53 protein-coding genes and 3 tRNA genes (1 of these 56 cut by a window edge) are annotated in these 56,869 nt (G+C 57.4%); 29 read left to right on the top strand and 27 right to left on the bottom strand.

What is annotated here, in order from left to right; genetic code table 11:
• The 7 genes from V9K67_RS16160 to V9K67_RS16130 form a co-directional block, all read left to right on the top strand.
• Positions 1-1,591 carry the 3' portion of a response regulator gene (locus tag V9K67_RS16160; protein WP_336724132.1) on the top strand. Its footprint begins 2,375 nt before the window's first position, so only the last 1,591 of its 3,966 coding nucleotides appear in the window; its start codon lies off the left edge, out of view; its stop codon occupies positions 1,589-1,591.
• A 155-nt stretch (positions 1,592-1,746) separates the two neighbouring features.
• Entirely contained in the window at positions 1,747-2,553 is an 807-nt protein-coding gene (locus V9K67_RS16155) for a CheR family methyltransferase (protein ID WP_336724130.1), read from the top strand.
• 18 nt (positions 2,554-2,571) lie between these two features.
• Positions 2,572-3,147, top strand: a complete 576-nt coding sequence (locus V9K67_RS16150) for a chemotaxis protein CheB (protein WP_336724128.1) — start codon at positions 2,572-2,574, stop codon at positions 3,145-3,147.
• Positions 3,144-4,670, top strand: a complete 1,527-nt coding sequence (locus V9K67_RS16145; protein WP_336724126.1) for a sensor histidine kinase — start codon at positions 3,144-3,146, stop codon at positions 4,668-4,670. The genes V9K67_RS16150 and V9K67_RS16145 overlap by 4 nt, the downstream gene beginning before the upstream one ends.
• Positions 4,671-4,775: 105 nt before the next feature.
• Positions 4,776-6,590, top strand: a complete 1,815-nt coding sequence (locus V9K67_RS16140; RefSeq protein ID WP_336724125.1) for a hybrid sensor histidine kinase/response regulator — start codon at positions 4,776-4,778, stop codon at positions 6,588-6,590.
• Between the two features lie 182 nt (positions 6,591-6,772).
• Positions 6,773-6,845, top strand: a tRNA-Lys gene (locus V9K67_RS16135).
• A 177-nt stretch (positions 6,846-7,022) separates the two neighbouring features.
• Positions 7,023-7,095 (top strand) — tRNA-Lys (locus V9K67_RS16130).
• A 59-nt stretch (positions 7,096-7,154) separates the two neighbouring features.
• Here V9K67_RS16130 and V9K67_RS16125 read toward each other — a convergent pair.
• The 3 genes from V9K67_RS16125 to V9K67_RS16115 form a co-directional block, all read right to left on the bottom strand.
• Positions 7,155-7,775, bottom strand: a complete 621-nt coding sequence (locus V9K67_RS16125) for a hypothetical protein (protein ID WP_336724123.1) — start codon at positions 7,773-7,775, stop codon at positions 7,155-7,157.
• Positions 7,776-7,811: 36 nt separating this feature from the next.
• Complete coding sequence (locus tag V9K67_RS16120; RefSeq protein WP_336724121.1) at positions 7,812-8,321, bottom strand: pyridoxamine 5'-phosphate oxidase family protein; 510 nt, start codon at positions 8,319-8,321, stop codon at positions 7,812-7,814.
• A gap of 169 nt (positions 8,322-8,490) precedes the next feature.
• Complete coding sequence (locus tag V9K67_RS16115) at positions 8,491-9,543, bottom strand: App1 family protein phosphatidate phosphatase (protein WP_336724119.1); 1,053 nt, start codon at positions 9,541-9,543, stop codon at positions 8,491-8,493.
• A gap of 72 nt (positions 9,544-9,615) precedes the next feature.
• Between V9K67_RS16115 and V9K67_RS16110 the strand changes: the two genes are divergently transcribed.
• From V9K67_RS16110 to V9K67_RS16095, 4 genes are all read left to right on the top strand, one after another.
• Positions 9,616-10,500 carry a diacylglycerol/lipid kinase family protein gene (locus tag V9K67_RS16110; protein ID WP_336724117.1) on the top strand — a complete coding sequence of 295 codons (885 nt, stop codon included), beginning with the start codon at positions 9,616-9,618 and terminating at the stop codon, positions 10,498-10,500.
• 51 nt (positions 10,501-10,551) lie between these two features.
• Complete coding sequence (locus tag V9K67_RS16105) at positions 10,552-10,758, top strand: CsbD family protein (protein WP_336724115.1); 207 nt, start codon at positions 10,552-10,554, stop codon at positions 10,756-10,758.
• Between the two features lie 95 nt (positions 10,759-10,853).
• Entirely contained in the window at positions 10,854-12,749 is a 1,896-nt protein-coding gene (locus tag V9K67_RS16100; RefSeq protein WP_336724113.1) for an ABC-F family ATP-binding cassette domain-containing protein, read from the top strand.
• 258 nt (positions 12,750-13,007) lie between these two features.
• Positions 13,008-13,601, top strand: a complete 594-nt coding sequence (locus V9K67_RS16095) for an MgtC/SapB family protein (RefSeq protein WP_336724341.1) — start codon at positions 13,008-13,010, stop codon at positions 13,599-13,601.
• On the opposite strand, the gene V9K67_RS16090 is transcribed toward V9K67_RS16095, so the two are convergent.
• From V9K67_RS16090 to V9K67_RS16075, 4 genes are read right to left on the bottom strand one after another with little or no spacing between them, the layout of a single operon-like run.
• Positions 13,598-14,605, bottom strand: a complete 1,008-nt coding sequence (locus V9K67_RS16090) for a glycosyltransferase family 9 protein (protein ID WP_336724111.1) — start codon at positions 14,603-14,605, stop codon at positions 13,598-13,600. The two genes, V9K67_RS16095 and V9K67_RS16090, sit on opposite strands and share 4 nt — an antisense overlap.
• A gap of 30 nt (positions 14,606-14,635) precedes the next feature.
• Positions 14,636-15,859 carry an MFS transporter gene (locus tag V9K67_RS16085; RefSeq protein ID WP_336724110.1) on the bottom strand — a complete coding sequence of 408 codons (1,224 nt, stop codon included), beginning with the start codon at positions 15,857-15,859 and terminating at the stop codon, positions 14,636-14,638.
• A gap of 20 nt (positions 15,860-15,879) precedes the next feature.
• Positions 15,880-16,533 (bottom strand): DedA family protein, encoded by a 654-nt coding sequence (locus tag V9K67_RS16080; protein ID WP_336724109.1) that lies wholly within the window; start codon positions 16,531-16,533, stop codon positions 15,880-15,882.
• 36 nt (positions 16,534-16,569) lie between these two features.
• The gene (locus V9K67_RS16075) at positions 16,570-17,946 is read right to left on the bottom strand and encodes a dicarboxylate/amino acid:cation symporter (RefSeq protein ID WP_336724108.1); all 1,377 of its coding nucleotides are present in this window, start codon (positions 17,944-17,946) and stop codon (positions 16,570-16,572) included.
• A 176-nt stretch (positions 17,947-18,122) separates the two neighbouring features.
• Between V9K67_RS16075 and V9K67_RS16070 the strand changes: the two genes are divergently transcribed.
• Together V9K67_RS16070 and V9K67_RS16065 are read left to right on the top strand one after the other, a co-directional pair.
• Positions 18,123-19,676, top strand: a complete 1,554-nt coding sequence (locus V9K67_RS16070) for an amino acid permease (protein WP_336724106.1) — start codon at positions 18,123-18,125, stop codon at positions 19,674-19,676.
• Between the two features lie 107 nt (positions 19,677-19,783).
• Positions 19,784-20,506, top strand: a complete 723-nt coding sequence (locus V9K67_RS16065) for a YebC/PmpR family DNA-binding transcriptional regulator (protein WP_336724104.1) — start codon at positions 19,784-19,786, stop codon at positions 20,504-20,506.
• Positions 20,507-20,582: 76 nt separating this feature from the next.
• Here the strand turns inward: V9K67_RS16065 and V9K67_RS16060 are convergent, their stop codons facing one another.
• Both V9K67_RS16060 and V9K67_RS16055 read right to left on the bottom strand, forming a co-directional pair.
• Positions 20,583-21,368 carry a PhzF family phenazine biosynthesis protein gene (locus V9K67_RS16060; protein ID WP_336724102.1) on the bottom strand — a complete coding sequence of 262 codons (786 nt, stop codon included), beginning with the start codon at positions 21,366-21,368 and terminating at the stop codon, positions 20,583-20,585.
• Between the two features lie 77 nt (positions 21,369-21,445).
• Entirely contained in the window at positions 21,446-23,839 is a 2,394-nt protein-coding gene (locus tag V9K67_RS16055) for an alpha-ketoacid dehydrogenase subunit alpha/beta (protein WP_336724100.1), read from the bottom strand.
• 296 nt (positions 23,840-24,135) lie between these two features.
• Between V9K67_RS16055 and V9K67_RS16050 the strand changes: the two genes are divergently transcribed.
• From V9K67_RS16050 to V9K67_RS16035, 4 genes are all read left to right on the top strand, one after another.
• Complete coding sequence (locus V9K67_RS16050) at positions 24,136-24,576, top strand: DUF1573 domain-containing protein (protein ID WP_336724098.1); 441 nt, start codon at positions 24,136-24,138, stop codon at positions 24,574-24,576.
• 21 nt (positions 24,577-24,597) lie between these two features.
• Positions 24,598-25,086 (top strand): DUF1573 domain-containing protein, encoded by a 489-nt coding sequence (locus V9K67_RS16045; protein WP_336724096.1) that lies wholly within the window; start codon positions 24,598-24,600, stop codon positions 25,084-25,086.
• Positions 25,087-25,234: 148 nt separating this feature from the next.
• Positions 25,235-26,458, top strand: coding sequence for a pyridoxal phosphate-dependent aminotransferase (locus V9K67_RS16040; protein WP_336724094.1), 1,224 nt, complete (start codon positions 25,235-25,237; stop codon positions 26,456-26,458).
• Between the two features lie 181 nt (positions 26,459-26,639).
• Positions 26,640-27,500, top strand: coding sequence for an SRPBCC family protein (locus tag V9K67_RS16035; protein WP_336724093.1), 861 nt, complete (start codon positions 26,640-26,642; stop codon positions 27,498-27,500).
• 162 nt (positions 27,501-27,662) lie between these two features.
• Here V9K67_RS16035 and V9K67_RS16030 read toward each other — a convergent pair whose 3' ends face one another.
• The 3 genes from V9K67_RS16030 to V9K67_RS16020 form a co-directional block, all read right to left on the bottom strand.
• Positions 27,663-27,890 (bottom strand): hypothetical protein, encoded by a 228-nt coding sequence (locus tag V9K67_RS16030; protein WP_336724092.1) that lies wholly within the window; start codon positions 27,888-27,890, stop codon positions 27,663-27,665.
• A 212-nt stretch (positions 27,891-28,102) separates the two neighbouring features.
• On the bottom strand, positions 28,103-28,381 hold the full coding sequence (locus tag V9K67_RS16025) for a GIY-YIG nuclease family protein (protein WP_336724091.1): 279 nt from the start codon (positions 28,379-28,381) through the stop codon (positions 28,103-28,105).
• A 45-nt stretch (positions 28,382-28,426) separates the two neighbouring features.
• Positions 28,427-28,500 (bottom strand) — tRNA-Met (locus V9K67_RS16020).
• Positions 28,501-28,836: 336 nt separating this feature from the next.
• On the opposite strand from V9K67_RS16020, the gene V9K67_RS16015 reads away from it, so the two are divergent.
• The 12 genes from V9K67_RS16015 to V9K67_RS15960 all read left to right on the top strand — a co-directional run bounded on the left by V9K67_RS16015 (position 28,837) and on the right by V9K67_RS15960 (position 41,618).
• A complete protein-coding gene (locus V9K67_RS16015; RefSeq protein WP_336724089.1) occupies positions 28,837-29,634 on the top strand; it encodes a DUF4846 domain-containing protein in 798 nt (265 codons plus the stop codon).
• Positions 29,635-29,821: 187 nt separating this feature from the next.
• On the top strand, positions 29,822-30,127 hold the full coding sequence (locus V9K67_RS16010) for a hypothetical protein (protein WP_336724088.1): 306 nt from the start codon (positions 29,822-29,824) through the stop codon (positions 30,125-30,127).
• 204 nt (positions 30,128-30,331) lie between these two features.
• A complete protein-coding gene (locus V9K67_RS16005) occupies positions 30,332-31,486 on the top strand; it encodes a tail fiber domain-containing protein (protein ID WP_336724087.1) in 1,155 nt (384 codons plus the stop codon).
• A 456-nt stretch (positions 31,487-31,942) separates the two neighbouring features.
• Positions 31,943-33,772: an ABC transporter ATP-binding protein gene (locus V9K67_RS16000; protein ID WP_336724086.1), complete on the top strand. Its 1,830-nt coding sequence runs from the start codon at positions 31,943-31,945 to the stop codon at positions 33,770-33,772.
• Between the two features lie 61 nt (positions 33,773-33,833).
• Positions 33,834-35,027 (top strand): glycosyltransferase, encoded by a 1,194-nt coding sequence (locus V9K67_RS15995; RefSeq protein WP_336724085.1) that lies wholly within the window; start codon positions 33,834-33,836, stop codon positions 35,025-35,027.
• Positions 35,017-35,988 carry a glycosyltransferase family 2 protein gene (locus V9K67_RS15990; RefSeq protein ID WP_336724084.1) on the top strand — a complete coding sequence of 324 codons (972 nt, stop codon included), beginning with the start codon at positions 35,017-35,019 and terminating at the stop codon, positions 35,986-35,988. Before V9K67_RS15995 ends, V9K67_RS15990 begins: the two co-directional genes overlap by 11 nt.
• Before the next feature lie 70 nt (positions 35,989-36,058).
• Positions 36,059-36,964, top strand: coding sequence for a class I SAM-dependent methyltransferase (locus V9K67_RS15985; protein WP_336724083.1), 906 nt, complete (start codon positions 36,059-36,061; stop codon positions 36,962-36,964).
• Positions 36,965-37,003: 39 nt separating this feature from the next.
• Positions 37,004-38,056, top strand: coding sequence for a UbiA family prenyltransferase (locus V9K67_RS15980; RefSeq protein ID WP_336724082.1), 1,053 nt, complete (start codon positions 37,004-37,006; stop codon positions 38,054-38,056).
• Positions 38,057-38,088: 32 nt separating this feature from the next.
• Positions 38,089-39,174 carry a glycosyltransferase family 2 protein gene (locus V9K67_RS15975; RefSeq protein ID WP_336724080.1) on the top strand — a complete coding sequence of 362 codons (1,086 nt, stop codon included), beginning with the start codon at positions 38,089-38,091 and terminating at the stop codon, positions 39,172-39,174.
• Positions 39,171-40,112 carry a glycosyltransferase family 2 protein gene (locus V9K67_RS15970; RefSeq protein ID WP_336724078.1) on the top strand — a complete coding sequence of 314 codons (942 nt, stop codon included), beginning with the start codon at positions 39,171-39,173 and terminating at the stop codon, positions 40,110-40,112. Before V9K67_RS15975 ends, V9K67_RS15970 begins: the two co-directional genes overlap by 4 nt.
• A complete protein-coding gene (locus V9K67_RS15965; RefSeq protein WP_336724077.1) occupies positions 40,109-41,122 on the top strand; it encodes a polysaccharide deacetylase family protein in 1,014 nt (337 codons plus the stop codon). Before V9K67_RS15970 ends, V9K67_RS15965 begins: the two co-directional genes overlap by 4 nt.
• 55 nt (positions 41,123-41,177) lie before the next feature.
• Complete coding sequence (locus V9K67_RS15960; RefSeq protein WP_336724075.1) at positions 41,178-41,618, top strand: DUF4822 domain-containing protein; 441 nt, start codon at positions 41,178-41,180, stop codon at positions 41,616-41,618.
• 12 nt (positions 41,619-41,630) lie between these two features.
• Here the strand turns inward: V9K67_RS15960 and V9K67_RS15955 are convergent, their stop codons facing one another.
• From V9K67_RS15955 to V9K67_RS15885, 15 genes are all read right to left on the bottom strand, one after another.
• The gene (locus V9K67_RS15955) at positions 41,631-43,187 is read right to left on the bottom strand and encodes a sensor histidine kinase (RefSeq protein WP_336724073.1); all 1,557 of its coding nucleotides are present in this window, start codon (positions 43,185-43,187) and stop codon (positions 41,631-41,633) included.
• 99 nt (positions 43,188-43,286) lie between these two features.
• Positions 43,287-43,502, bottom strand: coding sequence for a hypothetical protein (locus tag V9K67_RS15950; protein WP_336724071.1), 216 nt, complete (start codon positions 43,500-43,502; stop codon positions 43,287-43,289).
• A 66-nt stretch (positions 43,503-43,568) separates the two neighbouring features.
• Positions 43,569-44,435: a cation diffusion facilitator family transporter gene (locus V9K67_RS15945; protein ID WP_336724069.1), complete on the bottom strand. Its 867-nt coding sequence runs from the start codon at positions 44,433-44,435 to the stop codon at positions 43,569-43,571.
• A gap of 57 nt (positions 44,436-44,492) precedes the next feature.
• The gene (locus V9K67_RS15940) at positions 44,493-45,158 is read right to left on the bottom strand and encodes a metallophosphoesterase (RefSeq protein ID WP_336724067.1); all 666 of its coding nucleotides are present in this window, start codon (positions 45,156-45,158) and stop codon (positions 44,493-44,495) included.
• Between the two features lie 166 nt (positions 45,159-45,324).
• Positions 45,325-45,762 (bottom strand): hypothetical protein, encoded by a 438-nt coding sequence (locus V9K67_RS15935; protein WP_336724065.1) that lies wholly within the window; start codon positions 45,760-45,762, stop codon positions 45,325-45,327.
• Positions 45,763-45,777: 15 nt separating this feature from the next.
• Entirely contained in the window at positions 45,778-46,530 is a 753-nt protein-coding gene (locus V9K67_RS15930; protein WP_336724063.1) for an OBAP family protein, read from the bottom strand.
• A gap of 202 nt (positions 46,531-46,732) precedes the next feature.
• Positions 46,733-47,233, bottom strand: coding sequence for a hypothetical protein (locus tag V9K67_RS15925; protein WP_336724061.1), 501 nt, complete (start codon positions 47,231-47,233; stop codon positions 46,733-46,735).
• A 278-nt stretch (positions 47,234-47,511) separates the two neighbouring features.
• Positions 47,512-48,129, bottom strand: coding sequence for a hypothetical protein (locus V9K67_RS15920; RefSeq protein ID WP_336724060.1), 618 nt, complete (start codon positions 48,127-48,129; stop codon positions 47,512-47,514).
• Positions 48,130-48,350: 221 nt separating this feature from the next.
• The gene (locus tag V9K67_RS15915) at positions 48,351-49,742 is read right to left on the bottom strand and encodes a hypothetical protein (RefSeq protein ID WP_336724059.1); all 1,392 of its coding nucleotides are present in this window, start codon (positions 49,740-49,742) and stop codon (positions 48,351-48,353) included.
• 61 nt (positions 49,743-49,803) lie between these two features.
• Positions 49,804-50,409, bottom strand: coding sequence for a YceI family protein (locus V9K67_RS15910; protein WP_336724058.1), 606 nt, complete (start codon positions 50,407-50,409; stop codon positions 49,804-49,806).
• Positions 50,410-50,621: 212 nt separating this feature from the next.
• Complete coding sequence (locus tag V9K67_RS15905; RefSeq protein WP_336724057.1) at positions 50,622-52,808, bottom strand: glycoside hydrolase family 97 protein; 2,187 nt, start codon at positions 52,806-52,808, stop codon at positions 50,622-50,624.
• Between the two features lie 164 nt (positions 52,809-52,972).
• Positions 52,973-53,809, bottom strand: a complete 837-nt coding sequence (locus V9K67_RS15900; RefSeq protein WP_336724056.1) for an MBOAT family O-acyltransferase — start codon at positions 53,807-53,809, stop codon at positions 52,973-52,975.
• A gap of 12 nt (positions 53,810-53,821) precedes the next feature.
• On the bottom strand, positions 53,822-54,439 hold the full coding sequence (locus V9K67_RS15895; RefSeq protein ID WP_336724055.1) for an MBOAT family O-acyltransferase: 618 nt from the start codon (positions 54,437-54,439) through the stop codon (positions 53,822-53,824).
• Positions 54,436-55,263, bottom strand: a complete 828-nt coding sequence (locus V9K67_RS15890) for a GDSL-type esterase/lipase family protein (RefSeq protein WP_336724054.1) — start codon at positions 55,261-55,263, stop codon at positions 54,436-54,438. The genes V9K67_RS15895 and V9K67_RS15890 overlap by 4 nt, the downstream gene beginning before the upstream one ends.
• A 14-nt stretch (positions 55,264-55,277) precedes the next feature.
• Complete coding sequence (locus V9K67_RS15885) at positions 55,278-56,630, bottom strand: SGNH/GDSL hydrolase family protein (protein WP_336724053.1); 1,353 nt, start codon at positions 56,628-56,630, stop codon at positions 55,278-55,280.
• Positions 56,631-56,869: the final 239 nt, after the last annotated feature.

The following is a 56,869-nucleotide window of genomic DNA, read 5'->3' as shown; positions in this document are numbered from 1 at the left end:
GATCCTGCGCAACTTGCTGGCCAATGCCTTTAAATTTACCGACAAGGGCGGCCAGGTAGGGCTCCACATCAGCGCGGCCCCAGCGGGCACACCCTTTAAAGCCCGGCGCCTCCGGGAGGCCGGTGCCGTGCTGCAGCTGGCCGTGACCGACACGGGCATCGGCATCCCCGAAGACAAGCTGGAGGTCGTTTTCGAAGCCTTCCAGCAAGCCGACGGCTCTACCCGGCGCAAGTACGGCGGCACCGGCCTGGGGCTGTCCATTAGCCGCGAGCTGGCCGCCGCCCTGGGCGGCGAGCTGCAGGTGCAGAGCCAGGAGGGAAAAGGCAGCACCTTTACGCTCTACCTGCCCCTGGCCGCCGCCCCCAACCCTGCCTCTCCTCCCCTGCCCGCCCCCGCACTGCCGGATGATCGCCAGGCCATCGGCAACCAGGACAAGGTGGTGCTGCTCATCGAGGACGAAGCCGAAACGGCCCTTCGCCTGCTCGGCCTTGCCCGCGAGCGGGGCTACAAGGGCATTGTCAGCCCTGCAGCCGGGGGCATCGCCCTGGCGCGCCAGTACCAGCCCGACGTGCTGCTGCTCGGGCGGAACCTGGGCGGCCTGCCCGCCGCCGACCTGCTCCAGCAGCTCCGCGAGGATCCCAAGCTCCGGACCATACCGGTGCAGGCGCTGCCCCCCGCGGGGCCGGACCTGGGGCTGTTCGATTTGTTGGCAAAGCCTCTTTCAAAAGCCGACCTGAAGGCCTCCCTCCGGCATATCGAGGGCGCCACCCGCCGAAAGCTGAAAAAGTTGCTGGTGGTGGAAGACAACGAGCAGCAGAACACCGCCATCCGGGAGCTGATCGGCGACCCGCAGGTGCAGGCCGTCGGGGCCTTTTCCGGCGAGGAAGCCTTCCGGCTGTTGCAGCAGGACGCTTTCGACTGCGTGATCATCGACCTCGGCCTGCCCCAAATGACCGGGCTGGAGCTGCTGGAAAAGCTGAAGGCGGAGGAGTCCCTGCGCGGGCTCCCCGTGATCGTATACACCGGCAAGGACCTCAGCCGGGAGGAATCGAACCGCCTGGGCCGACTGGCCTCCTCGGTGGTGCTGAAAACCGCCGATTCGCAGGAGCGCCTGCTCGACGAGGCCACCCTGTTCCTGCACCGGGTGGAGCAGGACCCCAGCAAGCAGCCTGCCCCTCCCAAACCCGTCCGCAGCAGCGAGGTGCTCAAAAACCGGAAGGTGCTGGTGGTAGACGACGACATGCGCAACATCTACGCCCTTACCAATGTGCTGGAGCAGGAAGGCGTCCGGTGCTACTCGGCCGAAAACGGAGGGGCCGCCCTGGAACTGCTGCAGCAGCAGGACCGGATCGACCTCATCCTCATGGACGTGATGATGCCGGGCATGGACGGCTACGAGGCCACCCGGGAGATCCGCAAATTAGAGGGCTATGCCCGCACGCCCATCATCGCCCTTACGGCCAAAGCCATGAAGGGCGACCGGGAAAAATGCCTGCAGGCCGGCATGTCGGACTACATCACCAAACCCGTCAACATAGAGCAATTGTTGTCGCTGATGAAAATCTGGCTGAACCGCCAGGAGGGGAATTAGTTCATTGGTTCATTAGGAATTGGGAAGTACAAGGCCGTCTAAAGGAAATACGTACCACTCCATATTTACATGTGAAATAATTAATATTTCTTAGCAAATTGCCGTTTCGACCTAAAGCCCTAATATCCCAATTAACCAATGAACTAATTTCCAAAATGGCTAATGACCTCGCCCCCCTGCTTTATTCTCTCCGGACCGTATATGGTTACGATTTTACCGGTTACTCGGAAGCTTCCATCCGGCGGCGGATCAGCCGGTTTATGGAGGTCAGCCGAATCGGCAGCTTCGGGGAGCTGGAGGAACGGCTGCGCCGGGAGGAGCCCTTTTTTGAATCCTTCGTGCAGGAGCTTACGGTCAACGTCACCGAAATGTTCCGCGACCCGCCGTTTTATAAAAGCCTGCGGGAAAAGCTGGTGAAGCGGCTGGCCACCTACCCCTTCCTGAAAATATGGGTGGCCGGCTGCTCCACCGGGGAGGAGGTGTATTCCCTGGCGATCCTGCTGCTGGAGGAAGGCCTGCTCGACCGCTCGGTGATCTATGCCACCGACATCAACCGCAGGTCGCTGCAGGCGGCGAAGGACGGCATCTTCTCGTTGGAGCAGATGAAGGGCTATACGGCCAACTACCAGAAGGCTGGCGGGCGGCGGACCTTTTCGGACTATTACATCGCCCGGTACAACTCCGTTCTGTTCGACCGGTCGTTGCGGCAGAATATCGTTTTTTCGGTCCACAACCTGGCGGTCGACGGCTCGTTCAACGAATTCCAGCTGATCTCCTGCCGCAATGTGCTGATCTATTTCAACCAGGGGCTGCAGAACCGGGTGATCCGCCTGTTCTACGACAGCCTCTGCCCGCTGGGTTTCCTGGCGCTGGGCAACAAGGAGTCGCTGCTGTTTTCGGACAAAAAGCCCCAATTCAGCGAGGTGGACCGGAAGGAAAAAATTTTTATGAAAAAAGAGTAACGCATTGAATGGATATTAATGAACAATAACAAGTACAAAAATCTGGAAGCCGTGGTTATTGGGGTTTCGGCCGGGGGGCTGCAATTGCTGGGAAAACTGCTGGAGCGGCTGCCGCCGGAATTCCGGCTGCCCCTGATCGTGGTGCAGCACCGGGCGCCCGAAAGCAGCGAACAGCTGGAGCAGGTGCTGCAGGCCCGCTGCCGTCTGCGGGTAAAGCAGGCCGACGAAAAGGAACCCATCCTCGGCGGCACGGCCTATTTCGCTCCGCCCGACTACCACCTGCTGGTGGAAACCGACCGTACCTTCTCGCTGAGCTACGACCCGCCCGTCAACTTCAGCCGCCCCTCCATCGACGTGCTGTTCGAGACGGCCGCCGCCACTTATGACAGCCGCCTGGTGGCCATCATCCTTACCGGCGCCAGCAACGACGGCACTGAAGGCATCCGGCAGGTGAAAAGCCGGGGCGGCCTCACCATCGCCCAAAATCCCGAAACCGCCCCCTACCCGTATATGCCCCAGTCCGCCATCAACAGCGGCGAGGTCATGCAGGTACTGGACCCCGAACAGATCGGCAACTTCCTGCTGGACCTATGAGCGCACCAACGAAACATTTTACCACCATGAACGAAAACCGCCCCGTTACCATCCTGATCGTAGACGACAAGCCGGCCAATATCTTTGCCCTGGAGCAGCTGCTGGAAAAGCCCGGCCGCACATTTATCAACGCCACCAACGGCGTGGAAGCCTTAAAAACCGCCCTGAACCACGACATTGACCTCCTTATCCTGGACGTGCAAATGCCCGGTATGGACGGCTTCGAGGTAGCCCAGATCCTCAAGACCAACCACCGCACCCGCGATATCCCCATCATCTTTGCTTCCGCCGAGAAAAAAGAACAGCAATTCGTGCTCAAAGGCTTCGAGGAAGGCGGCATCGACTACCTCTACAAACCCCTCGATCCCCTGCTTACCGAAGCCCGGGTGTCGGTGCTGCTGCGCCTGCACCTGCAGCAAAAAGAGCTGGCCGCCCAAAACGCCGCCCTGGAACGCTATGCCCTGCTGATCAACAACTCCGCCGACATCATCTGCACCATCAATGCCGAAACCCTGCAATTCGAAGAGGTCAACAACGCGGTTTACCGCATCACCGGCTATACTGCCGCCGAGGTCCGCGGCGCCTCCCTGCTCGATTTCCTGCCCGAGGCCGACCGCCCGCAAGTAGAGCAGGCCGCCCAGGAAAGCGGCGAACACTTTTCTTTTGAAACCGCCCTCCGCACCAAGGCCGGTGCGGAAAAATGCCTCCACTGGAACATCGTCAACCGCGACGGCCGGTGGTTTGCCAACGTCCGCGACATCAGCCAGCAAAAACAGACCGATCAAGAGATCCTGCAGCTGAACGCCCACCTGAAACGAAACGTCGCCCAGCTGGAAGAAACCAACAAGGAGCTGGAATCCTTTTCCTACACGGTTTCGCACGACCTGCGGGCGCCCCTCCGGGCCATCAACGGCTATACCCAGATGATCCGCAACGAATTCGAAAGCGGCTTCCCCGACGAAATGAAGCGGCTGTTCGGCATCATCCAAAAAAATGCGATCCGCATGGGCGACCTGATCCACGACCTGCTGGAGTTTTCGCGCCTGGGAAAAACCCCGGTGACCAAAAGCCCCGTGGATATGAACCAGCTGGTGAAAGCGGTGGTGGACGAGCTGTCCGTCAACGGCCACAGCAAAGCTTCCATCCGCCTGGAGCCCCTGGCGCCGGCCGAGGGCGACTACAACCTGCTGTACCAGGTGTGGTTCAACCTGGTGGCTAACGCCCTTAAATATTCGGGGAAGAAAGAACAGCCCGAAATTGTGGTGGGCTGCCTGGAAAAAGAACACGAAGTTGTCTATTTTGTACAGGATAACGGCGTGGGCTTTAACATGAAATATGCCCAGAAGCTGTTCGGCGTTTTCCAGCGCCTGCACGGCAAAAGCGAATTTGAGGGAACCGGCGTGGGACTGGCCACGGTGCAGAAAATCATTTCCCGGCACGGCGGCAGCGTATGGGCCGAGGCCGAAGTGAATAAAGGCGCCACCTTTTATTTTACCCTTCCCCGTCCGGAAGCCCAGCCCTGAACCGGGTACGGTTTTTTCTGCAATGAGGCAGCTACTGTAACCCGCTGCCCTTTGACGGATGAATCGGCCCTCCCCTCCTCTGTACCCTAACCGAAACGAAGCAGCATGAACGAAGTGATTAACATATTGATGCTTGAACACGATCCCGCGGATATCGAACTGTTACAGTACGAAATCAAAAGAAGCGGCCTGCCCCACACCACCCGGGTGGTACACACCCAGGAAGATTTCACGGCCGCCCTGCAGGAATATACGCCTACAATTATCCTGTCCGACTTTAACCTTCCCGGCTTCAACGCCCTGGAGGCTTTTGCCCTCCGGCAGCAGCTGGCACCCGACACGCCCTTCCTGGTCGTTTCCGGAACGGTGGGGGAAGAAAATGCCGTGAGCCTGATCCGTAGCGGCATTACCGACTATGTGCTGAAGGATAAATTATTTACCATCGGTCCCAAGATCGAACGGGCCTTGCAGGAATACCGCGAACGCCTGGAAAAGCGGGAAGCCCAAAAACAACTGAAGGAATATTCCGAGCGCCTCACCGACATCCTGGAAAGCATCGGCGACGGCTTTTTCGCCCTCGATGAAAACTGGACGGTTACCTATTGGAACCTGGCGGCAGAAAAGATCCTGGGCCTGCCCCGGAAGGAGATGGTGGGCAGGAATTTCTGGGATTGGTTCGCCGTGGACCGGTCGCAGCACTTTTACCGCGAATTCCACCGGGCGGCCCAGGAACGGACCGTTGTCTGTTTCGAACACTTTTCGCCCCACTGGAACTACTGGCTGGAAGTGACGGCCTACCCCGCCCCCCACGGGCTGAGCGTATACTTTAAAAACATCACGGAAAAAAAAGACCAGGAGAAAAAGCTGCAGCAGGCGATTGACAAATACAATACCCTGAGCGTGGCCACCAACAACGTGGTCTGGGACTGGGACATCCGGACCGGCGATATTTTCTGGAGCAAGGGCCTGAACGCCACCTTTGGCTACAGCGACGAGGAGATCCGCAACAACCTGAAATGGTGGGAGGAAAAAGTGCATCCCGCCGACCGGGAGCGGGTCAGCAAAAAGCTGCACCGCCAGCTGGACAAGCACCTCCACGACTGGCAGGACGAATACCGCTTCCGCTGTGCCGACGGCACCTACAAGAACGTGCTGGACAAGGGCTTTATCCTGTTCGAGAATAACGGGCATCCCTACCGCATGATCGGCTCCATGATCGACGTGACCGAACAAAAGGAACTGGAGCAAACCCTGCTGAATGAACGGGTCGCCCACCAGAAGCTGCTGGCCCGGGCCACCATCGAAGGACAGGAAAAGGAGCGGGCCGAGATCGGCAAGGAGCTGCACGACAACATTAACCAGATCCTGACCACGGTGAAGCTGTACCTGGAGCTGTCGCTTTCCAGCCCCTGCCAGGACCGCGAGCTGCTGAACCGCAGCGTACACAACCTGCAGTTATGCATCAACGAGATCCGCAAGGTTTCCAAATCGCTGGTGGCCCCCAACATCCGGGAAATGGGCATCGTCGACGCCCTGACGGAACTGGTGGAATCCATCAAGGTGCTGCAGCTGTTCAAGATCGAGTTTTCCCATTCGGGCCCGCTGCAGGAACTGGATATCCAGCAGCAGCTGGCGGTGTACCGCATCGCCCAGGAGCAGCTGAACAACATCATCAAACATGCCGGCGCCAGCCAGGTAGCGGTCGAACTGCACCGGCAGGGCTGCCTGGTGCACCTGCAGATGCGGGACAACGGCAAGGGCTTCGACCCGAAGGAAAAATCAAAGGGCATCGGGCTGATGAACATCCAGAGCCGGGTAGAGCTGATGAACGGCTCGGTGGAGATCGTCTCCTCCCCCGGCGCCGGCTGCCTGCTGAAGGTGCTCCTGCCGATCAAATGCCAGGAAGAACCCGGGAGTTGAAGCTGCGGCAGCAAAAGGCAGCAAAGCGTTCGGAACCCTGCAAGGCCGTTTATGAAAGAAAAATCTTTTCCAGGGTTCCGAACGCTATTGGGTCGCTTACAACTTCTTAAAAAAATTTTTACGCTTTTGTACTTTCTATCAAAAGCACCTCTATATTTGCACTCCCAATCGCAAACGGGACTGATCCTGTAGCTCAGTTGGTAGAGCAATACACTTTTAATGTATGGGCCCTGGGTTCGAGTCCCAGCGGGATCACAGAACAAAGCCAGCGTAAACAACCGATTTACGCTGGCTTTTTCTTTTATCGTTCTTTATTTTCCCGCAAATATTCCGGAGCGAAAGCCGTGAAATTTTTAAAAAAAATTCACCCGGTTGGCGCAACTCAACAATATCTCCCTATATTTGCACCCCCAACGACAAAACAACGGGACTGATCCTGTAGCTCAGTTGGTAGAGCAATACACTTTTAATGTATGGGCCCTGGGTTCGAGTCCCAGCGGGATCACGGAACAAACGTTCAAAAAGCAAAAACCCCTTAAACGCAAGTTTAAGGGGTGTTTGCTTTTACGTTCCTTTCTCCTTCTCGATCAGCCCGTTGACCAGGCTTTTCCACTGCAGCTTCGAAAAGGCGGTCATGGCCCCGGTGGCCACGGCGGCATTGCGGGCCTTGTCCACCACCGCTTCCGTATCCACATTGGGCTTTTCGTTGCGGCCATGCACGGTGGCGGTCACCTTTGTCGCCTCGCGTTTCACCACAAAGGAGCTGGTAGCCTCGTCGCTCAGGAAATGCGCTACGTCGGCATCCTCGTTTTGCGGGTTGGGCGCCGGGCGCACCCGGATGAGAAGGCGCTGGGTGTAGGGATCTTCATGTTCCTCCATCCGCTCCACCCGCACCCAGTCGAAGCCCTCGCCCGTCAGGGATCCCGGCCCGGGGATGTCGATCTTCCAGTAATCACCTTCCCGGGTTGCCCGCTTTTCCTCGCGGCCCTGGCTGTCGGTGAGCTGGAACTCGGCGGTCAGGGCGCCGGCCAGGTCGTGCCACCGGTGCACGTGCAGCAGGCGCTCCTTCACCAGTTCATAAAACTGTTTGGCTTCCTCCACGGTAGCGCATTCCCTGCTGGCTTCCGTATCGGTCTGGATCCCGGATTCGTTCTGGGGAATTATATCGTCAGGGCGTTCTGCCATAAAAATCTTTTAGAGCATTTGCAGGGAAGTCCCCCATCACAATTTCAAACTACCTTCTGCTCCCTCTGCCAGGCGCTTGCCGGTAATGGCGGCCGCCGCGATTTTGAGGAAGGCTACCATCTTACCGGTTTCGGCATCCCAGTAATAGCAATCGGACGGGCGCACCCGCAGCAGGGCCAGGTTAGGATCGTCCGACCCACCGGGGAACCAGGCCTTCACCATCGGTTTCCACTTGCTCTTGATCTGGGCGCGGTCGGTGATGACATCGGCGGTGCCGCGTACATCCATGTAGCTTTCCTTGCCGGGGTGGGCATAGGTCAGGTGCACTTTGTGCTCCACGCTCACTTCTTCGATTTTGATGGAGCGGATGTCGCTAAAGAACCAGAGCGTGCCGTCGTCCTCCACCTCGATGGTCGCCATGGGGCGGGTATGCTCGGGGCTGTTGCCTCCTGAAGTGCAGTTGGTAATAAACATGCACACATTGATATCATTGACCAGCTTCCTGTACTTTTCCAAAGCCTCTTTGCTCTGAAGATTTTTTTCCATAACTATATTTTTCAGCGGTTAATAAAGCATTCGTCCCCTTGATGCAGCGCTCGCCGGGCCCTTACATCTTAATTAAACTTCATGCCAACAAGGTTGAGGGAATTGGTTCATTGGTCCATTAGGAATTAGGGGGCTCTTGCATTTTGAAGCGCCGTCCCTAATAAACCAATTAACCAATACCCAATTCCTTCGGTTCGCGCCCGCCTACCTTTTCCTCCGTCAGGGCCGCCGGGGCGATCAGGCCGATTTTGACCGAATGCAAAATGGCTTCCGAGCTGTGCTGGAAAAAAAAGCAGGGCACGCCGGCCGCCTCGATCTTTTGGAGCACTTCCGCCACCAGCTCCCGGCTCTTCTTATATACGTCGCGGATGTATACGGCATGGATGCGGCCGGGAAAGTGCTCCACGATGGAGGCATAGATGTAGGGGTCGCGCTGCGAGCTGTCGCCCAGCAGGATGAACCGCTGGTTGGGAAAACCTTCGAGGATGCGCACGATCCGGGCGAACTTGGTGTGGTGGTTGTTCTGCCCCGTCTTGAGCAGTTGGTTCATCAGCTTCAGCTGGTTCAGCAGGAACACCCCGTGCGGCATGCGGTGCAGCTGGGCAAATTCCAGGATATAGTCATACAGGTTCCATTCGCTGCTGGAAACGTAAAAGAAGGGGTTGGGCGCCTCCGCGGTGGTATTGCCCGCCGCCAGCAGCTGGTAGTGCCGCACTACGCCTTCGAAGGGCCGGCGGCTGCGGGCGTTTTCGGTAAACAGCACGAACAGGCGCTTGCGCAGGTTGGCCGAATGCGAGATAAGGAAGGTGTCGTCGATGTCGGAAATAAAGCCGTACTGGGTTTCGTAGGGAATGTATACCGACCCCCTGCCTTCCGCCAGGCAGGCGCCGGCGGCATCCACCATTTGTACCCGCAGCGTCTGCCAGCCCTGCGGCAGCGGCGGCTCGTCCTTCCACTCAAACTTGAAAAAGCCGTCGGTATCGGAGGTGGCGGTATAGCGCCTTCCCTCCCACTCCATCTGCAGGCAGGCGCCGGCATAGGGTTTTACCATAAACAGGCGCAGCAGCGCCAGGGTATTGTGGATAAAACTTTTGCGGTAGCGGCTCCGCGGCAGGGGGCTCAGCCGCAGCACATGCCCGTGGATCACCATCCGCTTTTCCTGGCCGTAGCCATGGTACACTTTTACCTGGATCTCGTTGGTCAGCCCCAGCCAGTGCAGCAAACGGGACTTCCAATTTTTGTGGTTTTCCGATCGTATTTGATTTATTGGCATAGTCTGGGAAATACAAGAAGTATGCAGAAAGAAGAGGCGCAAAAGCTGTTATTCCTCATTAACCCCGTTTCGGGCGGGAAGAACAAGCAAAACTGGGAGGCGGTGATCCGGAACTATTTCCGCGACCTGCCCCACCACCCCGAGATATTTATCCTCACCGGCAAGGGCGATCCCGTGTCGGTGCGGCACCACCTGCAAACGGTAAAGCCCGACAAGGTGGTGGCCGTGGGCGGCGACGGCACCATCAAGCTGGCGGCGGAGCAGTTGCTCAACTCGGGCATCCCCCTGGGCATCATCCCCGCCGGCTCGGCCAACGGCATGGCCCGCGAGCTGGGCATTCCCCTCCGCCTGGAAGAAGCCCTTAAAATCGTGCTGGACGGCAACATCCACGATATCGACGCCATCCGCATCAACGGGGGCGAGATCTGCCTGCACCTGAGCGATATCGGGCTGAACGCGAACCTGGTCAAGCACTTCGAGGACTCGGACCAAAGGGGCATGTGGGCCTACGGCCGCGGCCTGGTGAAGGTGCTGTATCACAAAAGCTACATGCACGTGACCCTGCAGACCGACACCGAAACCATCCGTCGCAAGGCCTTTATGGTGGTGCTGGCCAATGCCCGCACTTACGGCACCGGGGCGGTCATCAACCCCGAAGGCAACCTCGAGGACGGCCGCTTTGAAGTGGTGGTGGTACGGAAACTGAACCTGATCGAATTGTTGAAAATGCTGGTCACTCACAAGCCTTTCGACCCCGACAAGATCGAAATCTTTCACGCCCGCAGCCTGGAGGTCTCGCTCTACCGCAAAGCTTATTTCCAGGTGGACGGCGAATACCGCGGCAAGATCCGGGGCCTTACGGCAGAGATCCTGCCCGCCTGCCTGCGGATGATCCTGCCGGGCTAGAGACGGCCTTGGCACGATCTTTTGTCTCGTAACCAAGTAAATAGCTTTACCATGGACGAACTGGAAATTAAAGGAAAATGGAACGAAATGAAAGGAAAAGTGAAGCAGGCTTACGGAGACCTTACCGATGATGACCTGGCCTACCAGGAAGGTAAGGAAGAGGAGCTTTATGGCCGTTTGCAACATAAACTAGGAAAAACACGCGACGAGGTCATTGGTTGGCTGCGGTCGCTCGGAAGTGACAGAGACAAAGTATGAATCGACTCACTTTTCCATTAAAGCTCCCTTCCGGAGCTTTTTTTTATGAAACCTGAAATCCGGAATCCGAAATCTCCCTGCCTTACCTTTGCGCCATGCATTACGTTTCGGCTGAAAACATTTCGAAGTCATTTGGCATCAAGCCCCTTTTTGATAATATTTCCTTCCACATCTCCGAAGGCGACAAGATCGCCCTGGTCGCCCGCAACGGATCGGGCAAGTCCACCCTGCTGAAGATCGTCGCCGGCAAGGAAGTGGCGGACGGCGGTAAGGTCTGGATCCACAAGGACGTGGACACCGCCTATTTTGAACAGGAACCCCAACTCGAGGAACACCTGCCCGTGCTGGACAATATCTTCCACCATGCCCACCCGGTGATCAACGCCATCAAGCAATACGAAGCCGCCGTGGACGCCGGCGACGAAGACCAGATCAACAGCTGCCTCATCCAGATGGACGAATTCAACGCCTGGGACTTCGACGCCAAGGTAAAGCAGATCTTGGGCAAGCTCAACATTCACCACCTCGCCCAGCCCGTCTCCACCCTCAGCGGGGGCCAGCGCAAGCGGGTGGCCCTGGCCCGCACCCTCATCGACATCGGCTTCGAGCACAAACACGTGCTGCTGATCATGGACGAGCCCACCAACCACCTCGATGTGCAGATGGTGGAATGGCTGGAACACTACCTGAACAAGGAAAACATTACCCTGCTGCTGGTGACCCACGACCGCTACTTCCTCGACAACGTCTGCAACGAGGTATGGGAACTGGATGGCAGCGAGCTGTACGAGCACAAGGGCGATTATGCCAACTTTTTGGAAAAGAAGGCGGCCCGCGAGGAAAGCCAGGCAGCCAGCATCGAAAAGGCCCGCAACACCTACCGCAAGGAACTGGAGTGGATGCGCAAGCAGCCCAAGGCCCGCACCACCAAATCGAAAAGCCGTATCGACGCCTTTTACGAAGTGGAGCAGAAGGCCAAACAGCAGCTCCAGGAACAGCAGCTGCAACTCCAGGCCAAGATGAGCCGCATGGGCGGCAAGATCGCCGAGCTGAAAAAGGTGTACAAATCCTATGGCGACAAAAAGATCCTCCAGGGCTTCGACTATACCTTTAAAAAAGGCGAGCGCATCGGTATCGTAGGGAAGAACGGAGCCGGCAAGTCCACCTTCCTGAATATTTTACAGGGCATCGAATCGGCCGACAGCGGTAAGATCAACATCGGCGATACGGTAGTTTTTGGCAACTACTCGCAGTCGGGCCTGGTCATCAAGGACGATGTGCGGGTGATCGAATACGTCAAAAATATCGCGGAACATTTCCCGCTGGCCGACGGCTCCTACCTCAGCGCCTCGCAGTTCCTGACGCTGTTCCTCTTTCCGCCGGAGCAGCAATACACCTACATCAGCAAGCTCAGCGGTGGGGAAAAGCGCCGCCTGCACCTGCTGTCGATCCTGTTCCGCAACCCCAACTTCCTCATCCTCGATGAGCCCACCAACGACCTGGACCTGCCCACCCTGTCGGTGCTGGAAAACTTCCTGCTCGAATTCCCGGGCTGCCTGCTGGTGGTGAGCCACGACCGCTACTTCATGGACCGGCTGGTAGACCACCTGTTCGTCTTCGAAGGCGACGGCGCCATCCGCGACTTCCCGGGCAACTACTCGCAGTACCGCGAATGGCAGAAGCTGCAGGAAGCCAAAGAAGCGGAAGAAAAAAAACCGGCCCCGCCGGCAGCCACCGCTGCCGCAACAACTGCCGCCCCCGGCGGGGCTCCCGCAAAGAAAAAATTATCTTTTAAGGAGCAACGCGAATTCCAGAACCTGGAAAAAGAGCTGGCCGACCTGGAAAAGGAGCGCCAGGACATCTACGCCAAGCTGGCCGAGGCCACCCTTCCCTACGAAGAGCTGCAAAAGCTGACCGAACGGGTAGGCATTATCGCCGCCTCCATCGACGAAAAGGAATTGCGCTGGCTGGAGCTGAGTGAACAGAGTTAGGGAATTGGTTCATTGGGATATTAGGGTATTAGGCTGATGAGGCAAAATGGAAAGATGGTTTCCGTATGGGAAGGTCGCGCCTTTCCACACACCACAAACATTTACCAAAGCAGCGTTGCCGCCGAAGGCCCTAATATCCCAATGAACCAATGAACCCATTCCATATCCCGGCAGGATTTATGAATAGATGGAAGGGTTACCAACTTTTATTGGGGGATGCCTTCGATTGAAACCTTACTTTTTCGTTTATTGCTGGTAGTGATAGTGGGCGGGTTGATCGGCACGGAGCGGGAGCTCCGCAGCAAGTCGGCCGGCTTCCGCACCATGATCCTGATCTGCCTGGGGTCGTTCCTGTTCACCACCTTTTCCATTCACATTACCCAAGACAGTCCCGACCGCATTGCCTCCAACATCGTCACCGGCATCGGCTTTTTGGGCGCCGGCGTCATTTACCGCAGCCGGGACGACCGGATCAACGGCATCACCACCGCCGCCACCATCTGGGCCGTCGCCGCCCTGGGCATGGGCATCGCCGACGGGCAGTATGTGCTGGTGGGGGCTGCTACCGCCGTGGTGCTGGCCTCCCTCTTTTTACTGACGAAGCTGGAACACTGGCTCGACAACATCAACCAGGCACGCAACTACCGGATCGTATCGGTGTACAAACCCGAGCTGCTCGACGAATATGAAAACCTGTTGAAAGAATGCCAGCTCCGCTTCAAAAGAATAAAACAAACCAAGAAAGGCGACAAGATCACCGGCTCCTGGAACGTTCAGGGCGGAAAAAAGAACCACTATCGCTTTATTGAAAAGGTGCTTCACGACCCCGAAGTACTGGAGTTTGAATTCTAAGCCTTCCCCAATCGCCTGTTCACCTTTGCAACAATGTCGTCGATGGAAATATCCTTCATGCACTTGAAATGGCCCTGGGGACATTTTTTCCGGCCGATCTTGGTGCAGGGACGGCACCACAGCTTGTGCACCTGCACGTCGTCGGTGGGATGGGGGTGGCCGGCAAGAAAGTTCTGGCCGTAGTAAGGCACCATGCCGAAGGAGGGCGTAGTGCTGCCCCAGACGGCGATCACTTCTTTTTTGAGGGCGGCGGCAATATGCATCAGGCCGGTATCATGGGCGATCACCAGCTTCGACTTGCGGACCAGGTCGGCGCTTTCGTTCAGCGAAAACTTGCCGCAGGCGTTGTACACCTTTACCGGGTCCACGCTGCTGATGGCCTCCCCTTCCGCCCGGTCCTCGGGACCGCCGAGCAGGATGACGGGGTGATCGATCTTGCGGACCAGTTCCTGAAGTTGGTATACCGGCAGCTTTTTCGTGTAGTAGGAAGCCCCGATCACCAGGCCGATAAAACCGGCATGGTGCGCAGCAGGGATATCGCTCATTTTCACCTCTTCGTGGGGGGCGATAAAGTAGTCCATGCCGGCGCCGTCGTTTTTCACGCCAAAGGACGCCACCGTATCGAGGTTGCGGTCGATGATGTGCACCTTCGGCATCACGTTCCACTTCAGCTTGGTGAAAACGAGCTTTTGGAAATTCAGCTTGTTGTACGAATAGGCCGGCACGCCCAGCGCCCGCTTCACCCGGAGGGTGCGGAGATTATGGTGCAGGTCGATGACGTAGTCGAAAGCTTCGGCTTTCAGCTCTTTGACCATGGCGTCCCAGTCTTCCTGCAACAGGTGGATCCTGTCGATATAGGGATTGTTCGCCACCACGGCCTTAAAGGAGGGCTTGACCAAAAAATGCACTTCGGCATCCGGCACCTGCTGCTTCAGGCACCGGATCACCGGTGTTGTTAACACAATATCACCTATCGAAGAAAACCGGATGATCAAAAACTTCATATACGCACATTAATGGTCCAGGGCACGCCTCTAAATGGTTTCTATATAATTAAGGTCCTTGCCGAAGGTTTCCTTGGTATTGATGGCGGCAAAGATGGCAATCACCATGCAAACAACGCCGGTGATCATGCCGGCGTTGGCATAACCGATCTGGGGACGCAGCCATTTGAACAGCATGATGATCAGCGGCAGCGAGCCCCTTACCATGTTGGGAACGGTGGTGGCGGCGGTGGCCCGCAGGTTGGTGCCGAACTGTTCGGCCGCCATGGTCACGAATACGGCCCAGAAGCCGGTGGCAAAGCCCAGTCCCGCACAAATGACGTACATCTGCGCCGCGCTGCCGCCCTGTTGCGCAAAGAACAGGGCGATGAACAGGGCCGTCAGCCCGTAAAATAGATACAGGGCCTTTTTGCGGCTCCGCAGCCAGTGGCTTACAAAGCCGATGAGGACGTCGCCGATGGCAATGCCCACGTAGGCGAACATGATGGCCTTGCCGGGATTGATGGCCTCGGCAATGCCGAATTCTTTTCCGAACTGGTCGGAAAAGGTGACCAGCACCCCGATCACGTACCAGGTGGGCAGGCCGATGAGAATGCTATTGAGATATGTTTTGAACCGGTCGGCCTTGTTGAAGAACATCAGGAAGTTGCCGCGGGAAACGTTCTGCTTCTTCACCTCGTGGAACATGCCCGACTCGAATACGGATACCCGGAGCAGCAGCAGCAGCAGCCCGAGGCCGCCGCCGATATAATAACATACCCGCCAGTGGAAGGTCTGGGAAATAAAATAAGCGACCACGGCCCCGGTCAGGCCCAAGCCCGCCACCAGGGAGGTGCCGATGCCCCGCTTTTCCTTCGACAGCAGCTCCGACACCAGGGTGATGCCCGCGCCCAGCTCGCCCGCCAGGCCGACGCCGGCAATAAAGCGCACCAGGGCGTACTGGTTGGTGGTCTGCACCAGGCCGTTGGCAATATTGGCCAGCGAATACAATACAATGGAGCCAAACAACACGCTTAACCGGCCCTTCTTATCGCCCATGATGCCCCAGATGATGCCGCCGATGAGCAGGCCGGCCATTTGAATGGAAATAATGTCCTCTCCTACCGTCGTCACCTGCTCAGGCGTCAGACCCAGGTCCTGGAGGCTGGGTTTCCGCACGATGCCGAACAGCAGCAGGTCGTAAATGTCAACAAAGTAGCCCAGTGCGCCCACGATCACGGGGATGGAAAGCACACCATAGTTTCTGGATTGCATATGGTTCAATTAGGAAAGGATTAAATGGGGGGTTGGACCGGCTTTTTCTTGGCGAAAAACAGTTTATACAACACCGGCAGGGTGGTCATAACGATGATCACCAGGGTGATGGCCTCGATATGGTCCTTCAGGCTGTAGCCAAACTCTTTTTCCACCCAGCCCTGCAGGAAGTGGCCGCCCAGCATCATGCTGCATACCCAGGCCACGGAGCCGATGACGTTGTAGAGCATGAAGGTGGGGCGGTCCATGCGCACGATGCCGGCAATGATGGGGGCAAAGGTGCGGATGATGGGCACGAACTTGGCCATGAAGATGGTGCCTTTCCCGTATTCTTCATAAAATTCCCGGGCGCGCACCAGGTGCTTGCGGCGGAACAGCCAGGTTTCCTTGCGCTCGTACAGCAGCGGACCCGCCTTGCGGCCAAACCAGTAACCCACCATATTCCCCAGTACCGAGGCGATGATCACCAGCAGCAGGATGATGCTGTAATGCACGTTAAAAAATGCCTTGGCCAGTTCTTCGGTATAAATGCCGGCGGCGAAAAGCAGCGAATCGCCGGGCAGGAAGAACCCGATAAACAGGCCCGTTTCGGCAAATACCACGAACAGCAGGAAATACAATCCGCCGTTATGGATGATCCACTCAATAAATTGCTGTACAAAACCTTTATCCATATTTCGATATAACTCGTTAACAATTACTATTTTTTCCTAATCCGGCTGGAAGGCCAGGGCCTTCCGGTCGTCGAATTCTCCCTCCCAGCGGGCAATGACGCAGGAGGCCAGGGTGTTGCCGATCACGTTCACCGAGGTGCGGGCCATGTCCATCAGCTCGTCGATGCCCAGGATGGCCATGATGGGCCAGAGCGGCAGGCCAAAGGAAGCCGCCGTTCCCAGCAGGATCACCAGCGAGGCCCGGGGCACGCCGGCCACGCCCTTGCTGGTCAGCATCAAGGTCAGCCCCATCAGCACCTGCTGCCCCACGCTCATGGGAATGCCGGCCGCCTGCGCCACAAATACCGCCGCCAGCGACAGGTAGAGCGTGGTGCCGTCGAGGTTAAACGTATAGCCCGTGGGCAGCACAAAGGCCACGATCTTGCGGGGCACCCCGAACTTTTCCATGTTCTCCATGGCCTTGGGCAGGGCCGACTCCGAAGAGGTGGTGGCAAAGGCAATGGAAACGGGCTCCGACACCGCCTTGATAAATTTTTTCACCGGTATCTTGACCAGCAGGGCTACGGGCAGCAGCACCAGCAGGATGAATGCGATCAGCGCCAGGTAGAGGGTGGCCAGCAGGAAGAACAGGGATTTGAGGATGTCGAGCCCCAGGTGGCCGACGGTCACGGCAATGGCGGCACCCACCCCGAAGGGGGCGAAGTACATGATGATGTTGGTGAACCGGAACATGGTCTCGGCCAGGCTCTCGGAAAACTGCAGCATCGGCCGGCGCCGCTCTTCCTTCAGCATGGCCAGGGCGATGCCGAAGATGACGCTGAACACCACGATGGGCAGCACGTCGCCGTTATAAACGGACTTGACAATGTTTTCGGGGAAAATATGCAGGATCACGTCCTGCCAGCTCTGGGGCTTGGTTTCGGGCAGGTCCTGGTGAAAGCCTGCCGGCAGCACGATGCCCGCGCCGGCCCTGGAAAGGTTGATGGCCAGCAACCCTACGATAAGGGCCAGGGTGGTCACCACCTCGAAATACAGGATCGACTTCCAGCCCATGCGGCCTACCTGCTTCAGGTCGGAATGGCCGGCGATGCCGACCACCAGGGTGGAAAAAAGGATGGGGGCGATGATGGTTTTCACCAGCCGCAAAAATATTTTACTGAGCACCTGGAGGTTCTGGGCAAAGTGCGGAAAGTCAATGCCGATCTCGATGCCGATGGCCATGCTGACCAGTATCCAGGTGGTGAGGGTGCGTTTGAGCAGGGCATACCCAACGAGCGCAGCCACCACCATCCAACGGGAAAGGACCAGGAACAGTGCCGGCAGGTGTACCAGGGAAACGTTATGAAGATAGTGGAGAATTGCTGTAATGGTAAACAGAACCAGGGAAAGCAGTCCGACCTTCTGTTTGCTCATAATTGGGTTTAAAAGCGCCAAAACTAAGGAAACAAACCGTACCGGCAAGATGAATTAGTAAAAACGCCTGAGCCTGCGCAAACAAACCGTTTTTTTACCCATATTTATCGAATAATGCTATTTTAACCGATGTTTACACCTGAGTTAATATTTTCCCATAATAATTACACAGTCATATGAGTCTATTCATTAAAAAACCGGTTGGCCTGCTGATCAAGGAAGCCGACAACGGCGAAAAAGGGTTGAAGCGGACGCTGGGCGCCGGCAACCTGATCGCCCTGGGTATCGGTGCCATTATCGGTGCCGGGTTATTTGTGCGAACGGCCGCCGCCGCGGCACAGCATGCCGGACCGTCCGTTACCATAGGCTTTATTGTAGCGGCCATTGGTTGCGCCTTTGCGGGTCTGTGCTATGCCGAGTTTGCCTCCATGATCCCCGTAGCCGGCAGTGCATATACCTACAGCTACGCCACCATGGGCGAATTCCTGGCCTGGATCATCGGCTGGGACCTTATTCTCGAATACGGCGTGGGCGCCGCCACGGTCGGCATTGCCTGGAGCGAGTATTTCAACCGCCTGCTGGGCATTTTCGGGTTGGGGATTCCCTACGAATGGTGCCACTCTCCCTTTGAAGTCTCCGCTGCCGGCGTCAGCGGCATCATGAACCTCCCCGCCCTGTTCATTGTCTTCCTGCTGACCCTGGTACTGATCCGGGGCACCAAGGAATCGGCTTCGTTAAACGCGATTATCGTTATTCTCAAAGTAGCAATCGTATTAATCTTCATTGCCCTGGGCTGGCACTACATCCGCCCCGAAAACCATACGCCCTTTATTCCCGAACCGACCAGCTACACCAATTCGCAGGGGATCACCACGCATTTTGGCGGCATCATGGGAATCCTGGGAGCAGCCGGGGTGGTCTTCTTCGCCTTTATCGGTTTCGACGCCGTGTCCACTGCGGCGCAGGAAGCCCGCAACCCCAAAAAGGATATGCCCATCGGCATCCTGGGTTCCCTGGCCGTTTGTACCCTATTATATATCCTGTTTTCCTACGTGCTCACCGGCGTTGCCAGCACCGAGGATTTCCGCACCCATGGCCGCGAAGCTTCCGTAGCTTATGCCATCGACCACATGGCCGGTCAAATGGTCAACGGGCAGTGGGTACCCCAATACGGCTGGCTGTCCAACCTGATCACCATCGCCATCCTGGCGGGCTTTTCGTCCGTGATTCTGGTGATGCTGCTGGGCCAGTCGCGGGTATTCTATTCCATGAGCCGCGACGGACTGCTGCCGCCGATATTTTCCACAGTCCACCCGAAGTTCCGCACGCCCTATAAAGCCAACTGGATCATTTTGTTATTGGTAGGCATCTTTGCCGCCTTTGTCCCCGGTGATATCGTGGGCGAAATGACCAGCATCGGCACCCTATTCGCCTTCATTCTCGTTTGCGCCGGCATCTGGATCATGCGGGTAAAGCACCCCGATGTTCCCCGGGCGTTCAAAACTCCCGCTTACCCGGTCGTGTGTACGCTGGGTATCGTGGTTTGCGCGGCCATGATCTTCGGCCTGGGCTGGACCAACTGGGTACGGCTGCTGGGATGGCTGCTGGTCGGCTTTATTATCTATTTCGGGTACAGCCGGACGCATAGCAAATTGCAGCAAGGCCGCGTAGCCCTGCCCAGGGATCCCATCGATCCGCTCAATCCGCGAGCCACCGACCTGGAGCGTTAGCGGCAATGAATTGATAAAAAGTCAAACCGCCTTCAAAGAGGGCGGTTTTTTTGTTCAGGTAAATAGTAATTTTGCCGGCCGAAAGCCTTAAAACTACAAACTATCATATGGGTCGCATATTTGAAGTACGTAAAGCCACCATGTTCGCCCGCTGGGACCGCATGGCCAAACAGTTTACCCGCATCGGGAAAGAGATCGCCATTGCCGTAAAAGCCGGCGGACCGGATCCGGCCACCAACCCTGCCCTGCGCCGCTGCATGCAGAACGCCAAGAGCGTAAACATGCCCAAAGACCGCGTGGAAGCCGCCATCAAGCGGGCCCAGGGTAAGGAAATGGAGAACTACGAAGAGATCCTGTACGAAGGTTATGGTCCGAACGGCGTCGCCATCCTGGTGGAAACCGCTACCGACAACCACGTACGCACCGTAGCCAACGTGAAATCAATCTTCAACAAAGGCGGCGGCACGCTGGGCAACAGCGGCAGCGTGAGCTTCCAGTTCCGCAAGATGGGCGTGTTCAAGCTGAAGCCCGAAGGCCTGAGCGCCGACGACCTGGAACTCGAGCTGATCGACTTCGGCCTGGAGGAACTGGGTGAAGGTTCCGGCGAGAACGGCGAAGACGTGCTGGTGCTGCGCTGCGCCTTCAACGATTTCGGCAGCCTGCAAAAAGCCCTGGAAGAAAAAGGCATGAACCCCCTCTCCTCCGAAGTGGAATGGATCCCTTCCACCACTGTGGAACTGGGTGAGGAGCAAGCCCAGGAAGTGCTGAAGCTGGTCGACAAGCTGGAACAGGACGAAGACGTTCAAAAGGTTTTCCACAACCTGCAATAATTCCCACCGGGATTTTAAATAATAAAAAAACGGCTTCCCTGAAGCCGTTTTTTTATTAGATACCTAATCGAATAGCTTATTCCTCCCAGCTGATATCGCCCTGCAGGTAGAGGACGCAGTTGCCGCTGAGCAGCACCCGGTCGCCGGCCAGCTCGCACCACAGGTCGCCGCCGCGGCGGGAAAGCTGTTTAGCAAAGAGCTTTTCGGTTCCCAGCTTCCGGCTCCAGTAAGGTATGATGGAACAATGAGCCGAACCGGTCACGGGGTCCTCGTCGATCCCTGCATTGGGATAAAAGCAGCGGGATACCACGTCGGCCGAGCGGCCTTTGGCGGTCACGATCAGGCCGAAACCTTCGAGGGTTTTCATCAGCGAAAAATCGGGCTCCAGCTGTAACACGGCCTCTTCGTCGGGCAGCACCACCAGGAAATCGCGGGAACGCAACACTTCCACCACCGTATCCACGCCCAGGCTTTGCAGCAGGTTGGCCGGCGTGTTGCAGGGCTCCGGCATCCGGGCCGGGAAGTCAAGGGTGTAGAGGCCGTCTTTTATATATGTTTTCAGCTCCCCGGCTACCTGGGTGGTAAACAGCACCTCCTGCAGGTGGGGTTCCAGAAAATTTTTAATGACATAAGCCGAAGCCAGGGTAGCATGACCGCAGAGGTCAATTTCCTTTTCCGGCGTAAACCAGCGGATATGGTAGCCCTCATCGGTTTTGACAATAAAAGCCGTTTCGCTCAGGTTATTCTCCAAAGCAATTTTCTGCATCAGCTCCTCTTCCAGCCAGCTTTGCAGCGGCACCACCGCCGCCGGGTTTCCCCTAAATACTTTATCCGTAAATGCGTCTACCTGGTAAATCTTCATAATCTATTTGTTATCTACTTCCAGAACTGCAACTGCAGTCCAGGCCCTAATTCCTAATGAACCAATTAACCAATCCCCTATTCCCGCATCATATCTTTCAACACCGCTTCAATCTGCTCCGCATTGGGTTTACTGAAATAGTCGCCGTCCGAGCCGTAGGCCGGCCGGTGGGGCTGGGCGGTTATGGTGCGGGGTGCCACATCGAGCCAGCGGTAGCCCCCCTGTTCCTCCATCACCTTGTTGAACATATAGGCAGCGCCGCCTCCGGGCACATCCTCATCCACAAAAACAATGCGGTTGGTCTTCTTCAGCGATTCGATGATCATATGGTTGATATCAAACGGCAGCAGGGTTTGCACGTCGATCACCTCGCAACTGATGCCTTTTTTCTGTACGCGGGCCGCCGCCTCCATGACAACGCGGAGCGTGGAGCCGTAAGAGACGATAGTGATGTCGGTTCCTTCGCGGATGATCTCGGGAATACCCAGCGGAACGGTATAGTCCAGCAGGTTGTTCGGCAGCCGTTCCTTCAGGCGGTAGCCGTTCAGGCACTCGATCACCAGGCCGGGGTCGTTGCCCTGCAGCAGGGCATTGTACATGCCGGCGGCCTGCACCATATTGCGGGGCACGCAGAGGTACATGCCGCGCAGGGCGCCCAGCAGCATGCCCATAGGCGAGCCGCTGTGCCAGATGCCCTCCAGGCGGTGGCCGCGGGTACGCACGATCAGCGGACAGCTCTGCTGCCCTGCCGTGCGGTAGTGGATGGTCACCACGTCGTCGCACAGCTGTTGCAGGCCGTATAAAACATAGTCGAGGTATTGGATCTCGGCAATGGGCCGCAGGCCGCGCAGGGCCATGCCCATCCCCTGCCCGATAATGGAGAGCTCGCGGATGCCGACATCGAAGATGCGCTCGCGGCCATACTTGGCCTGCAGGCCGGCAAAGCCCTGGTTCACATCCCCGATCTGGCCCACGTCCTCGCCAAAGGCGAATACCTTGGGGTTGGCGGCAAACAGCTCGTCGAAATAATGGTTCAGGATCTCGTAGCCGTTGATGTTCAGCGCTTCCTTATCGTAGGTGGCTTTGACCGGTTTTACCCTGACGGCGCTTTTAGCCGTTTCGCTGTACAGGTGTGTATTGTACAGCTCGGAAGCTTCTTTTTTCAGTTGCTGGTAAAAGGCCTGGAGGGGCTTCATGGCCGGGCTGTCTTCTGCCAGGTCGATGGCGGCGATCAGCGCCCGCATCACATCCTTGCGGATGGGTTCGCGCAGGGCGGAGAGCTCCTTGGCCAGCACCGACAGCTCGTGCGAAAGGTCGGGCAGGGCGTGGGCGGCCTCTTTGATCATGCCGGCGGCTTTGTGTACCAGGGCCTTCAGGGGCTTCAGGTAGCGGTCCCAGGCCAGGTTCTTGCGGTCGCGCACATACGTTTTGGCCTCCTTTTCAATTTGCCAGAGCTCGTCCTCATCCGCCAGGGAGTTGGACAGGAGCCATTCGCGCATTTTCGCCAGACAGTCCCACTCCCGCTCCCACTGCAGGCGCTCCTTGTCCTTGTAGCGCTCGTGGCTGCCCGAGGTGGAATGCCCCTGGGGCTGGGTTACCTCGTCCACATGGAACAGCACGGGGGTATGGGTTTCGCGGGCGGCGCGGACGCCTTCCTCGAACACCTCGCACATGCCGGCATAGTCCCAGGCCTTTACCTTATAAATATGGAAGCCGTTGGTGCCTTCGGTTTTCTGGAAGCCGCTCAGGGCTTCGGAGATGGAGCCCTTGGTGGTCTGGTACTTTTTGGGCACGGAAATGCCGTAGCCGTCATCCCAGACAAACACCACCAGGGGTACCTGCAGCACGCCGGCGGCATTGATGGATTCCCAGAACTGCCCCTCGGAAGTGGAGGCATCGCCGATGGTGCAGAAGCACACCTCGTTGCCGTTGTGGGACAGGTGGGCAAACTGGTCCAGCTCCCGCACTTCGCGGAAGCACTTGGAAGCGAAGGCCAGTCCGAGGGCCCTAACCATCTGGCCGGCGGTGGTGGAAATATCGGAGGAAATGTTTTTACGGTTCACCAGGTCGAGCCATTCGCCCTCGCGGTCCACGAAGGGGGTGGCGAAGTGGGCGTTCATCTGCCGGCCCGCGCTGAAGGGGTCGTGGTTGATGTCGGGGTCGGCATAGAGCTGGGAAAAGAACTGGTCTACGGTGGCCAGGCCGGAGGCAAACATAAAGGTCTGGTCGCGGTAGTAGCCGGCGCGGAAGTCGCCCGGCTGAAAGAATTTGGCCATGGCCACCTGCGCCACCTCCTTGCCGTCGCCGAAGATGCCGAACTTGGCCTTGCCGGTCAGCACTTCCTTGCGGCTCAGCAAACTGGCTTCGCGGCTGAGGCACACCCAGCGGTAATCCTGCAGCACTTCCTCGCGAAACCGCTCAAAAGAGAGCTGTTCCCCGGCATTCGGAATGGCTTCCATTGTTTTTTCCATGCGACAAATTTAGGAGTTCCAAAGTTCCTGAGTTCCTGAGTTCCTGAGTTCTGGCAGCGACAGTACCAATGTCGGCCGTTCATTGGTTATTTATTCACATTTTATTCCTTATTTCTTTTGCCGGTTTTCTGGGCCCGGCATCCTCTTAAACGCTCTCCTGGCCTTAAAGCACTCAGGAACTCAGGAACTTAGGAACCCAGGAACTTTTCGCCCCCGTTAAAAATCCTTAAAAATGGGCCAGCGCTTCGCACAACAGCAGGATTGGTGTATTTTTGAACACATAAACCCATTTTTTCATGAAAAAGGCTTTTTTTCTTCTTTTTTCCCTCGTTGCCTTTTTTGCCGTTCACGCCCAGGCCGAGATCAAGGTCGAGGAAGTGCTGGAACTCAAAGAAACCGAGTACAATTTTGGGAAGATCCCCCAGGGCAAACCGGCCTACCATGAATTTACCATTGTCAACATCAGCAACAAGCCCCTGAAGCTGGAGAACGTCCAGGCCAGCTGCGGCTGCACCACCCCCGAATGGAGCCGCGAGGAGATCGCCCCCAAAGGCACCTCCGTTATTAAGGTAGGGTACAATGCCGCTGCGGAAGGCCATTTCGACAAAACCGTCGCCATCACCTACGGCTTCAACCAGACCAAGGTATTGCGTATCAAAGGAGAAGTGTGGAAAGCCCCTGCCGGCGCCGCTCCCGCTAATGCCTCGGTACAATTTTTAAAGAATCACCTCCAATAAACAACAACAAATACACCCATTATGAAGAAGCTCCTCCTGATTGTCTTTGCGTTTATCACAGGTTTCACGGCCATGGCGCAGCAGCAATCTCCCGACGCCCTGATCAAAGTGAACACCGAGAGCTACAGCTTCGGAAAGATCAAGCAAGGCGTTCCGGTGACGACCTATTTTGAAATTGCCAATACCACCGATAAGCCCCTGGTTGTGGAAAACGCATGGGGTTCCTGCGGCTGTACCACCCCCGAAGTGCCCAAAGAGCCCATCGCTCCCAAGTCTTCCACCAAGCTGAAAGTGGTGTACAATGCTGCCGGCGCCGGTACCTTCAATAAAGATGTGTACATCAAACTGGCCGGTGTGGACCAGCCCAAAAACGTAAAGATCACTGGCGAAGTGCTGGATGCCGCCGCCTATGACGCCTATGTGAAAGAAAACAAAGGCGCCGCCCCTGCCGCCACCAAAGCGGCAAAAGCCCCTGCTGCTGCGGCTAAAAAAGCCAAGTTAAAAAGTTAAGGATAACTGCAAGAACTTAGTTCGATCCCTGCAGGCCTCCTGCAGGGATTTTGTTTTTTAGGGCCGGAGCGTCCCTGTTTTTTAACACATTTATCATCTGCGGCGCGCAGGCTGCGCAAAACATTGCCGCAAACATTATTTTTGCAAGATGCTACATATCAGTGAACGGGGTCAGGAAATGCCGTCATCTCCCATCAGAAAGCTGGTGCCCTATGCCGAAGCTGCCAAAAAGAAAGGCATAAAGGTTTTTCATTTGAATATCGGTCAGCCCGATATCGAAACGCCTCCTTATATCCTGAACGCGGTACGCAATGCCGAGATCAGGGTACTGGAATACAGCCACAGCGCGGGTAATGAGAGCTATCGCCGCAAGCTGGTGCATTACTACAAGCAGGCCGGGATCAATGTCCATCACGATGAGATCCTGATCACCACCGGCGGGTCGGAGGCGATCATGTTTTCCTTTTTTATCTGCATGAATCCCGGCGACGAGGTCATCATTCCCGAGCCGTATTACGCCAACTACAACAGCTTTGCGGTGCAGGCCGGGCTGAAGGTGGTGCCCATCACCTCCTATATCGAAAATGGCTTTGCCCTGCCGCCCATCGCCGATTTTGAAAAGGTGATCACGCCTAAGACCAAGGCCATCATCATCTGCAACCCCAACAACCCCACCGGCTACCTGTACAGCCGGCAGGAACTGGAGGACCTTAAAACGATCTGCCGCAAGCACAACCTGTACCTGCTGTCGGACGAAGCCTACCGCGAGTTTTGCTATGACGGCGAATACATCAGTGCCCTGCACCTTACCGAGATGGAGGACTACGTGGTGCTGCTGGATACCATCAGCAAGCGCTACAGCGCCACCGGCGCCCGCCTGGGTGCCCTGGTCACCAAGAACAAAGAGGTGTACGATGCGGCCATGAAGTTTGCCCAGGCCCGCCTGAGCCCCCCGGGACTGGCCCAGATCCTGGGCGAGGCCGCCCTGGACCTGCCCCCCTCCTACTTTTTTGCCACCAAGGAAGAATACCTGGAGCGGCGCGACCTGCTGGTGAGCCGGCTGAATGCCATGCCCGGCGTGTACTGCCCCAACCCGGGCGGCGCCTTTTATGCCATGGCCAAGCTGCCCATCGACGACTCGGACAAGTTCTGCCAGTGGCTGCTGGAATCATTTTCGTACCACAATAAAACGTTGATGCTGGCGCCGGCTACCGGCTTTTACGGAACCCCCGGGCTGGGCAAGGACGAGGTGCGGCTGGCTTACGTGTTGAATACGAAGGATTTAAACGAAGCCATGGACTGCCTGGAGCAGGCCCTGCTGCAATATCCCAACCGCGTGGAGCGCCGGAAAAAGGCCTCCGTTCTTGGGTAAATTCCTACTCAAACGGCTGCTTATATACTGGCCGTTGCCGTTCCTCCTCTTGCAGGAGCGGCAACGGCTTTTTGCATTTTACCATTGACTACCAGGCAGTTACACAATAAAGAGCGAATAAAGCCGGAAGCAGCGCTGCCCAGCAAGATTTTAGTGTTAGCTAGGGTAAAAAAATCTGATTATGGCACATAACGATCAATACGGTAGCTGGCATGCCGAGAACGACTTCCAGCCCGCGGAAAGCGGCACCAACATCATTAACGTGGGTTGGAATGAACGGGTGGCAAGCGCTGCCTTAGGCGCCTTTATGCTGTCATCGGGACTGCATACCCTTACGAAAAACCCGATCAGGGGTTTGGCCAAGACGATCCTGGGGGGCTTCCTGTTGTACCGCGGGGGCTCGGGCAACTGCCCGTTTTACAGCAGCGTGGGCAAAACCAAAGGCGTTTCGCAAACCCAGGCCATTAATATCCGCACCAGCCTGACGGTGAACAAGCCCAGGACCGAAGTGTACAATTTCTGGCGCAAGCTGGAAAACCTGCCCCTCTTTATGAAGCACCTGGCGGCCGTTACCGAGATCGACGCGAAGCATTCCCATTGGGAGGCCCAGATCCCGGGCAACCTGGGCAAGCTCAAATGGAACGCGGAGATTGTGAAGGAAGAGTCGGGCACGATGATCGGCTGGCAGTCGCTGCCGCAAAGCACCATCAACAATGCCGGGAAGGTAACTTTCCATGACGCCCTCAACGGGCAGGGCACCGAGCTGGAAGTGGTGATCATTTACCATGCGCCGGCCGGCCAGCTGGGTACCGGCTTTGCCAAGTTGCTGAACCCGGTATTCGAAAAGCTGATCCGCCAGGATGTGATGAATTTTAAGGACTACATCGAAACAAAGCACGATGCCAAGGTGAACCATGTTCATGAAGCCACTACGGCTGCAGCCGCCGAGCCCCAGGCACCCAGCCAGGGCGGGGCCCGCTCCCAGCCTCCTGCCGGCGGCTTAGGCAACGCTGGCAGCAACCCTGCATCGGGCAAGCCTTAAAATAAATTCAACCGATAATTGAAAAAAGTTCAGCCTGCGGGCTGGACTTTTTTTTATGGAACAAACAGTGGCAGGAGGTAAAATAAAAAAGCTCCAAACGATGGTTTGAAGCTTTTTCGTAGCGAGGAGCAGGCTTGAACTGCCCCGTCCGCAAATATGTTCCTACACCCCTGTGGGCGGCTTTCTAATGGTGATGAGCCCGGAGGTGAATAAACAGGTAGCTGCGATTATAGCGCATGCATAAATAGCGGCATCTGCGTGAATGAATTGGTCGCCGACTCCCACGTCATTGTTGTTTCCCAAGTTGAACTCCTGGGTAAAACCGAAAAAAATGGCAATGAAACCAAAAATTAACCCCGTAATAAAAAAGGTGGTGGCATTTATTTTCATACATCTAAAATAAGGATTCATTGTGGAAACGGTACCAGGATAGAAGCTTTTGAACCGTTCTATCAGATTGGAAGCAAACCAGATATATATCTTATTGTGCTTTGAGATGTATTAGAAGAAGACGATACAATCCATTGAATAAAATAAAAAGGGCTCTCTGTTTCCAGAGAGCCCTTTTTGTAGCGAGGAGCAGACTTGAACTGCCGTCCGCCTCAGGCGGATATGAATCCGAGCAAAGGATAATCGCATCTCAGCTTATTTTTTATCCAATTTCTGCCGATCCCTGATTTTAACTCCTTTTCTCTTTGCATTGCATCTGACTTATTGCAGAAGTATTCACAATAAACAACCGTCCATGGACGGTACCGCAAGGTGAAGCCTTTTACGCTTAGTAAATTGTGGCTTTTAAACCGCTCCAGCAGATTAGACGTAAACCCAATATATATTTTATCGTGCTGCGAGGAGTATAAGATATAGACAGTATAATCCATAGCATTAAATAAAAAGGGCTCTCTGTTTCCAGAGAGCCCTTTTTGTAGCGAGGAGCAGACTTGAACTGCCGACCTTCGGGTTATGAATCCGATGCTCTAACCAGCTGAGCTACCTCGCCATTGCGTTAATCGGGTTGCAAAAATAGGGTTTCTTTTTAGAAAACAAAATTTCTACAAACTTTTTTCTTTTTGATTTATCGGAGGCATAAAGCGCCTGAAGATTTCCTAAAACTTTTACGTAGTAATACTGTTTTGGATGCAGCTTATCTTTTTAAATCTGTTACATAGAATTAGGAAGGTAGCTCAGCTGGTTAGAGCATCGGATTCATATCCGCCTGAGGCGGACGGAAGTTCAAGTCTGCTCCTCGCTACAGGAAAGGCTCTCTGGAAACAGAGAGTTTTTTTATTTTGAGCAGCGCATACCGGTCAAACCTTCCAAAACGTTCTTTCCATGCATGCTTATGAATAAAATTGGTATCCTCATACTGGTCATTGCCCTAGGGGCCTGTAACCTCGCCCCTACCGGGTTTTCCGCTTCTGCCGATTCCCAACATAATTTGCCCGTTACCCCTTCCTCCCACAGCTATCCATCCGGCAGCTGGCAGCATTTCCTGCAACACCTCCCCGCAAAAGAGGGACCTGTTCTGGATTATTCGGGCAACCCGGTTTCCAACCAGCAAAAGCATGTCGCCATCGTTCCTTATGACGTGGGTACAAAGGACCTGCAGCAATGTGCCGACGCCCTCATCCGGCTCAGGGCCGAATATCTGTTTTCCGCCGGCCGCTACGAGGAGATCGGATTTCATTTCACCAGCGGGCACCTGTACCGCTGGAAAGATTACTGCAAAGGACTCCGGCCGGTGATCCGCGGCAACAGCGTTGCCTTTTCGAGGCTGGCAGCCCCCGGCAGGCAGGACCATCCTTCCCTTCGCCGCTACCTGGACATCGTGTATACCTATGCCGGTACGGTTTCCCTTGCCCGGGAGTTACAACCCACCCGGGAATTAAAAACGGGAACGGTCATCATTACCCCCGGAAGCCCCGGCCATTGCAGCATGATCGTGGACGAAGCCACGGACGGCAAAGGAAAAAAACTGTTTAAGCTGGTCGAAGGATTTATGCCCGCCCAATCCATTTACATCCTGAAAAACCCGGCAACGGAAAATGCTCCCTGGTACGCCCTGGAAGCCGGAGCTCCGGTGGAAACATCCAGCTATTCTTTCCACCACTATAAGCTGGGCCGGTTTGAGTGACCGGATGATCCAAAATCGGCTTGCTAACAATATCTTAACACGGCACCTTTGTGGCAACCTTGTTCCCCATAGGTAATTCCTATTAACCTCCTGCCCTTTTTCTTCTTATATCTCATGAATATATCCTATCCTTCCTGCCCAGCTTAAAAAAAGTATCTTTTCTTTGATTACCAAATCCAAACCAATAATGAAAAACTATTACCTAACGAGTGAAGATGCTCTGGAAGCGCTGTTGCGGCGACTGGACCTTGCTTCCTTAAAGCAGATGGAGAGCCATTTCCTGCAAAGCTGGAGTGTTGATATGGAAGAGCTTGAGCAGTTTGAAAAATATGGTAAGGGCACGCCCCTCAGCGAAGAGTTGTCCGCCCAAAAAGAAAGCCTGGAAAAAAGGGCCGCCTATTTTTTGAACGGTCATTTTCTATGCAGAAAAACTTATGACAAAAAGCTGGCGGAGATCTTTGGCAAACTCCCGAAGCTGGCAGTGGCCTCTTAAAGCCGAAAAGGACCCACCCGCACTACGGCTCAGCCCGCATTATTTCCCCTGCATGAGCTAAAATATTCCTGAATGCATTTATCTTTCCGGATGATTGCCCCGCATCCGGCAACGCTCCCTGCCCGTACCCCCCCTTCGGATTACCCAGCGACCACCCGCCCCCTGTGAAGAAAAATACATTTCTTCACTGTTAAACCGTGTGCTATGCGCATACCTGTACGTCTTCTCTCCGCCTTGCTCCTCCTGGCCGCAGCGCTTCCTGCCGCTCCCCTGCACGCCCAGAACAGCTCTCCTTACTGGAGCCAGAAGGGCAACGCCAACGCCAACGCCGCCTCCGTTAAGTTCGGTACCACCAATGGCTACCCGTTACGGATCTATACCAATAATTTCGAACGCCTGCGCATCGATACCAACGGCTACCTGGGCATCGGCACCACCGCCCCCACCCGGCCCCTCCACGTGGTCGGCGGCGGCCTCTTCTCCAATGGACTGACGGTGCAGAACGGCGGCATCAGCTCGGTCAATTCCGGCGGCACCGGCGTATACGGCGCCAGCACCACCAGCTACGGCGTCTATGGCTCCAGCGGCAATATCGGCGTTTACGGCGCCGGCTCATCGTACGGGGTCTATGGCTACAGCGGGGCCGCCTACGGCGTTTACGGCAGCGGTGGCTACGTGGGTATTTACGGGAGCGCCAGCGCTTACGGGGTGTATGGCTACAGCCCCTCCGCCTATGGCGTGTACGGCTACAGCAACAATGGCACGGGCGTCCTGGGCTACAGCAATAACCTCCAGGGCGGCTATTTCTATTCGCTGAACGATTGCGGCATCCGGGCCCGCAGCGGCCGCACCGAAAAAAGCTGGGCCGGCGTGTTCGAAGGTAACCTGTACCACTTCGGCGCCTACCAAACCAGCGATCAAGCCCTGAAACAAAATATTGAAGACTGCCAGGGCGCGCTGGGCATCATCGGCAAACTCAAACCCCACCGCTTCGAATACCGAAGGGACGGCAAACTGGCCGGCCTGAACCTGCCCACCGGGAAGCATTTCGGCCTGCTGGCCCAGGAACTGGAGGCCACGTTGCCCCAACTGGTGCAGGAAGTGGAAAACGAGGTGTTTCTCCCGGATGCCACCGCTCTCCCCCCCTCCCCGAACGGCACGGCTGCCGTCACCCCACCCGCACCGGTGACCACCGTAGAGAAAATAAGCCTGAAAGCCGTCAATTATACCGAACTGATCCCCCTGCTGATCCGGGCGATCCAGGAGCAGCAGGAACAAATCCAGAAATTGCAGGAAGAAGTGAACAGTCTGAAAAACAACCAGCCCGTCGTCAGCTTACCAGGGCGCTCCCCTAAATAAGCTATTGTCCTCCTTAAGCGTCGCAATAAATTTTCCTTATCCCCGTTAAGCGTTTTTACCGAATAGCAAATGCTAAAAAAACGTAAAAATATACTTGACACGATCCTTACTGTTCAGTATATTTACCAGTAACATCACCAGAACAACTGCACGAGAATGCGCTCCGGCTGTCCCTGACCGTTCATACGGGTCTAAACCAACCCGGCAGGAACAAGGGACACCGGGCCTTTCCGAATGCAACGTTCCCCTTTGGGGATCGATTTCCCTTCTAACCTGTGGCCGCACCAGCCATTAGTGGCATCCAACCGGCACTCCCTGCGACGGCAGGCGGGTGGCGCGGCAGATCCCTGTTTATCCAATCCAACGAAGCACCATCCTGCTTTTCTCCAGCCATCTGGCGTCGGAAGCGTCTTCCGCTACCCCCCTATTGTTTACCTTTTAAGCTCTTCCGTGCTTATGGTTTCTTCTATTTCCAAAAAAGTCCAGAAACTGGCTACCAACCTGAACCTGTCGCAGGTGCTGCGCCTGGTGTGGAGCATTGCTCCCGGGTGGACGGCCCTTTCCTGCCTGATGATCGTTATTGAAAGCATCTTCTTTCTCGGCGCCCTGTACCTGCTCAAGCGGCTGGTGGACGCGGTGTCGAAGCCCGCCAACAGCCAGCCCGACGAGCCCCTGGTGATCACCTATATTCTCGCCGCCGCCGCCGCCTCCGTCGTATACCTGGTGATCCGGGGCATTTCCACCTATATCACCGAAATGCAGGCGGCCCGGGTTTCGGAACATATCGACAGCCGCATCCATGCCCAGGCCGTGGAGCTGGACCAGTCGTTCTACGAAAGCCCGGACTATTTCGACGTGCTGAAGCGGGCTAAGGACGCCTTGCCCGACCGTCCCAACGCCATTGTGACCACCCTGATCGACATGGCCAAGAACCTCATGAACCTGGCGGCCATCGGCATCGTGCTGGTGTCCATCGACCCGCTGCTGCTGCCCCTGCTGGCCCTGTTCGTGTTGCCGATCCTGGCGGTACGCATCCGCTTTGCCGACCGGCTCAACAAGTGGCGGCTGAAAAAAACGCCCCTGGAGCGCCAGTCCAGTTATTTGAGCACGCTGCTCACCGGCGAAACCCTGGCCAAGGAAATCAAGGGCTATGGCCTGGGCCAGTACCTGCGCCACCGCTACCAGCACCTGCGGTCCGTGCTGGTGACCGAACGGCTGCAGATCAGCCGCCGGCGTACCGGCAGCGAGATCCTCACCACCATCCTGGCCACCCTCGGCTTTTTTTGCTGCATCGGTTACATTACCCTGGGCACCCTCCGGGGCCACACCAGCGTCGGCGACATCACCCTGTTCCTGGTGTCCTTCCCCCAAGCCTTCGGCACCCTGCAAAACCTGGCCTCCGGCATCTCCTCGCTCTACCAGAACAATGTGTTCGTAGCCAGCATCTTCGAGCTGTTCCGCCTGCAATCACGCCTGCCCGAGCCCGCCGAACCCCTGGAACCGCCTACCGCCGGCACCGTCCACCTGGAGCTGCAAGACGTTTCCTTCGCCTACCCGCATGCCTCCACCCCCACCCTGCGCCACATTTCCCTGAAAATACCCGCCGGCAAAATCGTGGCCATCGTGGGCCTGAACGGCGCCGGCAAAACCACCCTTATCAAGCTGCTGTGCCGCCTGTACGATCCCTCCTCCGGACAAATTACCCTCAACGGTACCGACATCCGCCGGTATCACAGCGCCGACTACCGCAAAATGGTCCGGGCCGTCTTCCAGGACTTCGGCCGCTTTAACATGAGCATCACCGAAAACATCCGCTTCGGCGATATCGACGGTCAGCGCCCGCAGGACGACGTGGTGCAGGCCGCCAAAGCCTCCGGCGCCCATGAGTTCATCCGCCAGTTTCCCCAGGGATACGATACCGTTATGGGCCGCCTGTTTGAAAACGGCCGCGAGGTGAGCATCGGCCAGTGGCAGAAGCTGGCCATCGCCCGCTGCTTTTACAGCCCCGCCCGCATCCTGATCCTGGACGAAGCCACCAGCGCCCTCGACGCCCTGTCCGAAAAAGACCTGTTCGACTCGCTGCGCGAACGCATCGGCCACCGTTCCGCCCTGCTGATCAGCCACCGGCTGTCGGCCGTCATGCAGGCCGATTACATCTATGTGCTGTCCGGCGGTACGGTACAACAGGAAGGCACACACGACGAATTGATGGCGGAGGAGGGCGATTACGCCCGCCTGTTCCGAAGCTCCCTGCCGGAAACGGCAGCGGCGGATGAACAGGTGTAACGCCGTTCACCCTTGCCGATTGCATCCGGATCCTTTATCCCTCACCTCTCACCATTGACCCATGACCTTTGAACCAACTTCCCCTTCCCGGCGCACCCTCCTGATCGCCACCACCTGCACGGACGATTGGGGGGGCAGCGAGGAACTGTGGGCCCGGAGTATTCCCCTGCTGCAGGAAGCCGGGTTCGACCTCATCGTTTGCAAGGCGCGCATCAACCGCCTACACCCGCAATTCCAACAGCTGGCCGCCCGGGGCGTGGTCCTGCACGAGCTGCACCAGCCGCCCCGCAACCGGAGCCTGAAGGTGCGCACCCTTAGCTTCGTCCGGAAGCTGGGGCGAAAGCTCCGCCTCCCGCACCGCTGGCTGCCGGTGCACCGGGATGCCTTTACCCGGGCGCTGCAGCAGCACCGCCCCTCCCTGGTGATCGTATCGCAGGGCATCAACTTCGACGGCCTCGACCTGGCCCATACCTGCCTCCGCCATAAAGTACCCTACGTGATCGTGGCCCAGAAAGCAGCGGACTTTTACTGGCCCCCCGTCGAAGAACGGGCCTCCATGACGGAAGCCTTCCGGCACGCGGAGCGCTGCTTCTTCGTGTCGGAACACAACCGGCGGGTGACCGAAGAACAGTTCGGCATCCGCCTGCCCAACAGCCAGGTGATCTTCAACCCGGTAAAAACCCTTGCCCGGGCGCTCCCCTACCCTCCCGTGGAGCGCCAGTACCGCATCGCCTGCGTTGCCCGCCTGTTCCTCCTGGACAAGGGCCAGGACATGCTGCTGCGCGTGCTGGCGAAAGACAAATGGAAACAGCGCCCGGTAACCTTTTCCCTGGTGGGCACCGGCACGGATGAAAACGGGCTGCGGGCCATGGCCTCCCTGCTGAACGTGACCAACGTGGAGTTTGCCGGTCACCAGGACAATATCGAACAGCTGTGGGAGCGCTACCATGCCCTGGTGCTCCCCTCGCGCAGCGAAGGCATGCCCCTGGCCATGATGGAAGCCATGGCCGCCGGCCGGCCCGTGATCGTCACCAATGCCGGCGGCAACGGCGAGCTGGTGGAAGACGGCGTGACCGGCTTTATCGGCGAAGCCACCGACCTGGCCCTGGAAGAAACCCTGGAACGCGCCTGGCAGCAACGCGCCTGCTGGGAAGAAATAGGCGAACAGGCCGCGGCCGCCCTCGCCCGCCGCCTGCCCCCCTCGCCCGAAAACGAATTTGCCCGATTCATCAAACAGATTACCCATGTCCAATAAGCCTTTAGTTTCGGTCATTATCCCCACCTACAACCGGGCCGGCGAGATACACCGGGCCGTGGAAAGCGTGCTGCACCAGACCTACCCGGCCATCCAGCTGATCGTGATCGACGATGGCTCGTCCGACGATACGGCCACCATCCTCAGCCGCTACCCCCAGGTGGAATATTTTTATAAAAAAAACGGCGGACAGGCTTCCGCCCGCAATGCTGGCCTGGAGCGGGCCCGGGGCGTGTACCTGGCCTCCCTGGATTCGGACGATACCTGGGAGCCCAACTTTTTGGAAGTGTGCGTGGAAAAGCTGGAACAGGACCGGCTGGACTTCGTTTTCGCGAACTGGCGCCAGGGCAGGCTGACCGGCGAAGCGGTGGACTTCATGGAACAACACCGGCCCCTGCAGCCGTTCCTGGCTCCCGGTGCCGACGGATGGGTGAACCTGGCCAACCCGGTCATCCGCCGGATGTTCCTGACCACCTGCGCCGCGCCCTCCTCCTCCCTGCTGATCCGCAGATCATCGCTGGCCGGCGGCTGGAACAACTCCATGAACATCGGCGACGACTGGTGCCTGATCCTCGATATGGTGCTGACCAAACCCTGCACGGCTGCCTTTACCCTCCAAAAGCTCTGGTACAAACAACCCGGGCCCGACAACGTGTACGACGGCCGCCCGCATATCGAGATCGTCCAACTGCTGTTCGTGGACGACACCCGCCACCTGATCCGCCGCTACAAAAGCTACCTGAGCCGGAGGGAGCTGCGCATCCTGCTGAAAAAATACATCAGCGGACTGGTGCAGCTGGCCAATCATTCGCTCTTCCGCGAACGCAACCTGCCCGGCTTCCTGGGCCTGCTGCAACAATCCCTGTCGCTCAGCCCCCACCTGACCTTCCTGTCCCTGACCTGGAAGATCCGGATCCAGTCGAAACGGCGGCTGAAACGGCTGGTCACCCGGTTTTCGTAGATCCTTCCGGCCGGTTCCGGGGCCCGCAAGGGCCCGCCTTTACCCTTTTCAACAACAACCACACCCGCATATGAAGCGAGAAGAATTATTACAGGTGTACGACCACCACTACGCCGACACCTACAACGAACGGTTCCTGACCAACCGGTTTTCCCAGCTCGGTACCGACTTTGAACTGCAGGCGCTCCGCAAGGTCATCGGCCCCGGCACCCGGTGGCTCGATATCGGCTGTGGCACCGGCTTCTTCCTGAGCCAGTTCCCGGCAGTGGAGCGGGCCGGCCTGGACATCAACCCGGTCATGCTGCAACGCGCCCGGGCCGCCAACCCCAACGCCCTGTTCTTTCGCGAAGGCGATTTCCGTAACCCTTTTCCGGAATGGCGGTCCGCCTGGTCGCTGATCTCCTGCATGTGGACGCCGTACAACTACGTGGAGTCGCTGCCGGAAGTGGAACGGGTGGTGCAGAACATGGTGGACTGGACCGTTGCCGGCGGCGCTATTTTTATCCCGGTGGTGGACATCGAAGACCTGCGGCCGAATACGCTGGTGCCCTACGAGGAAAAGGCGGACATATACGGCGGCTCGATCCTCCTGACCAGCTATACCTGGGAGTGGGTCGAGCATTCGGGCGCCGTACACCGCAACCTGATCGCACCGCATGCCGACCACTTTATCCGCCTGCTGCAGCCTTATTTCGACCAGGTGGAGCTGCTGCGCTACCCGCCCTTTCAAAACGGCTGGGTGTCGCGTAAAGCCGTGCTGGCTACCGGTCGCAGGGCCATCGCGGACGCGCAACGGCCCGCACAAGTAATCCGCCATCCCATTCCTCCCCCCGCCAACGATTCCCTGCCGGATACCCCCCCATTGGCTTCCGCCACCGCCAGCCTTTCGAACCGCGCCCTGCTGGCCGAAGTCGTGGGACGGATCCGTACCGGCCGCTTCTGGAGGGCGCTGCGCAAAAAAATGGTGCGCCGGTAATTCGCCTTTATTCCTTCACCCCAAACCAGCTTTTGTCCCATGCCACTTCCCAACCAACTGGCGAAGGCCCTGGCCGCCGCCCGCTCCCACGAATGGTGGGGCTATAAACTTCCGCCCCTGCTGGCCATCGGCTACGCCACTGCTTTAAAAAACGGGGCGTCGCTGCTGCAGGTGGGCCCCTGGCTGCTGCTGTCGCTGGCGGCGGTGGCCATCGGCGCCGTTTACGTCAGCCTCATCAACGACATCACCGATATCGAAGAAGACCGCGCCTGCGGAAAACACAACCGTATGGCCGGCGTCGCCCCCGGCCTGCGCTGGATTTTCCCGGTACTCTGCCTGCTGGCCGGTGCTGCCTTCATTTTTTTCCTGCTGCTGCCGGACACCCTTTCCGCCCTGCTGTACACCCTGCCGTGGATCTCGTTCAGCCTGTATTCCCTTCCCCCCTTCCGCTTCAAGACCCGGGGCTTTTGGGGCGTGATGGCCGATGCCGGCGGCTCGCACCTGTTCATCAGCCTGTTTATGGTAGCCCGCATCAGCCAGGTAGCGGGCCGGCCGGTAGACTGGCTGTGGTTCGGCGCCGTGGGGGCCTGGGCCCTGCTGCACGGCCTGCGGGGCATCCTCTGGCACCAGTTCCACGACCGCAACCACGACCTGCAATCCGGCACCCGCACCTTTGCATGCCGCATCGACCCGGCCGCCTTTCGCAAACCGTCGCTGCTGCTGATGGCGCTGGAAGCAGTTGCCCTGGTCCTGCTGCTGTACTGCATCGACCTGCCGCTGCCCGAGGTTTTTCTGCTGGCGTATATCGTGCTGGCACTGGTTCGGCAGAAAAAAATGCGGCAGACGGTCGTCGCCCTCCTCAGCCCGGCAAGCGGTCCTTACCAGATCTTCCTGCTGGAGTATTACAGCCTTTTTTTACCGCTGGCGCTGCTGGCAAGCGCTGTCGTTGTCCATACCACCGACTGGAGGGTCGGCGCCCTGCACCTGCTGCTCTTTCCACAGCAGGCCCTGCTGGTCCTGCGCGACCTGGCGCAACTCGCCAAACGCTCCGGCCACCGGCTGCTGTCCCTGGCAAAAGCCCGCCCCCATTAACCCGCCCTTCCTCCACCCCAAAATCCTGCTTCATGTCTGGAGAAAACCGATTTTTCAGCATCGTCATCCCTTTGTACAACAAGGAGTCCTGCCTGGAAAGAACCATTGACTGCGTCCTGCACCAAACCTATCCGCATTTTGAGATCCTGCTGATCGACGACGGCTCCACGGACAACAGCTTTTACACCGCCCAGGCACTGGCGGCAACGGACAACCGCATCCGCCTCTTCAGCAAAAGCAACGGGGGCGTATCCTCGGCCCGCAACTTCGGCATCGGCAAGGCGTGCCACCCCTACATCGCCTTCCTGGACGCCGACGACAGCTGGGAAGCGTGCTACCTGGAAGAAATGAACGCCCTGATCGACCGCTACCCCCGGTGCGGCATGTATGGGTGTGCCTATAAAAAAGTAAGGCACGACCGCGCCACCTTTTATTGCGAGGACCTGCCCGAAGGCATCATCGAAGATTATTTCCGCACCATCACCTTCAAGCTGGTGGCCTGGACCTCGGCCCTCATCATCAAAAAGGAAGTGTTCGAAAAGGTGGGCCTGTTCCCGGTGGGCATGATCGGCGGCGAGGATTACTTTATGTGGACCAAGGTGGCCATCCACTACCCCATGGCCTTTACTCCCAAAGTGCTGTCGTGCTACAACATCTTCCTCAGCGGCGTTTCGGGCCGCATCGGCCAGAAGGATTCCTGCCACGAAAACTGGTACCAGTTTTACCGTGACGACGACTTTTACCGCAACGAGTTCATTGCCAACAAGGCCATCGACAACGGCATCCGCCATGCCTGGGGCAACCACAAAAAGCACAGCCGGAGCATCGAACGGCAGTTCCGCTACACCCGGCTGTTCCGCTACAAATGGTACAAGCTGTTCTTCCTGAACCTGCTGCCCCAGCCGCTGCTGCTGCTGCTGCTGTTCTGCAAGAAGCAGACCGACCCGCTCTATGCCGTTTCCGGCGCCGCCAAGGGCCGGAGGCAACAGGTCCGCTCCACCTCGGCCATCACCCTTCCGCCCGCCCTATCCGCCCGCCCCGCCGCAGCCGGCCCGATCCTGCTGGCGGCCATGGGCAACCATCCCCAACCTACACCCGTTAATACCGCCCGCTCATGACCCCGGAAAACCTGCCGGCTTCCGCGCCGAAAATTTCGATTATCATTCCCTGTTATAACAACGGGCAGTTCCTGGCCCGCGCCCTGGAAAGCGTGCGGGAGCAGGACCATGCGCCCGTGGAGGTGATCGTGGTGGACGACGGCTCCACCGACGACACTAACGCCGTAGCCGCCCGTTACCCCGAAGTCATTTACCTGTACCAGCGCAACCAGGGCGTGTCGGCGGCCCGCAATACGGGCATCGACCACTGCACCGGCGCTTACGTGCTGTTCCTCGACGCCGACGACTGGCTGCTGCCCGGCGCCCTCTCCGTCAACCTGCGGCGCCTGCGCGCCCATCCTGCCGCCGGCTTTGTTTCCGGCGCCCACGTGCTGGTGTTCCAGGCGCGCAACGTGGAAAGCCTGGTTACCCGGGAGGTAACCGAAAACCATTACCACCACCTGCTGCAGGGAAATTATATAGGCATGCTGGCGGCAGTGCTCTTTCGCCGCCGGGTGCTGGAGGAATTCCGCTACGACACCTCGCTGCGGGGCAGCGAAGATTACGACCTTTTTTTGCGGATCGCCAGAAGGTATCCCGTGCTGCACCATACGGAGCCGATGGCCGCCTACCGGATCCATGAAACCAACACCTCGGGCAATGTTTCCATGATGCTGCGGCATGCCCTGCAGGTGCTGCGGCGGCAGCAGCCGCTCCTGGAAGACGCCACGGAGCGGCAGTGCCTGAAAAAGGGACGAGCCTTCTGCAAGCGGTATTACCACCTGCAGTTGTACCGGCAGCTGCGCAAAGCGCCCTTCGGCCTGCATACCCGCCACCGCCGGCTGCTGTTCCAACTGTTGCGGTACGACCTCCTGCTGTTCGGCCGCCTCCTGGCCCACAAACTCAAAACCTTTATCGCCGGCCCCCAGACCGGCAGTCCCAAAATCATACGCACATGAAGCCAAACTGGAAACGCCGCCTCAAAAACCTGTTCGTCAACCGGGGCCTGGCGCTGATGTACCACCGCATCGCCGCCCTGCCCGCCGACCCTTGGCAGATTGCCGTCAGCCCCGAACGCTTTTCCGAGCACCTGGAGGTGCTGCGGAAGTACCGGGTGGTGCCGGCCGGCACCCTGGTGCGCCAGTTGCACCACAGGTGCGTGGCTTCCGGAACGGTCTGCCTCACCTTCGACGACGGCTATGGCGACAACTACCGCACCGCCCGGCCCCTCCTGGAAAAGCACGACTGCCCGGCCAGCTTTTTCATTGCCACCGCCTATGTGGACAGCGAGTCGGAATTCTGGTGGGACGAACTGGCGCGGATGATCCTGGAGCCCGTGGAGCTGCCCTCCCAGCTTTCGCTCTTTATCGGCAAAGGGCTGTTCCAGTTCACCCTGGACCAGGACAGGCGGCTGACGGAGGAACAACGCCGGCGGCAACAAGGCTGGTCGTGGTACAGGGCGCCGCCCACGCAGCGCTGCGCCCTGTACCTGGAGCTGTCGGAGCGGCTGCGGGCCCTGCCCCTGTTCCAGATCCAGTGGGAGCTGAAAAAGATAAGGGACTGGGCGGAATTCAGCGAAGCACCCCGCGGCGACTACCGGCCCATGACCCGACAGCAGCTGCAGGAAATGGGACGCCACCCGCTGTTCGACATCGGCCTGCATACCGAAACGCACCCGTCGCTGCCCTGCCACTCCCCGGAAACGCAGCGCCGGGAGATCACCGGCTGCGGCCGCTTTCTGAAAGAGCAGCTGGGAAGGGCGCCCCGGACGCTGGCTTATCCCTACGGGAATTTCGACGCGGCCACCCTGGCCATCGTGCGGGAACAGCAGCTGCAGGCAGGCTTTACCACCTGCGGCCAGACCATCACCAACCGCACCGACCCGCACCGCATCGGGCGCTTTCATGTACGCAACTGGAACGGTGATGAGTTTGAAAAAAATTTAAGCTACTGGGCCAGTGCCCTGTAGAATAGGAAAGAGCAGCAATGGCGCAAAGTTTGGAGCGGAAAAGAAAACGCAACCTATGCCCCGAACAAACCGGACCGCAGTCCAAAAAGTTTTTCAACTTTCCCTGGGAGCGCTTTGCGCCTTCGGCTCCCTCACCGCCTGCAATAAAGACGATGATGACGACCTTTCCAAAGCCGACATCCTGAGTTCCACCCGCTGGAAGACCACGGTGGTGAAGGATAGCGTGGGAGTGGACGTAACGGCCGCCAATACGGGCTTTGTTGGACTGGCCACCTACAACCGCAACGGCACCTACGAGTTCTTCAACCTCGACGGCACACCCCGGGGCGACAGCGGCTACTGGGCCCTGACCGCCGACGAAAGCAAACGGATCCTTTATTCCCTGACCCGCAGCTATACGCGGGTAGTGGACATCGTGGAGCTGCGATCGAACCTGTTTACCTATAAAACAGTGGCCAACGGCAAGACCGTATGGGTGGAACACGTACCGCTATAGTCCGTAGAACTATCAGAATTCCGGCAGGAGCACAAAAAAGGTAGTGCCCTGGCCCGGCATGCTTTCCGCCCAGACGCAGCCCTGGTGGTTTTGCACCACCTTGCGTACGATGGAAAGGCCCACGCCGGTTCCCCTGCTGAACTCACTGGTGTGCAGGCGGGTAAATACATTGAAGATCTTTTCGGCATCGCGCTGCTCAAAGCCGATGCCGTTATCCTGTACCTGGATCAGGTGAAAGGGTTTGTTGCCGCAGGAAACGGGGAGCTGCAGGGCGGTGTCGGCAGGCGTTACCAGCCGCGAGCTGACGTGGATTTCGGGCACCCGGTGCGGGCTGCTGTATTTGAGGGCGTTCCCGATCAGGTTCTGGAACAGCTGCTGCAGCTGCCTTCGGTGGCCTTTGATCACCGGCATGGGGCCCACCCTTACCCGGGCGTGCCGGTCCTGGATCTCCAGCTCCAGGTCGTCCAGCACCACATGGACCTTCCGGTTCAGGTCTACCTCCTCCAGGTAGCCGGCTTCCCGGCTGACATGGGAATATGCCAGCAGGTCCTCGATCAGAAGGCGCATGCGGTGGGCCGCCGTTTCCATACGGCCGAAAAGACGAAGGTCTTCCTCGTCCAGCCGGGATTCGAGGCGCCCCTTGAGGCGGTCCGAGAAGATGAGGATCTTCCGGATGGGTTCTTTCATATCGTGGGAGGCGGCATAGGCAAAATCCTCGAGGTCGGCATTGGAGCGCTCCAGCTCCTGGGTCTTTCGCTGCAGCTCCTGCAGGTTGTTTTTTTGCTGGGAGATATCCCGGATAAAGGCGACGAACGCAATTTTTCCCTGCTGGATCGTTTGGGAAATGGTCAGGGAAATAAAAAATTCCCGCCCGCTTTTTTTCAGGGCCGTGATCTCCAGCGTCTGGTTCAGCACGTGCGGCTGGCCGGTATTCAGGTATCGCTTCATGCCCCGGTCATGGGCTTCGCGGTATTGCGGGGGAATGATGGTGGCGGCCAGGGGCCGTTGGAGCACCTCTTCCGCCGTCCAGCCAAAGATCTCTTCCGCTTTGGGATTCCAGAAGGTGATGCAGCTTTCCCGGTTAATGACGATCACGGCATCCGGGGCGTGGATCAGCAGTTGCTGCAGGTTGTTCTCTTTTTCCTTGATGTCGCGGTTGTACATTCGTAACTGGGCTTCCTGCTGCAGGCGGGTGGTCACATCCCGGAAAATGCCCCGGGTATAGAGGGGCTTGCCCTGCACCATCTTGGCGGAAACAAAGCCTTCCACGGCGATGCGGCGGCCGCTTTTGCTTTTCAGGTGAAACGTAATTTCTTTTTCGGCAGCCTGGTTGCTCAGGATCAGCTGCCGGTAGTGGATATAGCGGGACAGGTCTGCCTCGTCGATAAAGGAAAACAACGACCGGCCCTGGATGTCTTCGCGGCGGTATTCCAGCAAGGCGGCCCAGGATTCGTTGACATAGATCAGGGTGCCGTCCAGGTGAACGATCTGAATGAGATCATGAGCATTATCGAACAGGTCCATCAGCCACTCTCCACTGTCAAAATGCTTCTGTAATAAATGCTCCACGATAGAATAAGGGTTTCGTTTTCAATAGATTACCAGATAAATTTCGGATGTCGGATTTCGTCTCGCCTCGGGCGAGACGAAATCCGACATCCGAAATCGCTAGTGCCTGCCGCCCTGGCGTTCGCCCTGGTTGCCGCCGCGGGTACCCTGGCTGCCCTGGGAGTTCTGTTGCTGGTCGCGCTGGCTGCTGGCATTTTCCTGGCCACCCAGCTTTTTCTTCAGGCTTCCCTGGCCACCCTGGCCGCCCTTGGTGCTTCCCTGCTGACCGCTTTGATTGCCCTGCTGGCCCGAGCGGCTTCTGTTGTCTTCAGCCATAATCGTTTGATTTAAAGTTTTAAAATAAAAACTGCTGAAAAAAGGGTGCCATAAGAAGCGGGAGGCCTAAGCCGGTTCAATGTGGATGAGGATGCCGCCGAGCTGCGGCAGGCGCTGGTGCAGCACCGCTTGGAGGCGGTGGGCAATGTCATGGCCCTCCCGGACACTGATGGCACCATCCACCCGGGCATGCAGGTCCACATGGTACCGGACGCCGGATTTACGCACATGGCATTTTTCGGTATCGACGATCCCCTCCACGGTAAGGGCAATGCCGCGAATCTCGTCGATCATGTCGTCGTACATATGCTCGTCCATCAGTTCGCCCAGGGCGGGACGGAAAATGAGGTAGCCGTTGTAATAAATGATGCCCGATGCCAGCAGGGCCGCCCAGTCGTCGGCCGTTTCGTAGCCTTTGCCCAGGATCAGGGCCACGGATATGCCCACGAAAGCCGTGAGCGAGGTAATGGCATCGCTGCGGTGGTGCCAGGCATCGGCCTGCAGCGAGGAGCTGCCCGTTTCTTTGCTCCTTTTCTGCACAATGCGGTAAAATATTTCCTTGATCACTACGATAACCCCCAGCACCACCAACGTGTAGGGTTTGGGCAGGGCATGCGGCGTGCGGATGTTCTGGATGCTTTCGTAGGCGATGACCGTAGCCGAGGCAATGAGGAAGCCCACCACGATAAAGGTCACCAGGGTTTCGGCCCTGCCGTGCCCGTAGGGATGGTTCTTGTCGGCCGGGCGGGAGGAATACTTCAGTCCGAACAACACCAGGATGGAGGAAAAGATATCGGAGGTGGATTCGATGGCATCGGCAATGAGGGCGTAGGAATTGCCCAGGTAGCCGGTTACCCCCTTGATGACGGCCAGGCTGGCATTGCCGGCAATGCTCAGGTAGCTGGTTTTTATAGCCTTATCTTCTGTCGACATAACGTTCTTCATTCTATCCACCCGGCAACCGCGGCGGCGCGGCAAAAGTCGGTGATTTTACAGTTCAATGCTATCGCTCTGGAAATAGGCGCCGGTGCGCAGGTTCATCAGGGTGAGGCGCCCCCCGGCAAAGCCGGCGCCGGTATCGAGGTTGGTAATGCCGCCGCAGGTCATGGGCGTGGTTTGCTGCCACAGCAGCGTGGGGGTATGACCGATATAGATGGCGTTGAACTGCTCCCGGCCGGAGATCTTTTCCTCAGGACGCAGCACGGCCAGTTGCCAGAGCGAGCGGTCCCAGGCAAACACTCGTTCCTCCTGCTTCGCCACTTCCACATCGGGGTCGAAGCCTCCGTGGGTAAACAGGTTGCGCTCTTCATCCATATAATACGGCACCTGCAGCCGGAAAAAGTCGGCCGCCTGGCGCCGGTCCTCCGCGTCGAGCTCCTGCCAAAGCTTTTTGGTAATCGCGACGCCGTTGGCCCCCATGAAGGCATCGACCCCTGTTCGGATAAACTGGTAAAAGTTCTGGTCGTGGTTGCCGCGGATGAGCACTTTATCGCGGATTTTCATCAGCTCCCGGATGCAGGAAAAGGGCGCCCCGCCCCGGTCCACCACGTCGCCCAGGAACACCAGACGGTCGCGTTCGTAATCCAGCCCGCTCCGCTCCAACACCTGCATCAGCGCCTTGTACTGCCCGTGAATATCGCCCAGGACAAAAGTCATCCTCTTAACAGTTTACGAGTTCACAAGTTTACGAGTTCACGCGTTCTTTGGAAGTTTCTGAGTTCCAAAGTTCCTGAGTTCCTGGGTTAGTTGTTGGAAGTTTTCAGGTTTTCAGTTCTTACTTATTTCTTATTCCTTAGATACTTCGTACCCCGCACCTTCTCTCCTATTTTTCCAAAGCTTTCACCACGACATTGCTTTTACCTTTCCGGGAGGAGTCGAGGTCGTCAAAATCGCCACGGAGCAGCTTCATGGCGTAGCGTTCCTGTTCGATCTCTTTACGGGTGCGGAAACCCAGCTTGCGCAGCAAAGGCAGGGGTGGACACCAGCCGTGGACGGCATGCTCCAGGAAAAAGCCCAGGACCAGGGCCGGCAGGGCCAGCCACCGCTTATCGACAACAGCGCTCAGCGCCAGGCCGGTAAGCGCCACCAGCGGCAGGTGCACCTCCAGCACCCGCTCGACATCCCACTCTTTATTCAGCTCTTTGATCCGGTGGGTGATGGAACCCGTATTTTTCGTGGCATAAAATTCAATATTGTAGCGGAGCTTTTGCTCCCGTTTACGTTCCTCCTTTCCCGGTGTTGCAATTCTTACCCGTTCCATATGGTGTTTTTTATTTTAGTGATGTTTGTTTAAGGCGGAATCGGCCTGGCTGCTGACGACCAGCTGCCGTACGTTGCCCTGCTGCCAGGCATCGGCGCCGGGCTGGACCGGCGGCGCCGGAATGTCCGCCCGGTTCTTTTTCTTTTCTTCGGTAGAAATTTTAAAGCGCCGGTCGCGGTCGGCCAGCAGTTCCGGCCGGAGCTGGCCGTCTTTAGTAAAGCCCATCATGATCAGGGGCGCCCCCAGGGGCAGGTTGCGTTGCTGGTCGGTATGCCAGGTATGAATGGTTTTGCCATAAGTGGACACCAGCTTTTCCATCAGCTCGTGCTCGGCCAGGTCGGGAATGCCGGGGGCCACCAGGGTGCCGGATTTCACTTCGTGCCGGTGGGAGTGCCAGAGTCCTTTTTCTTCTTCGGGCAACTGCCGGAACAGGCGTTCCGATACGATATACTCCACCCCCATGATCTTGGCATCCTCACCGTTGCCGTCATAAATGATGGCCTGGTACAGGTCCTCGTTCAGCTGGCTCACGTAGTGGTGGGCCTCCATCTGGGCATTCATATTCCCATTGTAAAAATGAAAGCCGTCGAGATAGGCATTGATCTTTTTCAGGGGCGACTTGCCCTGGAGGAGGTCGGCGCCGGCTTCCAGTACCCTGGACCTACCGGTTTTCTCCCCCCCGGGAGCTTCTACGTTCGAACCAGTATTGTTGCCACCGCAACTGCACAGGAAAAGAGAACAGAGGCAGGCGATCCCAGCATTCTTCATAACACAAAGGTTTGAGCAGGAATACACCAGCAAGCGGTATGCCTCGAACCGTTCCAGGGTTCATTCGTTCCAAAGTTCCAGGGTTCCAGGGAGGGGAAAGCGGGACAATAAAGAAGCTGAATTCAGGAGTAAAGCGTATAGTTTAGCCGGTTAGGAATATTTGTTCCCATTCACTATGGACCATTGTCCAATGGCCAATGCCCTATTCTCCGAAGAGGGCGGAGAGGCCGGGATGGTCGTGGAGGTCGTTTTTGCAGATATCGAGGATGATGGAGCCGATGCTGTTGCTGCCGAAGCGTTTCTGGACGTTCTCTACTTCCAGGGCAGCCACTTCCAGGGCTTTTTCGTGGTATTTGCGCACAGGGCTTTTCCCGGCCACTACACCGGCAAAGGACTGCAGGTATGGATTGGCCGACTGCCGGATGTCCTCGCTGCTCAACTCCTGCAGTTCGTAATAGGCGGCTTCCTTCACCTTGACGTTGGCATGGGCCAGCTTTTCTTCGGCCAGGGCATGGAACTGGTCGCCGATGCGCAGGGCGAAAATGGTCAGGATCAGGCTGTCCAGCAGCGAATAGTTGATGGAGCCGAGCTGCACATTGCGGAAGGAATAAAGGCCTTCAAGCCCGGAAATGATCAGCAGGGGATTGATGCCGGATTCTTTTGCCTTGGTCAGGACATTCTGGTAGAAAAGCTGTTCGTTCATGCCGTGGGTTTGTTTTGGTGGTACGCTGATAAAACGGAATAACCCGGCAGGAATTGCCCTCCTCCCCTATTCATTCCCAGCGAAACGCAGCAGGCAAAGGTAGGGATTGAAGCGGGAATTGGGAATTAGTTCATTGGTTCATTGGGAATTAGGAGCGGCCAGCTAAAGGGGGCATCAAAGAGCCCTGACAGGTTTTAATAACCGGTCCGGTCGGTTGGGGAACAAATTACGGAGAGGTCTCCCCTAATTCCCAATGAACCAATGAACCAATTTCCTTCCTAGCAGGGTTTCAATATCAGTTGGAAGTCCACATCAAACTGGTCCTCGATGCGGATAACGCCGCCCAGCTTGCGGGGCGGGGTCAGCTTGAAGTCGGAAAAGCTGAAGGTGCGGGCGCCGTTCAGCTGGAAGGTAGCGGGACCGCTTTTCTGGAAGTCATACCGGATCTCGAAGGTTTTCCGCACCCCTGCCAGCTCCACTTCCACCAGGCCTTTGGTGTTGAAGGCCGCCAGGCCGGCCACGGGCAGCTGCTCCAGGGTCAGGAACCGGATCTTCAGCCGCGGGTGTTCTTCCGCCTTCAGGGTTTTGCGCAGGTCGCCGGTGATCAGGCGGCTGTGGCAGTCGAACCGGAACACGTCCACCTCCAGGCTGCCGCTCAGGCGCACCGGCCGGCCGGTGGCGTTGTCGGCTACGCACAGGGTGTCCTGCTGGTAGTAGCCGGTAAGGTCGCAGGTGAATTCGTTAACATTGGACTTGCCGGCCACCCTTAGGGTGCTGGTCTTCTGGATGGTCCATTTGATGGGGCGGGGCGCCGGGCCGGCAGGACCCGGGGTGGTAAAGCTGACCAGGCACAGGGCAAGCAGGAGCAGCAGGGGGGCGAAGGCAGTGCGAAACATAGTACCAGGTTTTGGGATTGGGGGAAAATTTCGTTGCTCCTGCAAATTACCTGAAGGGAGACGCGGGGGGTATGACCCCGGTCAGGCGGCCGGCTCTACTTGCTCACCCCGGAGGCGCTCCCGGGCTAACCGGCATCAGTTCCTCCGGGGAAGGCCCTACGCAAAATGGGCCCGGATTGCTCCAGGCCCATTTACGCTGTCTTGCTTTTATCGCACTCACTTTAGAAACCAACCACGGCTTCCACTACATAACCGCTGAATTTGGCGCCGTTGCGGTAGTCGGTATTGGCGAAGTTTTTATACTCCTGGTTTACCAGCTCGGCTTTCAGCAGCACGTTGCGGGTAACGAACCAGCCACCTGCCAGGGCCTGCCGTTCAACGGTTACCGGGTTTACGGCCCCGGCCAGCTCGGCCTTCGCACGGTTGTAGCGGGCACCTACGAACAGGTTTTCCGATTGTCCGAAGCGATACACCACATCAGCGGCAGCCTGGTAGGCTTTGCGCTCGTTGGCTTCGGTTTTAGCGCGGCCTTCGGCGTATTCATAGGTACCGAACAGTTCCAGTCCGCCGTATTTTACAAACCCGTTCAGCATCAGGGCGTCGACTTTTTTAGTGAAGCCCGGGTTCAGGCGGCCCGAAGCAAACATGGCGGTAGAGGCCTGCACGGCGCCGGCGGCATCTTTCCATTTTTCCACCACGTTCTGGTAGTTCGACCCGGTGCGGTCGCCCGAGTACAGGGTCAGGCCGCTGCCGGCGTTGCTGCCGTTGTGGTACAGGCTACCCGACAGGCGCACCCGCAGCTTTTCGTTCAGCTGGCGGTCCAGGCCGCCTTTCAGGATGATCGAAGGAGAGCGTTTGGTGTTGTCGTCCACCACGGCGCCGCTTTTATCCAGGCCGGCGGTTGTGGAGTCCACGTGGCCCTTGATCATGCCGTTGGTCAGGCTGACCACGCCGAACAGGCCGTTTTTCTGAAGGATCACCTCACCGCCGATCTCGGTGGCGTAGCCGTCCATGATATAACTTTCCATGAAGGGGTTTTGGAGGGTCTGGCCGCCATCGCTCCGGCGGAAGTGGGCGTCGCCGTAGTTCACCTCCATGTGGCCCACCTTGATGGTGGCAATGTCCATGAACTTGTTCAGCAGGCCGCTTTTAAAGGGCAGTTTGTCGAACTGGATGTAGCCGCCTTTTACCCAGGCCTCGTTGTGGTGACGCGAGGACAGGTAAGTGGTCACGTTCAGGCGGATACCGTCGGCCAGCTGCACATCGGTAAAGAGGTTGGCCTGGGCGGTCATGAAGCCCGGCGTCAGTGGGTACAGGTGGTTGGCGGTTTGGGCGGTGGTGCCGGTACCACCGTTGTTGAGGGCGGTATTTTCGTGTTTCAGGTTCTGGAACTGCTGGGTGAAGCCGGCGCCGAAGCGGATGCGGGGACCTTCATAGGGCAGGGAGTCGGCCTTTTTGGAGGTTTCGAAAACGTTGATCCCTCTCTGGTCGTAAGGCCGCCAGTACGAAGGCCGTTGGTAGAACTCTTTGATTTCCTGGGCCTGGCTGGCAAAGGGGAGTACGGCGCCCAGCAGCAGGGCCATTTTCAGGGTATTGAAGCGATTTGTTTTCATGGTAATGAGTTTTTGGAGTTGTAAATAAGTTTCGGTTAGTGGTGATTGTGGATATGGATGATTAGCGGGCAATTTTTGTTGTGAACGAAATGGCTACTTCGTCACCGGTTTTTACGGTGCCCATCATAAAGGAAGGGGGTTCTACTTTGTATTCGGTCATTTTCAGTTTTTTGGTGCCGGAGCACTGGAAGGTTTTGTCGGCGGCATTGTATTTCACGGTGGCGGCCAGGTCGGTTTCGCGGGTGGTGCCGGCGATGGTCAGCTTGCCGAGGCAATGCAGGGTGTAGGTGCTGGCGTCTACCGGTACTACCTTGGCCGAAGACAGCACGAAGGTGATGTTTTTAGCCGAACCGGACTTCAGGGCTTTGTAAGCGTTCTTGTCCATGGCGGCGTGTTCGCTTTTGAGGCTTTCGGTGGGGGCGGTGAAGCTGAGGCCCGACAGGCCGGTCACCTTATCGCCGGCGCCCAGGGCCAGGGTCACCTGGCAGTTGCCGCCGCCCGATTTCATTTCCCAGTCGTGGAGGGTGGAAGTGCCTTTTACCACCAGGCTTAGGTTCTGGGAGCGGAAGGTGGAATCGTTGGCGGTGTTTTTCAGGGCAAAGGACATGGTCAGTCCGGTCAGCAGCAGGACCAGGGGCAGGACAGCTATTCGAGGTACGCGTGTCATAAGAAACTATTTTTCAGTGTTAAAAGATTGTTGTTTGCTTTACATGACAAAGGTGTCCTGTTACGGCCGGGCTTTACCTGAGCGGGGATGCGTGGGAAATTGATTGTTATCAGGCGGTCAGCTAAGCAATGTTAGCCGGAGTCCTCAACCCGAAAATAAAAAAAGCCCTCCCGCTGGAGCGGGAAGGCTTTTTTGTTTCCTTATGTTGGGAATTACTTCTCTCCTTCTGTGATGCTGATGGCGTAGCCGCCGCCGGGGGCCACGAACTGCGCCAGCTTCGATTTGGCGGTTACCGCCACTTTGCGGATGGTGTAGGCCTGCGGGTTGGTTTTATAATGGGCGTCCTTCGCATCGGCATAGATGGTAGCCACGTATTTCTTTCCGGGCTCCAGGAAGCCGAAGTTGATGGTGGAGGTACGGGCCTGCTCGCCGCCGACGCTGCCCACGAACCACTGTCCTGTGCCTTTGGCTTTGCGGGCAACGGTGATGTAAGCCCCGGGCTCCGCTTCCAGGTATTTACTTTCGTCCCAGTCCACCGCCACGTCCTTGATGAACTGGAAGGCATCGGGAAAGCGGTTGTAGTGCTCCGGCAGGTCGGCCGCCATCTGCAGCGGGCTGTACAGGGTCAGGTACAGGGCCAGCTGGTTGGCCAGCGTGCTGTTGACGTGCGACTGGTTGGAGGGGTTGAGCTTGCTGATGTCCATCTCGAAGATGCCGGGGGTATAATCCATGGGCCCTCCCAGCAGGCGGGTAAAGGGAAGGATGGCCACGTGGTTGGGCCTGGAGCCGCCAAAGGCCTGGTATTCCGTTCCCCGGGCCGCTTCGTTGCCAATGAGGTTGGGCCAGGTGCGGGCAATGCCGGTGGGGCGTACCGCTTCGTGGGCGTTGACCATGATGCCGTAATCGGCCGCTTTTTCGATCGCATACTGGTAATGGTTAATGGTCCACTGGCTGTAATGGTTCTCGCCCCGGGGCAGGATGTCGCCCACGTAGCCGCTTTTCACGGCATCATAGCCGTTTGCCTTCATAAACTTGTAGGCCGTGTCCATCCAGCGCTCGTAGTTGCGGGTAGAGCCCGAGCTTTCATGGTGCATGATCAGCTTTACGCCTTTGCTCTTCGCATAATCCCGCAGCTCCCGCACATTAAAGTCGGGATAAGGCGTGACGAAGTCGAATACAAAGTCCTTCGAATTGCCGAACCAGTCCTCCCAGCCTACGTTCCAGCCTTCCACCAGCACGGCGTCAAAGCCATGTTGGGCGGCGAAGTCGATGTAGGCTTTCACATGGGCGGTGTTGGCGGCATGGGTGCCGTTGGGTTTTGCTTTGGCATAATCCGTTACTCCCAACTGTACTGCAGGGTAGTCGTTGGTATACGACCAGGAGCTTTTGCCGGTGATCATCTCCCACCACACCCCTACGTACTTCACCGGTTTGATGAAGGAAGGGTCTTTGATCTTACAGGGTTCGTTGAGGTTATAGGTCATGCGGGAGGCCAGGATGTCGCGGGCGTCGTCGCTGACGATGATGGTGCGCCAGGGCGAGGTGCAGGGCGCCTGCAGGTAGCCCTTGTCGCCTTTGGCGTCGGGGGTGAGCCAGGATTCGAACACGAGGTTCTGATCATCGAGGTTCAGGTGCATGCAGGCATAGTTGATGAGGGCCGCCTCGTGCAGGTTGATGTACAGGCCGTCGTCGGTTTTCAGCATCAGGGAGGTTTGCACGCCGGTAGGCGAAAAGAAGCGCTGCGACACGTTCTCCGTGCGGGCTTTGGCCTGCAGCCTGCGGATCTCCGTCAGCCGCGAGGTGGTGTAATCGTATTCCTGCGTGTCGTAGTCGCCGGGGATCCAGAAGGCGGTATGGTTGCCGGTCATGGCGAACTGCGTTTTTTCTTCCTTGATGACGAAGTACGCCAGGTTCTTTTGTTGGGGGAATTCGTAGCGGAAGCCCAGGCCGTCGTCGAAGAGGCGGAAGCGGATCAGCAGTTGCCGGTCGATGCCTTTCTGGTGGAGGGTCACCGCCAGCTCGTTGTAGTGGTTGCGGATGGCTTTTTCCTCGCCCCAGACGGGGCTCCAGCGTTCGTCGAAGGTGGCGGTTTGGGTGCCGGCAAGGGTAAAGTTGTCGTAGAGGGAGGCTTTGGGGTTGACCAGCTTTTGCTTCATGTCGCCTTCGGCTTCCTCCTTGCTTTTGGGCGCCTCGTATTTCAGCTGGAGGCCCAGCCTGCTTTGTTTGATGACGGGCCGGCCTTTGAAGGACAGGCGGTAGGTGGGAACGCCTCCTTCCTGCAGGGAGAAGGTCATGACAAAGTTCCCGTTGGGAGATTTCAGTTCCTGGGCGGCGGCGGTAGTGTACAGTAACAGCAGCAGGCAGGCGGCCGACAATCGTTGCAATAAATTCCTGTTCATGGACATGCTTGGGGTTGGGTAATCGTTTGGAAGGTTTTCCTAAATATAAAACCGGGAAAACCGTTCACAAAGGAATTTATTTGGCCCCAGTCCGGCCTATCTGTCCGTTTCAATTTCTTGTCAAAGCGTATCATTTTTCACGGCCCCCGTTGGAAGCCGGCAGCCTAAAACTGCAAATAGACGGGCAGCACCTGTTCGGCGGTTTTTACCTGCACGCAGAGAAACATAAAAAGCAGGAACAGCAGCACGTGCACCACCGGGTGCCAGGCAGCCGAACGCAGGCGCAGGCCCTCGGCCATCTGCCAGGGAACGAACTGGAACAGAAAGCCCAGCGCCATCATCCCGAACACATTGCCGTAATGGGCCCACAGCTCCCCGATACCCGAAGCGCCGAAATTGGAAAAGACCTGCCGGATGACCACCAGCGCATCCTCCAGGGTGGCTGCCCTGAAAAAGATCCAGCAAAAGCACACGAAGTGAAAGGTAAACAATACACCCAGCCACTTTCCTACTCTTCCGGCGGCCTGCACTTTTTGCGGTCCGCCCACCAGCTTTTCCACCGCCAGCATACCGCCGTGCAGGGCGCCCCAGATCAGGAAGTTCCAGCTGGCGCCATGCCAGAAGCCGCCCAGCACCATGGTGATGAACAGGTGGACGTAGGTGCGCACCTTGCCTTTGCGGTTGCCCCCCAGCGGTATATACAAATAGTCGCGCAGCCAGCTGGAAAGCGAAATATGCCACCGCCGCCAGAACTCGGTGATGGTGGCGCTCTGGTAGGGCATGCGGAAGTTTTCGGGTATGCGGAAGCCGAACCAGCGGGCCATGCCGATGGCCATTTCGGAATAACCCGAAAAATCGCAGTAGATCACCAGGGCATAGCCGTACACGCCCAGCAGGCACTCAAGCCCGGTATGTCTGGAGGGATCGTCGAAAATGTACTGGACGAAGTTGACGTTGATGTAATCGGAAAGAATGATTTTTTTGAACAGGCCCGCCCCCACCAGCGAAAAACCTTAGGTAAAGTCCTCGTCCGTTACCCGGTGGGGCTGGCGGATCTGCGGGATAAAATCCGATGCCCGCACAATGGGCCCCATCACCAGCTTTGGAAAGAAGGACAGGAAGAACAGGTAGTCCAGAAAGCTGTTAATGGGCTTGAACTCGCCCTTGTACACGTCGAGGGTATAGCTCAAATTTTCGAAAGTGTAGAACGAAATGCCGATGGGCAGGATCAGGTTCAGCGGGTGAATGTGCGTAAGCGACAGATCATTGGCCAGGGCAATAAAGAAATCGGTGTACTTGAAATAAAACAGCAGGCCCAGGTTCAGCACCATGCTGCATACCAGCAAAAACTTCTTGGCGGCCGGCCGCTCCACCCGGTAAATGAGGTTCGACAGGGCGAAGTCCACCACCGCCGACAGGATGATAAGGCCGACATACAGGCCGCAGGCCTTGTAAAAAAAGTAGAGCGAGAACAACGTAAACAGGGCGGTGCGGGCCACGTGGTGGTGGCGCACGGCATAATACAGCAGGGTGAAGCCAAACAGGAAATACAGGAAAAACCCGCTGTTGAACAACAGGGGGTTGGCAGGATCGTATTGCAGTTGTTCCAGTATTTTGGAAAAAGAGATCATGGGACCAGGTTCAGAAAGTTGATGATGGCGGTAGCAAACAATTTTCCCTGCAGGCGGTAACCCTCGGGGGTCAGGTGTATCCTGTCTTCACGGGCAAAGCCGTAGGCATGCCAGCGCACCACCGACCCCTCGCCGCCCATGACGGTGTACCAGTCCCAGAGCGCCAGGTTGTTGCCGGCGGCAAAGAATTTCAAAAAAGTATTCAGCAGCTGCACATCGTAATTGGTGCGGTAGACGTAGGCGGGCAGGCCGGGCATGGCAACGCGTGACTTTTTGAAAAAGTCGCCGGCAGTGGTCACTATTATGTCCGCTCCCGGGCAGTCGGCCTGCAGCCGTTGCAGGAAGCGCTGGTAGCCGGCGGCCAGCGAATCGGGCTGGTAGGGGCCGTTGGCTTCGTTGGTGCCGAAGGACAGCACCACCAGGTTGGGCGCAAAGGCGGTGACGGCCTCGCTGCGGTACCCGTTGCGCAGGAACGAGCGGGCCGTGGCGCCGTTCTTTGCCTGCACCTGCACCACCACCGTATCGAAGAGGGTTCTGCCCGAGTCCTTCCGTTGCCGGAAGTACCGGTTCAGCGAGTCGGCAAGCGCCCGGCTATACTGCCCGGCCGCCACATGGCTGTCGCCCAGGTGCAGGATGCGCAGCACTGCAGGGCTGTCCACGACCACCGCCGCCAGCCGGTTTTTACCCGACAGTACCTGCAGGTTATGAAAGCCTTCCAGGGAGTTATGCTGGCCCACCTGCACGGACCGCTCCTGCTCCTGCCCGAAAACCAGCGCCGGCAGCAGGAAAAGAAAAACCAGCGGTAGAAAGAACCTTATGTTCATCAATGCGTAATAAATTATGATTTACGATTTGCGGTTGCCAGCGCATACTCTTTCATGATGGCTTCAAACAACAAGGTGCCGATGCGCCGCGCCCCCGGCCGGTTGACATGCGTATAATCCTTGTTGGCCAGGGTAGTGTCGCCCTCCACCCAGCGCACCATGGAATTGCGCCCGCCCATGGCCCGGTACAGGTTCCACAGGTTCGAGCGGGTATTCAGGGCCACTTCATTCTGCGTTTCCAGCAGGGGTTCCACCCCCAGGGCCGTTGCCATTTTGCCGCCGTAGCGGAACGATTTATCGGCCGTGCTCACCAGCAGCGTGCTGGCGCCGGGAAAGGCCTGTTCAAACTTTTCCACCACTTCCTCCATCGGCTCGCGGTACGAGGCAAAATCCTGCAGGGCCGGCTTGTACAGCAGGTTGGGACCGTACTGGAAGATGATCAGGTCGTAGGACCGCACCCGGCTGATGGTGCCCAGGAGACTGGAATCGAGGTGCGCCAGCTCGGTGCCGATGATGCCGCGGAACGAGAAGTTGTCTACGTATACACCGCTGTCGCCTTCGAAGGAAAAGCCGTAGATGGGCGCCCTTCCCCGGAAACGGGCGGCCAGCGAATGGCAGTTGGTATCCACCAGCACCTGGTTGAAAGGGGCCTTGCCCCCGAGTTGAAAGGCCTTCCCGTTCACCTCCACCGACAAGGCGCCTTCCGGCCGGCCATACAACAGGTAAGCCCGGGGCATGCGGTCGAGGTGCGGCTGGGCGCAGGCTTCGTAGCTGACGGTGGCCGCACTTCCCGGCAGGTAATAATGTCCCGACAGGAACAGGTGGTGGTCGCCTTTGGTATTTTTAAAATTCTTGTCGACCCAGTTATCGCTAAAGGAGTGGATGATGGTCTTGCGGAAGGGCGCCACGATGGAGGTGACGGGTACGAAGCCCACACCGCTGCCGCCGAAGACATCCTGCAGCAGGCGGCGCAGGTCTTCGGAAATGAGGTCGCCTTCGATCATCGAATCGCCGAAATAAGCAATGGTCACTTTCCTGCGGCGGCCGGCTTTCAATTCTTTTAAAGCGGCTATAAACCGGTGCAGTGCATAGGGGGCCCGGGGTTCGTAGGTGGTGATGCCGTTGAAGGAACGGAAGTCGCGGAAGGCGGCAACGGTGCTGCCTGCGCGCCGGGCATTTTTTGCCGGCCGGAAGGGCGCCTGTTCCGGCACGGTCAGGTCGGAAAGAAAATCCAGGCGCTTGACGGCGGCCAACTTCCAGTTCCGGGACAGAAAGGAGCTGGCAACCAGCAACAGGAAAACTGCGGTAATAAAAAACAGGGGCTTCTTTTCAGGAGAAATAGGACGGCTCATAAACAGTTTGGACATAATATTTCCGGCGATCGGCTGGTATTCCTTCATACCGGCAGGCACCCGCAGAATATTTCGATGTCAAAATTAAATCATGGAGCGGAAAAGAAGTTTACGAGTTTACAAGTTCAGCCGCCTGACGCCCCCGGCCCCTAGAACCTGGGGCACCGGGTATTTTCGAGCGAGGAGTTGCGGATGTTCAGAAAGCTTTTGTACGAAAGGGTCAGCTCCATGCCGCCGCGCAGGTTCGAGGCCGT

It is taken from the genome of Huijunlia imazamoxiresistens, assembly GCF_037132455.1.
In the GTDB taxonomy this organism is placed as follows: Bacteria; Bacteroidota; Bacteroidia; order Chitinophagales; family Chitinophagaceae; genus Flavisolibacter; species Flavisolibacter imazamoxiresistens.
Note: the sequence above shows the minus strand (reverse complement) of the source record. Positions and strands in the feature narration are given on the sequence as shown.

What these genes read in the sequence shown, in the direction of transcription:
- V9K67_RS16155 (WP_336724130.1), top strand. Translation starts at nt 1,747, where the DNA reads ATGGCTAATGACCTCGCCCCCCTGCTTTATTCTCTCCGGACCGTATAT.
- V9K67_RS16150 (WP_336724128.1), top strand. Translation starts at nt 2,572, where the DNA reads ATGAACAATAACAAGTACAAAAATCTGGAAGCCGTGGTTATTGGGGTT.
- V9K67_RS16145 (WP_336724126.1), top strand. Translation starts at nt 3,144, where the DNA reads ATGAGCGCACCAACGAAACATTTTACCACCATGAACGAAAACCGCCCC.
- V9K67_RS16140 (WP_336724125.1), top strand. Translation starts at nt 4,776, where the DNA reads ATGAACGAAGTGATTAACATATTGATGCTTGAACACGATCCCGCGGAT.
- V9K67_RS16125 (WP_336724123.1), bottom strand. Translation starts at nt 7,775, where the DNA reads ATGGCAGAACGCCCTGACGATATAATTCCCCAGAACGAATCCGGGATC.
- V9K67_RS16120 (WP_336724121.1), bottom strand. Translation starts at nt 8,321, where the DNA reads ATGGAAAAAAATCTTCAGAGCAAAGAGGCTTTGGAAAAGTACAGGAAG.
- V9K67_RS16110 (WP_336724117.1), top strand. Translation starts at nt 9,616, where the DNA reads ATGCAGAAAGAAGAGGCGCAAAAGCTGTTATTCCTCATTAACCCCGTT.
- V9K67_RS16105 (WP_336724115.1), top strand. Translation starts at nt 10,552, where the DNA reads ATGGACGAACTGGAAATTAAAGGAAAATGGAACGAAATGAAAGGAAAA.
- V9K67_RS16100 (WP_336724113.1), top strand. Translation starts at nt 10,854, where the DNA reads ATGCATTACGTTTCGGCTGAAAACATTTCGAAGTCATTTGGCATCAAG.
- V9K67_RS16090 (WP_336724111.1), bottom strand. Translation starts at nt 14,605, where the DNA reads ATGAAGTTTTTGATCATCCGGTTTTCTTCGATAGGTGATATTGTGTTA.
- V9K67_RS16085 (WP_336724110.1), bottom strand. Translation starts at nt 15,859, where the DNA reads ATGCAATCCAGAAACTATGGTGTGCTTTCCATCCCCGTGATCGTGGGC.
- V9K67_RS16080 (WP_336724109.1), bottom strand. Translation starts at nt 16,533, where the DNA reads ATGGATAAAGGTTTTGTACAGCAATTTATTGAGTGGATCATCCATAAC.
- V9K67_RS16075 (WP_336724108.1), bottom strand. Translation starts at nt 17,946, where the DNA reads ATGAGCAAACAGAAGGTCGGACTGCTTTCCCTGGTTCTGTTTACCATT.
- V9K67_RS16070 (WP_336724106.1), top strand. Translation starts at nt 18,123, where the DNA reads ATGAGTCTATTCATTAAAAAACCGGTTGGCCTGCTGATCAAGGAAGCC.
- V9K67_RS16065 (WP_336724104.1), top strand. Translation starts at nt 19,784, where the DNA reads ATGGGTCGCATATTTGAAGTACGTAAAGCCACCATGTTCGCCCGCTGG.
- V9K67_RS16060 (WP_336724102.1), bottom strand. Translation starts at nt 21,368, where the DNA reads ATGAAGATTTACCAGGTAGACGCATTTACGGATAAAGTATTTAGGGGA.
- V9K67_RS16055 (WP_336724100.1), bottom strand. Translation starts at nt 23,839, where the DNA reads ATGGAAAAAACAATGGAAGCCATTCCGAATGCCGGGGAACAGCTCTCT.
- V9K67_RS16050 (WP_336724098.1), top strand. Translation starts at nt 24,136, where the DNA reads ATGAAAAAGGCTTTTTTTCTTCTTTTTTCCCTCGTTGCCTTTTTTGCC.
- V9K67_RS16045 (WP_336724096.1), top strand. Translation starts at nt 24,598, where the DNA reads ATGAAGAAGCTCCTCCTGATTGTCTTTGCGTTTATCACAGGTTTCACG.
- V9K67_RS16040 (WP_336724094.1), top strand. Translation starts at nt 25,235, where the DNA reads ATGCTACATATCAGTGAACGGGGTCAGGAAATGCCGTCATCTCCCATC.
- V9K67_RS16035 (WP_336724093.1), top strand. Translation starts at nt 26,640, where the DNA reads ATGGCACATAACGATCAATACGGTAGCTGGCATGCCGAGAACGACTTC.
- V9K67_RS16030 (WP_336724092.1), bottom strand. Translation starts at nt 27,890, where the DNA reads ATGAAAATAAATGCCACCACCTTTTTTATTACGGGGTTAATTTTTGGT.
- V9K67_RS16025 (WP_336724091.1), bottom strand. Translation starts at nt 28,381, where the DNA reads ATGGATTATACTGTCTATATCTTATACTCCTCGCAGCACGATAAAATA.
- V9K67_RS16015 (WP_336724089.1), top strand. Translation starts at nt 28,837, where the DNA reads ATGCTTATGAATAAAATTGGTATCCTCATACTGGTCATTGCCCTAGGG.
- V9K67_RS16010 (WP_336724088.1), top strand. Translation starts at nt 29,822, where the DNA reads ATGAAAAACTATTACCTAACGAGTGAAGATGCTCTGGAAGCGCTGTTG.
- V9K67_RS16005 (WP_336724087.1), top strand. Translation starts at nt 30,332, where the DNA reads ATGCGCATACCTGTACGTCTTCTCTCCGCCTTGCTCCTCCTGGCCGCA.
- V9K67_RS16000 (WP_336724086.1), top strand. Translation starts at nt 31,943, where the DNA reads ATGGTTTCTTCTATTTCCAAAAAAGTCCAGAAACTGGCTACCAACCTG.
- V9K67_RS15995 (WP_336724085.1), top strand. Translation starts at nt 33,834, where the DNA reads ATGACCTTTGAACCAACTTCCCCTTCCCGGCGCACCCTCCTGATCGCC.
- V9K67_RS15990 (WP_336724084.1), top strand. Translation starts at nt 35,017, where the DNA reads ATGTCCAATAAGCCTTTAGTTTCGGTCATTATCCCCACCTACAACCGG.
- V9K67_RS15985 (WP_336724083.1), top strand. Translation starts at nt 36,059, where the DNA reads ATGAAGCGAGAAGAATTATTACAGGTGTACGACCACCACTACGCCGAC.
- V9K67_RS15980 (WP_336724082.1), top strand. Translation starts at nt 37,004, where the DNA reads ATGCCACTTCCCAACCAACTGGCGAAGGCCCTGGCCGCCGCCCGCTCC.
- V9K67_RS15975 (WP_336724080.1), top strand. Translation starts at nt 38,089, where the DNA reads ATGTCTGGAGAAAACCGATTTTTCAGCATCGTCATCCCTTTGTACAAC.
- V9K67_RS15970 (WP_336724078.1), top strand. Translation starts at nt 39,171, where the DNA reads ATGACCCCGGAAAACCTGCCGGCTTCCGCGCCGAAAATTTCGATTATC.
- V9K67_RS15965 (WP_336724077.1), top strand. Translation starts at nt 40,109, where the DNA reads ATGAAGCCAAACTGGAAACGCCGCCTCAAAAACCTGTTCGTCAACCGG.
- V9K67_RS15960 (WP_336724075.1), top strand. Translation starts at nt 41,178, where the DNA reads ATGCCCCGAACAAACCGGACCGCAGTCCAAAAAGTTTTTCAACTTTCC.
- V9K67_RS15950 (WP_336724071.1), bottom strand. Translation starts at nt 43,502, where the DNA reads ATGGCTGAAGACAACAGAAGCCGCTCGGGCCAGCAGGGCAATCAAAGC.
- V9K67_RS15945 (WP_336724069.1), bottom strand. Translation starts at nt 44,435, where the DNA reads ATGTCGACAGAAGATAAGGCTATAAAAACCAGCTACCTGAGCATTGCC.
- V9K67_RS15940 (WP_336724067.1), bottom strand. Translation starts at nt 45,158, where the DNA reads ATGACTTTTGTCCTGGGCGATATTCACGGGCAGTACAAGGCGCTGATG.
- V9K67_RS15935 (WP_336724065.1), bottom strand. Translation starts at nt 45,762, where the DNA reads ATGGAACGGGTAAGAATTGCAACACCGGGAAAGGAGGAACGTAAACGG.
- V9K67_RS15930 (WP_336724063.1), bottom strand. Translation starts at nt 46,530, where the DNA reads ATGAAGAATGCTGGGATCGCCTGCCTCTGTTCTCTTTTCCTGTGCAGT.
- V9K67_RS15925 (WP_336724061.1), bottom strand. Translation starts at nt 47,233, where the DNA reads ATGAACGAACAGCTTTTCTACCAGAATGTCCTGACCAAGGCAAAAGAA.
- V9K67_RS15920 (WP_336724060.1), bottom strand. Translation starts at nt 48,129, where the DNA reads ATGTTTCGCACTGCCTTCGCCCCCCTGCTGCTCCTGCTTGCCCTGTGC.
- V9K67_RS15915 (WP_336724059.1), bottom strand. Translation starts at nt 49,742, where the DNA reads ATGAAAACAAATCGCTTCAATACCCTGAAAATGGCCCTGCTGCTGGGC.
- V9K67_RS15910 (WP_336724058.1), bottom strand. Translation starts at nt 50,409, where the DNA reads ATGACACGCGTACCTCGAATAGCTGTCCTGCCCCTGGTCCTGCTGCTG.
- V9K67_RS15905 (WP_336724057.1), bottom strand. Translation starts at nt 52,808, where the DNA reads ATGAACAGGAATTTATTGCAACGATTGTCGGCCGCCTGCCTGCTGCTG.
- V9K67_RS15895 (WP_336724055.1), bottom strand. Translation starts at nt 54,439, where the DNA reads ATGATCTCTTTTTCCAAAATACTGGAACAACTGCAATACGATCCTGCC.
- V9K67_RS15890 (WP_336724054.1), bottom strand. Translation starts at nt 55,263, where the DNA reads ATGAACATAAGGTTCTTTCTACCGCTGGTTTTTCTTTTCCTGCTGCCG.
- V9K67_RS15885 (WP_336724053.1), bottom strand. Translation starts at nt 56,630, where the DNA reads ATGTCCAAACTGTTTATGAGCCGTCCTATTTCTCCTGAAAAGAAGCCC.